Source organism: Acidovorax sp. 35-64-16 (assembly GCF_002281195.1).
In the GTDB taxonomy this organism is placed as follows: domain Bacteria; phylum Pseudomonadota; class Gammaproteobacteria; order Burkholderiales; family Burkholderiaceae_C; genus Acidovorax; species Acidovorax defluvii.
This window is the reverse complement of the sequence record NZ_NCFM01000010.1, coordinates 56,609-109,144: the sequence shown is the minus strand read 5'-3', so window position 1 is coordinate 109,144 and position 52,536 is coordinate 56,609. Positions and strand designations below refer to the sequence as shown.

47 protein-coding genes, 1 other RNA gene and 1 pseudogene (1 of these 49 running past the window's edge) are annotated in these 52,536 nt (G+C 65.0%); 32 read left to right on the top strand and 17 right to left on the bottom strand.

The window, feature by feature from the left end; all coding sequences use genetic code 11:
* The 9 genes from B7Y64_RS09390 to htpX form a co-directional block, all read left to right on the top strand.
* The coding region (locus B7Y64_RS09390) for an IS4 family transposase (protein ID WP_291328719.1) at positions 1–1,083 on the top strand (1,083 nt) is incomplete at its 5' end.
* A 376-nt stretch (positions 1,084–1,459) separates the two neighbouring features.
* Entirely contained in the window at positions 1,460–2,359 is a 900-nt protein-coding gene (locus B7Y64_RS09385) for an amino acid ABC transporter substrate-binding protein (protein ID WP_024812989.1), read from the top strand.
* A gap of 105 nt (positions 2,360–2,464) precedes the next feature.
* Complete coding sequence (locus tag B7Y64_RS09380) at positions 2,465–3,220, top strand: amino acid ABC transporter permease (RefSeq protein ID WP_291323975.1); 756 nt, start codon at positions 2,465–2,467, stop codon at positions 3,218–3,220.
* Position 3,221: 1 nt separating this feature from the next.
* On the top strand, positions 3,222–3,893 hold the full coding sequence (locus tag B7Y64_RS09375) for an amino acid ABC transporter permease (RefSeq protein ID WP_291328717.1): 672 nt from the start codon (positions 3,222–3,224) through the stop codon (positions 3,891–3,893).
* Positions 3,894–4,039: 146 nt separating this feature from the next.
* Positions 4,040–4,777 carry an amino acid ABC transporter ATP-binding protein gene (locus tag B7Y64_RS09370; RefSeq protein ID WP_024812986.1) on the top strand — a complete coding sequence of 246 codons (738 nt, stop codon included), beginning with the start codon at positions 4,040–4,042 and terminating at the stop codon, positions 4,775–4,777.
* Between the two features lie 159 nt (positions 4,778–4,936).
* The gene (locus tag B7Y64_RS09365; protein ID WP_024812985.1) at positions 4,937–5,128 is read left to right on the top strand and encodes a hypothetical protein; all 192 of its coding nucleotides are present in this window, start codon (positions 4,937–4,939) and stop codon (positions 5,126–5,128) included.
* A 73-nt stretch (positions 5,129–5,201) separates the two neighbouring features.
* Entirely contained in the window at positions 5,202–6,242 is a 1,041-nt protein-coding gene (gene pyrC, locus B7Y64_RS09360; protein ID WP_291326101.1) for a dihydroorotase, read from the top strand.
* The gene (locus B7Y64_RS09355) at positions 6,227–6,991 is read left to right on the top strand and encodes a DUF3025 domain-containing protein (RefSeq protein WP_291326099.1); all 765 of its coding nucleotides are present in this window, start codon (positions 6,227–6,229) and stop codon (positions 6,989–6,991) included. Before pyrC ends, B7Y64_RS09355 begins: the two co-directional genes overlap by 16 nt.
* Positions 6,992–7,203: 212 nt before the next feature.
* Complete coding sequence (gene htpX / locus B7Y64_RS09350) at positions 7,204–8,082, top strand: protease HtpX (RefSeq protein WP_291326097.1); 879 nt, start codon at positions 7,204–7,206, stop codon at positions 8,080–8,082.
* 231 nt (positions 8,083–8,313) lie between these two features.
* Here the strand turns inward: htpX and B7Y64_RS09345 are convergent, their stop codons facing one another.
* From B7Y64_RS09345 to B7Y64_RS09335, 3 genes are all read right to left on the bottom strand, one after another.
* Complete coding sequence (locus B7Y64_RS09345) at positions 8,314–8,916, bottom strand: HNH endonuclease (protein ID WP_291326095.1); 603 nt, start codon at positions 8,914–8,916, stop codon at positions 8,314–8,316.
* 3 nt (positions 8,917–8,919) lie between these two features.
* Complete coding sequence (locus B7Y64_RS09340) at positions 8,920–9,879, bottom strand: DNA cytosine methyltransferase (RefSeq protein WP_111868505.1); 960 nt, start codon at positions 9,877–9,879, stop codon at positions 8,920–8,922.
* Positions 9,880–9,951: 72 nt separating this feature from the next.
* Positions 9,952–11,688: an FAD-dependent protein gene (locus B7Y64_RS09335; protein WP_291326093.1), complete on the bottom strand. Its 1,737-nt coding sequence runs from the start codon at positions 11,686–11,688 to the stop codon at positions 9,952–9,954.
* 208 nt (positions 11,689–11,896) lie between these two features.
* Here B7Y64_RS09335 and B7Y64_RS09330 point away from each other — a divergent pair, with 208 nt between their 5' ends.
* Positions 11,897–12,013 carry a TetR/AcrR family transcriptional regulator C-terminal domain-containing protein gene (locus tag B7Y64_RS09330; protein ID WP_291326091.1) on the top strand — a complete coding sequence of 39 codons (117 nt, stop codon included), beginning with the start codon at positions 11,897–11,899 and terminating at the stop codon, positions 12,011–12,013.
* Between the two features lie 103 nt (positions 12,014–12,116).
* On the opposite strand, the gene cysK is transcribed toward B7Y64_RS09330, so the two are convergent.
* The gene (gene cysK, locus B7Y64_RS09325; protein WP_291326089.1) at positions 12,117–13,034 is read right to left on the bottom strand and encodes a cysteine synthase A; all 918 of its coding nucleotides are present in this window, start codon (positions 13,032–13,034) and stop codon (positions 12,117–12,119) included.
* Between the two features lie 209 nt (positions 13,035–13,243).
* On the bottom strand, positions 13,244–13,879 hold the full coding sequence (locus B7Y64_RS09320) for a class I SAM-dependent methyltransferase (RefSeq protein ID WP_291326087.1): 636 nt from the start codon (positions 13,877–13,879) through the stop codon (positions 13,244–13,246).
* A gap of 81 nt (positions 13,880–13,960) precedes the next feature.
* Between B7Y64_RS09320 and rnpB the strand changes: the two genes are divergently transcribed.
* An RNA gene (gene rnpB / locus B7Y64_RS09315) (RNase P RNA component class A) lies at positions 13,961–14,300 on the top strand.
* 87 nt (positions 14,301–14,387) lie between these two features.
* On the opposite strand, the gene B7Y64_RS09310 is transcribed toward rnpB, so the two are convergent.
* The 4 genes from B7Y64_RS09310 to B7Y64_RS09295 all read right to left on the bottom strand — a co-directional run bounded on the left by B7Y64_RS09310 (position 14,388) and on the right by B7Y64_RS09295 (position 19,581).
* Entirely contained in the window at positions 14,388–15,506 is a 1,119-nt protein-coding gene (locus B7Y64_RS09310; protein WP_291328726.1) for a M48 family metallopeptidase, read from the bottom strand.
* A gap of 137 nt (positions 15,507–15,643) precedes the next feature.
* On the bottom strand, positions 15,644–16,906 hold the full coding sequence (locus B7Y64_RS09305; protein ID WP_291328715.1) for a YjgN family protein: 1,263 nt from the start codon (positions 16,904–16,906) through the stop codon (positions 15,644–15,646).
* A 158-nt stretch (positions 16,907–17,064) separates the two neighbouring features.
* On the bottom strand, positions 17,065–17,850 hold the full coding sequence (locus B7Y64_RS09300; protein ID WP_291326448.1) for an rRNA pseudouridine synthase: 786 nt from the start codon (positions 17,848–17,850) through the stop codon (positions 17,065–17,067).
* A gap of 33 nt (positions 17,851–17,883) precedes the next feature.
* Positions 17,884–19,581: an MBL fold metallo-hydrolase gene (locus B7Y64_RS09295; protein ID WP_291328713.1), complete on the bottom strand. Its 1,698-nt coding sequence runs from the start codon at positions 19,579–19,581 to the stop codon at positions 17,884–17,886.
* A gap of 77 nt (positions 19,582–19,658) precedes the next feature.
* Here B7Y64_RS09295 and B7Y64_RS09290 point away from each other — a divergent pair, with 77 nt between their 5' ends.
* Complete coding sequence (locus tag B7Y64_RS09290; RefSeq protein WP_291328711.1) at positions 19,659–20,708, top strand: metallophosphoesterase; 1,050 nt, start codon at positions 19,659–19,661, stop codon at positions 20,706–20,708.
* Between the two features lie 211 nt (positions 20,709–20,919).
* Here B7Y64_RS09290 and B7Y64_RS09285 read toward each other — a convergent pair whose 3' ends face one another.
* The gene (locus B7Y64_RS09285; RefSeq protein ID WP_291328709.1) at positions 20,920–22,185 is read right to left on the bottom strand and encodes a flavin-dependent oxidoreductase; all 1,266 of its coding nucleotides are present in this window, start codon (positions 22,183–22,185) and stop codon (positions 20,920–20,922) included.
* Positions 22,186–22,244: 59 nt separating this feature from the next.
* Between B7Y64_RS09285 and B7Y64_RS09280 the strand changes: the two are divergent.
* Both B7Y64_RS09280 and B7Y64_RS09275 read left to right on the top strand, forming a co-directional pair.
* Positions 22,245–22,637, top strand: a pseudogene (locus tag B7Y64_RS09280) (MarR family transcriptional regulator); the annotation flags it as partial.
* A gap of 205 nt (positions 22,638–22,842) precedes the next feature.
* Complete coding sequence (locus B7Y64_RS09275; protein ID WP_291326458.1) at positions 22,843–23,835, top strand: Bug family tripartite tricarboxylate transporter substrate binding protein; 993 nt, start codon at positions 22,843–22,845, stop codon at positions 23,833–23,835.
* A gap of 24 nt (positions 23,836–23,859) precedes the next feature.
* Here the strand turns inward: B7Y64_RS09275 and B7Y64_RS09270 are convergent, their stop codons facing one another.
* Entirely contained in the window at positions 23,860–24,564 is a 705-nt protein-coding gene (locus B7Y64_RS09270) for a glutathione S-transferase N-terminal domain-containing protein (RefSeq protein WP_291328707.1), read from the bottom strand.
* Between the two features lie 115 nt (positions 24,565–24,679).
* Between B7Y64_RS09270 and dapF the strand changes: the two genes are divergently transcribed.
* The 3 genes from dapF (at position 24,680) to B7Y64_RS09255 (ending at position 27,363) form a co-directional block, all read left to right on the top strand.
* On the top strand, positions 24,680–25,558 hold the full coding sequence (gene dapF, locus B7Y64_RS09265) for a diaminopimelate epimerase (RefSeq protein ID WP_291326466.1): 879 nt from the start codon (positions 24,680–24,682) through the stop codon (positions 25,556–25,558).
* Positions 25,555–26,250, top strand: a complete 696-nt coding sequence (locus B7Y64_RS09260) for a DUF484 family protein (RefSeq protein ID WP_024812966.1) — start codon at positions 25,555–25,557, stop codon at positions 26,248–26,250. The genes dapF and B7Y64_RS09260 overlap by 4 nt, the downstream gene beginning before the upstream one ends.
* 129 nt (positions 26,251–26,379) lie before the next feature.
* The gene (locus B7Y64_RS09255; RefSeq protein WP_291328705.1) at positions 26,380–27,363 is read left to right on the top strand and encodes a tyrosine recombinase XerC; all 984 of its coding nucleotides are present in this window, start codon (positions 26,380–26,382) and stop codon (positions 27,361–27,363) included.
* Positions 27,364–27,412: 49 nt separating this feature from the next.
* Here the strand turns inward: B7Y64_RS09255 and B7Y64_RS09250 are convergent, their stop codons facing one another.
* From B7Y64_RS09250 to B7Y64_RS09230, 5 genes are read right to left on the bottom strand one after another with little or no spacing between them, the layout of a single operon-like run.
* Entirely contained in the window at positions 27,413–29,683 is a 2,271-nt protein-coding gene (locus tag B7Y64_RS09250; RefSeq protein ID WP_291328703.1) for an EAL domain-containing protein, read from the bottom strand.
* Positions 29,683–30,441 (bottom strand): GGDEF domain-containing protein, encoded by a 759-nt coding sequence (locus B7Y64_RS09245; protein ID WP_291324568.1) that lies wholly within the window; start codon positions 30,439–30,441, stop codon positions 29,683–29,685. Before B7Y64_RS09245 ends, B7Y64_RS09250 begins: the two co-directional genes overlap by 1 nt.
* Positions 30,442–30,831: a DUF1987 domain-containing protein gene (locus B7Y64_RS09240; protein WP_291324567.1), complete on the bottom strand. Its 390-nt coding sequence runs from the start codon at positions 30,829–30,831 to the stop codon at positions 30,442–30,444.
* A 32-nt stretch (positions 30,832–30,863) separates the two neighbouring features.
* A complete protein-coding gene (locus B7Y64_RS09235; RefSeq protein ID WP_291324566.1) occupies positions 30,864–31,436 on the bottom strand; it encodes a SiaB family protein kinase in 573 nt (190 codons plus the stop codon).
* Between the two features lie 11 nt (positions 31,437–31,447).
* Complete coding sequence (locus B7Y64_RS09230) at positions 31,448–32,680, bottom strand: SpoIIE family protein phosphatase (protein WP_291324565.1); 1,233 nt, start codon at positions 32,678–32,680, stop codon at positions 31,448–31,450.
* A gap of 252 nt (positions 32,681–32,932) precedes the next feature.
* Between B7Y64_RS09230 and B7Y64_RS09225 the strand changes: the two genes are divergently transcribed.
* Positions 32,933–34,168, top strand: coding sequence for a class I SAM-dependent methyltransferase (locus tag B7Y64_RS09225; RefSeq protein WP_291324564.1), 1,236 nt, complete (start codon positions 32,933–32,935; stop codon positions 34,166–34,168).
* 9 nt (positions 34,169–34,177) lie between these two features.
* On the opposite strand, the gene cadR is transcribed toward B7Y64_RS09225, so the two are convergent.
* Positions 34,178–34,681, bottom strand: coding sequence for a Cd(II)/Pb(II)-responsive transcriptional regulator (gene cadR, locus B7Y64_RS09220; RefSeq protein ID WP_291324563.1), 504 nt, complete (start codon positions 34,679–34,681; stop codon positions 34,178–34,180).
* Positions 34,682–34,785: 104 nt separating this feature from the next.
* Here cadR and B7Y64_RS09215 point away from each other — a divergent pair, with 104 nt between their 5' ends.
* The 14 genes from B7Y64_RS09215 to murD form a co-directional block, all read left to right on the top strand.
* Positions 34,786–37,089, top strand: a complete 2,304-nt coding sequence (locus B7Y64_RS09215; RefSeq protein WP_291324562.1) for a heavy metal translocating P-type ATPase — start codon at positions 34,786–34,788, stop codon at positions 37,087–37,089.
* Between the two features lie 159 nt (positions 37,090–37,248).
* Entirely contained in the window at positions 37,249–38,313 is a 1,065-nt protein-coding gene (locus tag B7Y64_RS09210; RefSeq protein ID WP_291324561.1) for a GTP-binding protein, read from the top strand.
* Positions 38,314–38,494: 181 nt separating this feature from the next.
* A complete protein-coding gene (dksA, locus tag B7Y64_RS09205; RefSeq protein WP_024812960.1) occupies positions 38,495–39,280 on the top strand; it encodes an RNA polymerase-binding protein DksA in 786 nt (261 codons plus the stop codon).
* Between the two features lie 46 nt (positions 39,281–39,326).
* Positions 39,327–41,042 carry an STAS domain-containing protein gene (locus B7Y64_RS09200; RefSeq protein WP_291324560.1) on the top strand — a complete coding sequence of 572 codons (1,716 nt, stop codon included), beginning with the start codon at positions 39,327–39,329 and terminating at the stop codon, positions 41,040–41,042.
* Between the two features lie 179 nt (positions 41,043–41,221).
* A complete protein-coding gene (gene hslV, locus B7Y64_RS09195) occupies positions 41,222–41,788 on the top strand; it encodes an ATP-dependent protease subunit HslV (protein WP_035240780.1) in 567 nt (188 codons plus the stop codon).
* Between the two features lie 86 nt (positions 41,789–41,874).
* The gene (gene hslU, locus B7Y64_RS09190) at positions 41,875–43,200 is read left to right on the top strand and encodes an ATP-dependent protease ATPase subunit HslU (protein WP_291324559.1); all 1,326 of its coding nucleotides are present in this window, start codon (positions 41,875–41,877) and stop codon (positions 43,198–43,200) included.
* Between the two features lie 363 nt (positions 43,201–43,563).
* Complete coding sequence (mraZ, locus tag B7Y64_RS09185; protein WP_024812956.1) at positions 43,564–43,992, top strand: division/cell wall cluster transcriptional repressor MraZ; 429 nt, start codon at positions 43,564–43,566, stop codon at positions 43,990–43,992.
* 8 nt (positions 43,993–44,000) lie between these two features.
* Positions 44,001–44,924, top strand: coding sequence for a 16S rRNA (cytosine(1402)-N(4))-methyltransferase RsmH (gene rsmH / locus B7Y64_RS09180; RefSeq protein ID WP_024812955.1), 924 nt, complete (start codon positions 44,001–44,003; stop codon positions 44,922–44,924).
* 43 nt (positions 44,925–44,967) lie between these two features.
* Positions 44,968–45,267 carry a cell division protein FtsL gene (ftsL, locus tag B7Y64_RS09175; protein WP_291324558.1) on the top strand — a complete coding sequence of 100 codons (300 nt, stop codon included), beginning with the start codon at positions 44,968–44,970 and terminating at the stop codon, positions 45,265–45,267.
* On the top strand, positions 45,264–47,009 hold the full coding sequence (locus B7Y64_RS09170; protein ID WP_291324557.1) for a penicillin-binding protein 2: 1,746 nt from the start codon (positions 45,264–45,266) through the stop codon (positions 47,007–47,009). The genes ftsL and B7Y64_RS09170 overlap by 4 nt, the downstream gene beginning before the upstream one ends.
* The gene (locus B7Y64_RS09165) at positions 47,009–48,511 is read left to right on the top strand and encodes a UDP-N-acetylmuramoyl-L-alanyl-D-glutamate--2,6-diaminopimelate ligase (protein WP_291324556.1); all 1,503 of its coding nucleotides are present in this window, start codon (positions 47,009–47,011) and stop codon (positions 48,509–48,511) included. The genes B7Y64_RS09170 and B7Y64_RS09165 overlap by 1 nt, the downstream gene beginning before the upstream one ends.
* Positions 48,502–49,923 carry a UDP-N-acetylmuramoyl-tripeptide--D-alanyl-D-alanine ligase gene (gene murF, locus B7Y64_RS09160; protein ID WP_291324555.1) on the top strand — a complete coding sequence of 474 codons (1,422 nt, stop codon included), beginning with the start codon at positions 48,502–48,504 and terminating at the stop codon, positions 49,921–49,923. The genes B7Y64_RS09165 and murF overlap by 10 nt, the downstream gene beginning before the upstream one ends.
* Positions 49,924–49,953: 30 nt before the next feature.
* On the top strand, positions 49,954–51,132 hold the full coding sequence (gene mraY, locus B7Y64_RS09155; RefSeq protein ID WP_111867135.1) for a phospho-N-acetylmuramoyl-pentapeptide-transferase: 1,179 nt from the start codon (positions 49,954–49,956) through the stop codon (positions 51,130–51,132).
* Between the two features lie 359 nt (positions 51,133–51,491).
* Positions 51,492–52,536, top strand: partial view of a UDP-N-acetylmuramoyl-L-alanine--D-glutamate ligase gene (gene murD, locus B7Y64_RS09150; RefSeq protein ID WP_291328724.1) — the 5' portion only. The gene runs 473 nt beyond the window's last position; 1,045 of the gene's 1,518 nt are visible here — the first part of the coding sequence; it begins with the start codon at positions 51,492–51,494; its stop codon lies beyond the right edge, outside the window.

Below are 52,536 nucleotides of genomic sequence, written 5' to 3'. Positions count from 1 at the left end.
GATGCAGGTGTTCGCACCCTGGGATGCGCAGACCTGTTTCGTGTCATGGCGTTCTCCCAGCTCACATGGCGCGAATCGCTGCGCGACATCGAAGCCTGCTTGGCGGCCAATCGCGGCAAGCTGTTTCACATGGGGTTGAAGGCGCCACCGGCGCGCTCGACGCTGGCCGATGCGCTGAACTCGCGGGATTGGCGCATCTACCATGCGCTGGCTCAGCGGCTGATCGTGCGGGCCAGAGGCATGTACGCGCAAGAGCCAACGGTGCTCGATCTCGATGCCGGTGTGTACGCCCTGGATGCCTCCACCATCGACCTGTGCCTGAGCTTGTTCGACTGGGCGCCGTTTCGTTCGACCAAGGCCGCTATCAAGCTGCACACGCTGCTGGACCTGCGTGGGGCTATCCCCGCGTTCATTCACATCAGCGACGGCAAGCTTCACGACGTGAACGTGCTCGACATCCTGCCTGTCGAGTCGGGCGCCTTTTACGTGATGGATCGGGGATACGTCGACTTTGCTCGCCTGTATGCCCTGCATCAGGCTGGCGCATTCTTCGTCACCCGAGCCAAAGCGGGCATGGACGCTCGGCGCGTGTACTCCGATCCCGTCAATCGCAGCACAGGCATCATCTGCGACCAGCGCGTAATGCTCAACGGCCATTACTCGGCCAAGAGGTACCCTGAGCACCTGCGGCGCATCCGATTCAAAGACCCCGAATCGGGCAAGACGCTGGTCTTTCTGAGCAACAACACGACGCTGCCAGCCTTGTCGATTGCCGCGCTCTACAAAAGTCGCTGGCAGGTCGAGCTGTTCTTCAAATGGATCAAGCAGCACCTGCGTATCAAGCGGTTCCTGGGTACTAGCGAGAACGCCGTCAAGACACAGATCTGGTGCGCCGTGTCCACCTACGTGCTCATTGCCATCGTCAAGAAGGAGCTTCATCTCGATGCTTCGCTCTACACATGTCTACAGATCTTGTCAGTGTCAGTTTTTGAGAAAACCCAGATTTCATGCGCCTTGCAGGCCGACCGATCCCAATCCATTGAGACACCCATCGCTAACCAGTTGAATTTGTTCAACTTTTAACCGGACACTACTGATATAAACTATTCATACAGTTGTTCGCGCATTCGGCGCCCAGGTTGGGCCGGACTGGGTTGAATGCGTTACGTTGGAAGTTTGGTGGCACAAAGATTGCAAGCGTCAAGCCCATGCATTCAATGGACTGGTCTTGTTGAAGGCATCCCACGGCAAGTGGTTTCATGCCCATTGCGTTCAGCCCAACCGTGCTGAATCTGCTGGTCGGTTGTCTGTTGCGCGACTTCTGGTTACCCACTGTGGCGGGGTTTTCTGCCAACCGGTACGGCAGGTAAACCCCCTGTTCTGGACTGTGTGGCCCGCTCACAATGCGGGTAGACGCAAGTCTTCAGAAACCTTTTTGAAATGACACAAGGAGATAGAAATGAAAAAGCACATTTTCGCAATGGCCGTGGTCACCCTCGCGGCAGGCAGCGCGTTTGCGCAGGCTGGCGATACGCTGGCCAAGATCAAGTCCTCGGGCAGCGTCACGCTGGGCGTGCGTGAATCCTCGGGCCTCTCCTACACGCTGGGCAACGGCAAGTATGTGGGCTTTCACACCGAGATGGCCGAGCACATCATCTCCGACATCCGCAAGCAGCTGGGCCTGGCCGCGCTGGAAACCAAGTACCAGCCCGTCACGTCGCAAAACCGCATTCCGCTGGTGACCAACGGCACGGTGGACCTGGAGTGCGGCTCCACCACCAACAACGCCACGCGCCAGAAAGATGTGGCCTTTGCGGTGACCACCTATGTGGAAGAAGTGCGCATGGTCGTCAAGGCCAATTCGGGCATCGCCTCCATCAAGGACCTCAACGGCAAGAGTGTGGCCACCACCACGGGCACCACCTCGGTGCAGACGCTGCGCAAGAACGAGCGCGCCGGTGGCATCGACTTCAAGGAAGTCTATGGCAAGGACCATGCCGACAGCTTCCTGCTGCTGGAAACCGGTCGTGCCGATGCTTTTGTGATGGACGGCTCCATCCTGGCCGCCAACATCTCCAAGTCCAAGAACCCGGCCGACTTCAAGATTGTGGGCGAGGTTCTGAGTGTCGAGCCCATCGCCTGCATGCTGCGCAAGGACGACCCCGCCTTCAAGAAGGCCGTGGACGACTCCATCAAGCGCCAGATCGCCGACGGCTCGCTGGCCAAGCTGTATGACAAGTGGTTCATGCAGCCTGTGCCCCCGACCAACACCAAGATCGGTCTGCCACTGTCTGACGCCACCAAGGCCGCATGGGCCAACCCCAACGACAAGCCCATGGAAGACTACGCCAAGAAGTAATCCCCAGGATTGAACCGCCCCTTCGAACCGCGGGTTTGAAGGGGCTTTTTTGTTGGGCGCCTCTGGCGGGGCCCAACACCCTCCGTTTGAAGAAGGAACGATCCTATGAGCTGGGATTGGCAGGTGTTCTGCGAAGACACACTGGAGCGGCAGGTGGTGCAGGGCTGCTTTGGCAAAGGCGGCGACATCACTTATCTGGATTGGATGCTGTCGGCCTGGGGCTGGACGGTGTCGGTATCGGTGCTGGCGCTGCTGCTGGCGCTGGTTTTGGGGTCGTTCATCGGCACCCTGCGAACGCTGCAGGATCGGCCGGTCGTGGTGCGGCTGGGCAATGCCTGGGTGGAGTTGTTTCGCAACATTCCGCTGCTGGTGCAGATTTTTCTGTGGTACCACGTCGTGCCCACCATGTTTCCGGCCATGCAGGCCGTGCCGGGCTTTGTGCTGGTGGTGCTGGCGCTGGGCCTTTTTACGTCGGCGCGGATTGCCGAGCAGGTGCGCTCGGGCATCCAGGCGCTGCCGCGCGGCCAGCGCTACGCAGGCCTGGCCGTGGGTTTCACCACGTTCCAGACCTACCGCTATGTGCTGCTGCCCATGGCGTTTCGCATCATCATTCCGCCGCTGACCAGCGAGACGATGAACATCTTCAAGAACTCGTCCGTGGCGTTTGCCGTGTCGGTGGCCGAGCTGACCATGTTCGCCATGCAGGCGCAGGAAGAAACCTCGCGTGGCATCGAGGTGTACCTGGCCGTCACGGCCTGCTACATCGTCTCTGCCTTCGCCATCAACCGCATCATGGCTTTCATCGAGAAGCGCGCGCGTGTCCCGGGCCTGATCGTGGCCGGTGGATCGGGAGGGCACTGACATGAACCTCAGCCTTGATTTTTCTTTCTACAACTGGGACCTGATCTCCAACTTCGTGCTCAAGGGGCTGTATTTCAGTCTCATGCTCACGCTGGTGGCCACGATTGGCGGCGTGCTGTTTGGCACCGTGCTGGCGCTCATGCGGCTGTCGGGCAAGAAGTGGCTGGATCTGCCCGCCACCATCTACGTCAACGGCATGCGCAGCATTCCGCTGGTGATGGTGATTCTGTGGTTTTTTCTGCTGGTGCCTGCCATCATCGGGCGGCCCATTGGGGCCGAGGTGTCGGCGGTGGTCACCTTCATCGCCTTTGAGGCCGCATATTTCAGCGAAATCATGCGCGCGGGCATCCAGTCGGTGCCGCGGGGGCAGGTGTATGCGGGCCAGGCGATGGGCATGACCTACAGCCAGAACATGAAGCTGGTGATCCTGCCGCAGGCGTTTCGCAACATGCTGCCGGTGCTGCTGACGCAGACCATCATCCTGTTCCAGGACACCTCGCTGGTCTATGCCATTGGCGCCTACGACATGCTCAAGGGCTTTGAAGTGGCAGGCAAGAACTTTGGCCGCCCCATCGAGGCCTATCTGGCCGCAGCGATGCTGTACTTTGTGATGTGCTACGCCTTGTCCTGGATGGTCAAGCGCCTGCACCAGAAGATCGCAATTATTCGATGACACCCCCTGAGTCGCTTCGCGCCTTCCCCCTTGAAGGGGGACGACTGCCTTTGCTGCGGGGCGGCCCTTGCTGGCCGTCCCGCAGTCTGGGTCGCGTCCATGGCCAGCGCAGTGCGATGGGCAACTGACACGAGTTGGAGTGAAAAATGATTGAACTCAAAAATGTTTCCAAGTGGTATGGCCCCGTGCAGGTGCTGACCGATTGCTCCACCACCATCCAGAAAGGCGAGGTGGTGGTGGTGTGCGGTCCTTCGGGCTCGGGCAAGTCCACGCTGATCAAAACCATCAATGCACTGGAGCCCTTTCAGAAGGGCGAGATCTATGTGGATGGCATTGCCGTGCACGACCCCAAGACCGACCTGCCCAAACTGCGCAGCCGCGTGGGCATGGTGTTCCAGCACTTCGAGCTGTTCCCCCACCTGTCGGTGACGGACAACCTCACCATTGCACAGATCAAGGTACTGGGCCGCAATGCCGACGACGCCAAGAAGCGTGGCCTCAAGATGCTGGAGCGCGTGGGCCTGATGGCGCACAAGGACAAGTTTCCGGGCCAGCTTTCGGGCGGCCAGCAGCAGCGCGTGGCCATTGCGCGCGCTCTGAGCATGGACCCTATCGTGATGCTGTTCGACGAGCCCACCTCGGCGCTCGACCCCGAAATGGTGGGCGAAGTGCTCGACGTAATGGTGGGCCTGGCCAACGAGGGCATGACCATGATGTGCGTCACCCACGAAATGGGTTTTGCCCGCAAGGTCAGCAACCGTGTGATTTTCATGGACGTGGGCGGCAAGATTCTGGAGGATTGCTCGAAGGAAGACTTCTTCAACAACCCCGATGCACGCCAGCCACGCACCAAGGATTTCCTCAACAAGATTCTCCAGCACTGAGCACATTGCACTGCACGGCGGCACCTGCGGGTGCCGTTGGTGTTTTTGGGCGGGGTGTCGGGCTGCGCCGAGGGAAGGGCGGGTCTTCTTTCAGTCGGTAAGATCCCTGGGGCCGGAATCTTCCGGTGCGGCCAGTATGGTCTGAACGAGATATCCAAAATGAAACAACCCGTGGTCATCACCGCCGAACTCACCCCCGAAAATGCCCAGGCGCTGGCGCGCTTCGTCAAGAACATCAGCCATGAGGGCATCCGGGCATGTTCCAGTGACGATGCAGAAACCTTCCTTGTGCGCGACGCCCTTGATTCGCTGCGCGAAGCGCTGGATCTGGCTGGCTTCGACCCCGTCTAACCCCACGGCGCTCGCCAGGCGGGCGCCGATGGCGAATGCCCTGCGGCCGGGGAGTGATGGGAGAATGGCGCCCATGACTGCCGCCCCAGACACCCTTACCCTCACCCGCCCCGACGACTGGCACCTGCATGTGCGCGACGGCGCGCCCCTGCACACTGTTGTTCCGCACACGGCCGCCCAGTTTGGCCGCGCGATCATCATGCCCAACCTGCGACCGCCCGTGACCACGGCGCAGCAGGCGCTCGACTACAAGGCCCGCATCCTGGCTGCCGTGCCGGCCGGTGTGCCGTTTGAGCCGCTGATGACGCTGTATCTCACCGACAACCTGCCGCCTGAAGAAATCGGGCGCGCCAAGGCTGCGGGCGTCGTCGCCGCCAAGCTCTACCCCGCCGGTGCCACCACCAACAGCGACGCTGGCGTGACCGCCCTGCGCAAGACCTACCCCACCCTCGAAGCCATGCAGAAAGCCGGCATGCTGCTTCTGGTGCATGGCGAGGTCACCAGCAGCGACATCGACCTGTTCGACCGCGAGGCCGCGTTCATCGAGCAACAGCTCATCCCGCTGCGCCGCGATTTCCCCGAACTCAAAATCGTCTTCGAGCACATCACCACCAAGGATGCGGCCGACTACGTGCGCGAGGCAGACCGCTTCACGGCCGCCACCATCACGGCGCACCACCTGCTTTACAACCGCAACGCCATCTTTACCGGTGGCATCCGCCCGCACTACTACTGCCTGCCCGTGCTCAAGCGCGAAACGCACCGCGTGGCGCTGGTGCAGGCCGCCACCAGCGGCAACGCCAGGTTCTTTCTGGGCACCGACAGCGCGCCCCACCCCGCGCACCTCAAGGAGCACGCCAGCGGCTGCGCGGGCTGCTACACGGCCCACGCCGCCATCGAGATGTATGCCGAGGCGTTTGACAACGCTGGCGCACTCGACAAGCTCGAAGGCTTTGCCAGTTTTCACGGCCCCGACTTCTACGCCCGGCCGCGCAACACCGGCACCATCACCCTGCGCCGCGAATCGTGGACGCCGCCTGACAGCTTTGCGTTTGGCGAAGCCGAACTCAAGCCCCTGCGCTCGGGTGAAGCGCTGCCGTGGCGGCTGGTGTAAGCCACGCCCTGGAGGCCATCGACTGGAGCGCGCCCTGGCTGGAGCCTTTCAGCCACGTTGGCCCGCAGATGGCACAGCAGGTGCAGGGCGGGGAACCCGTGCACCGGGCACTGCAAGCTGCCACGTTGCCGGGGCCTGTCGTGCGCTTTGTCCCCCAGTCCGAACTGCCCGGCGGCACCGCCTACGAGCAGTACATCTTCGACACCCGCCGTGTCCCCACCCGCGACAACCTGCACGATTTCTTCAACGGCCTGGTGTGGCTGCAGTTTCCGCACACCAAACGCCGCCTGAACCATCTACAGGCCCAGGCCATTGCCGCCGATGGTGTGCAGGCCGTGCGCGGGCCGCTGCGTGACGCGCTCACGGTGTTTGACGAAAACGGCGCGGTGCTCAGTGCTCCGCCTGCGCTGTGGGCGGCGCTGCGCGCGCGGGACTGGCAGGCGCTTTTTGTCGATTTGCGCCCGCTGTGGCGCGAGGCGTGGCTGGTGTTGTTTGGGCACGCGCTGCTTGAAAAACTGGTTTCACCACGAAAACCCACGGTAGCCCATGTCTATCAAGCGCCAGTAGCTATAAAATCAATAGCAAATCTGGATGCCTGGCTGGCGCAGGCCGTGCAGCCCGGGCCATGGGCCGGCAAACCCTTCGCGCCGCTTCCGGTGCTGGGGGTGCCCGGCTGGTGGCCAGCCAACGAGGTGCCGGGCTTTTATGGCGATGCGCAGGTCTTTCGGCCGCCCCGCGCGGCGCGCTGACACCTAATTCCCGTCAAGGCTTGTGTGATAAGGCCCTGGAGCTGGTTTGGACCTACCATTGCGCGATGAAATCGCGGCCATAGGGGCGCCCCGGGGGCGTGCAAGCTGCGCGGTACCGTGCCGCTGTCTGGTTGTGCGGGTGCTTGAAGCGCCGCCTCCGGCCCCCATCTGAGCCATCAAACACTCGTTGTTGTTTACCCCACGGAGAACTCATGAAGCGGATTCTTTTATTTGTGATGACCAACCTGGCCGTCGTTGCGGTGCTGGGGGTGGTGGCCAGCCTGCTGGGCGTCAACCGGTACCTCACTGCCAACGGCCTGAACCTGGGCGCCTTGCTGGGCTTTGCGCTGGTGATGGGCTTTGGCGGCGCCATCATCTCGTTGCTCATCAGCAAGCCCATGGCCAAGTGGAGCGCCAAGGTGCAGATCATCGACGGCTCCGGCTCGGTGGATGAAGCCTGGATCGTCGAGACCGTGCGCAAGTTCGCCGACAAGGCCGGCATCGGCATGCCCGAGGTCGGCATCTTTGAAGGCGACCCCAATGCTTTTGCTACGGGTGCGTTCAAGAATTCGGCGCTGGTGGCGGTGTCCACAGGCCTGCTGCAAGGCATGACGCGTGAGGAAGTCGAGGCCGTGATCGGCCACGAGGTGGCCCACATTGCCAACGGCGACATGGTCACCATGACGCTGATCCAGGGCGTGATGAACACCTTTGTGGTGTTCCTGTCGCGCGTGATTGGCTACGCGGTGGACAGTTTCCTCAACAAGAACAACGAGAACCGCTCGGGCCCCGGCATCGGCTACATGGTCACCACTGTGGTGCTCGATATCGTATTGGGCTTTGTGGCGGCCATCATCGTGGCCTGGTTTTCGCGCCAGCGCGAGTTCCGTGCCGACGCAGGTGCCGCCCAGCTCATGGGCCGTCGCCAGCCCATGATCAACGCCCTGGCCCGCCTGGGTGGCACGCACCCCGCCGAGCTGCCCAAGAGCATGGCCGCCATGGGCATTGCCGGTGGCATTGGCAAGCTGTTCAGCACCCACCCGCCAATTGAAGAGCGCATTGCCGCGCTGCAGAACGCTCAGCAGGGTTGATCCGGTTGGCGGGCCGGGCCTTCGGGCCCCGGGTCAAACAGACCGCCGCAGGGTTTGCGCCCTGCGGCGGTTTTGTTTTTGGGGTGCGAACTGTGCGGGGGCTATGGGATGTGCTTTGCTCCCAGACGAGGCATCTTCGCTATTGCATAGGATCATCTTCGACGACCGCATGACGGGCGCGAGTTTATGTTCCAAAAACAGGCGCTTGCACGTCAGGCTTCTTTCGCGTGTTCATGGTTTCGTCAGCAAATGTGATTTCGCCTGTTGCGGAAACTTGGTCATGAGCCACTTGAGCACTTCAAGCTGGTCTGCTGCGGTGGCGCGGCGAACCTGTACCAGAATCTTCTGCAGATCGGGGCGGGTCAAGGTGGCATTGGATGCGCCTTCGTTGCAGACCGAGCAAATGGCGCGCAAATTAGCTGCGTCATCGGTACCACCCATGCTTTTGTCGATGACATGCCCGAGGTGCAGGCGCGTTTTGCGGGTGGTGTCGTAGGGGTGGCGTTCCCCCGCTACGGCTCCGCACATTTGACAAGTGAAACCATTGCGGTCCAGCACAAAAGCGCGTGTTTCTTTTGAAATGGCGCGTGCGAACGCAGGTTGTGGCTTGGCGGATTCGAGCAGGTACTGTCCGGGTTTGAGCTCGCTGCGGTCGTTGTGCGTCAGGATCAGGTAGCCCTCTTCGGTGCGAAGCTCACGCACCCTGCGAGCCCATTCTGATTGGTTGTCAGCCACAGCGCGCAGTTCGTCCGAGTCCATCACACGCCCCAGATTCGCGAGGAAATGGGCGCGTAGTTTGCCTCGGGCACCGCCCCGGGCGGGTTTGTCTTGCATGGGTCAGGCTCTTTTGAGTTTGGGTTTGGCCGCTGCGTTGAGCGCGCTGCGAATTTTCTCGCCGACTGCGAAGGCGACTGGGGGCGGAAAGGCATTGCCGATTTGCCGGTAGGCCGCTGTTTTTTTCCCGCTGAATTGCCAGTGGTCCGGGAAGCCTTGGATACGTGCGGCCATTCGAACCGTCAAGCGAGGCATACCGATGAAGTCGGGATCCGGGGCCGCATTCGCAATCCCCATGCCGTCAACGCCAAGTGCAGCCCAGGCTTTTTTGGCACGTGTGGGGCCGAGGTCAGGGCCACCATGTTTTTTGCTGCCACCCACAAGGGTTGGAGCAATTTCGCATGCCTGCTTTTGCCATTGTTCTGCACCGCGCCATCCATCGGCTTGCATCAGATCCACCAGTGCGTCTCCCACTGTGGGGGGGCGTTGTGCATGAGCTTCGGGCCAGTTGAAGTAGGCTGCGGCATCTTTCTTTAGCGCTACAAACACAACCCGCGGACGCAATTGCGGTACGCCAAAGTCACTTGCGTGTAGCAAGCGCCATTCAGCGGTGTACCCCAGTTTTTGTAAGCTTTTAACGATGTTTTCACGGTAGTCGTCAAACACCGCATCCAACAAGCCCCGCACGTTTTCCAGCATCACCGCTTCAGGCATGCACTCCGACACCAAGCGGATGGCCTCTGGGAAGAGATCGCGTTCATCGTCGATTCCGAGCTGTTTCCCCGCTTTGGAGAATGGGGGGCACGGAACTCCCCCCGCCAACAACTCAATGCCGCGCCAACGATCTGCCTGGTAGTGGCGCACATCACCTTGGGTGACATGCCACTGCGGGCGATTGAACCGTAGGGTTTCGCAGGCAGGGGGCTCGATCTCGACCAGACTGACGTGTTCAAACCCGGCTTGTTCAAGGCCTAGCGCTTGACCGCCTGCACCCGCACAAATTTCGATTGAACTCAGCGACACTGCAATTCCTTGAGGTTAAAAAACTGTTTAAGCATACAGTATCTTTGGTCCACGGGGATAGGAAGGCGGCGCTCACGCAAGGGCTGACAACAAGCTGCGTGCCACGGCTTCGCCCACCTTGATACCGTCCACGCCTGCCGAAAGAATGCCACCGGCAAAGCCTGCCCCTTCGCCCGCCGGATACAGGCCGGGGGTGTTGGGGCTTTGGAGGTTGTCGCCGCGGTCGATGCGCAGCGGGGCCGATGTGCGCGTCTCCACGCCGGTGAGCACGGCATCAGGCATGTCGTAGCCCCTGATCTTGCGGCCAAACACCGGCAGGGCCTCGCGCATGGCTTCGATGGCGTAGGCGGGCAGTGCGCCATGCAGGTCGCCCAGCGCCACACCGGGCTGGTAAGAGGGCTGCACGCTGCCCAGCTCCCTGGAGGGCCGGCCCGCGATGAAATCGCCCACCAGCTGGCCGGGCGCGCTGTAGTTGCTGCCGCCAAGCACATAGGCGTTCGATTCGAGCTGGCGCTGCAGCACGATGCCCGCCAGCGGGTGGTGCTGGCCGGCGGCCAGCGCCTCGACCCCGTGCGTGGCGCCCAGCGCGGCTTCATAGGCTGCGGGTGCGCGCGGAAAATCGTCCGGGTCAATGCCCACCACCATGCCCGCATTGGCGTTGCGCTCGTTGCGCGAATACTGGCTCATGCCGTTGGTCACCACGCGGCCGGGTTCGCTGGTGGCGGCTACCACGGTGCCGCCGGGGCACATGCAAAAGCTGTAAACGGCGCGGCCATTGGCAGCGTGGTGCACCAGCTTGTAGTCGGCCGCGCCCAGCAGCGGGTGGCCGGCGTGGCGGCCCCAGCGCGCGCGGTCGATCACGCCCTGCGGGTGCTCGATGCGAAACCCGATGGAAAACGGCTTGGCCTGCATCTGCACGCCCCGCTCGTACAGCATGGCAAAGGTGTCGCGCGCGCTGTGGCCCAGGGCCACCACCACATGGTCGGCACGCAGCTCGGTGGTGGTGCCGCAGGCCTGGTCCAGCACCTGCACGCCACGCACATGCCGGCCTTGCGGGCCGGTTTCAACCACCAGATCGGTCACGCGCTGACCGAAACGGATCTCCCCGCCCAGCGCAATGATCTGCGCGCGCAGGCTCTCCACCACCTTCACCAGCTTGAAGGTGCCGATATGCGGATGCGCCACATACAGAATTTCTTCGGGCGCACCCGCCTTCACGAACTCGGCCATCACCTTGCGGCCCAGGTGGCGCGGGTCCTTGATCTGGCTGTAAAGCTTGCCATCGCTGAAGGTGCCCGCGCCACCTTCGCCAAACTGCACATTGCTTTCGGGGTTGAGCTCGCGCTTGCGCCACAGGCCCCAAGTGTCCTGGGTGCGTTCGCGCACGTTCTTGCCGCGCTCCAGCACGATGGGCTTGAAACCCATTTGCGCCAGCACCAGCGCCGCAAAAATGCCGCAGGGGCCAAAGCCCACCACCACCGGGCGCAGGGGCAGTTCGGCCGGGGCCTGGCCCACGGGGTGCCAGGCCATGTCGGGCGTGGGCTGGATGTGCGGGTTGCCGGCAAATTTTTCGAGCAGTGCGGCTTGCTGCGTGGGGTCGGCGAGCGTGATGTCGACGATGTACACCGCCAGCAAATCGACCTTGCGCGCGTCAAAGCTGCGCTTGAAAACCCGCAGCGTGGCAATGTCGGCGGCATCGGCCAGACCCAGTGCCTGGGCGGCGCGGGCGCGCAGGGCGGCTTCGGGCTGGGTGTCGGGGTCGGACGGCAGCGCGGACAGCGGCAGCCGGATTTCAGAAAGGCGGATCATGGTCTTGCGGCCCGTGGTTATCGGGCGAAGGGCAATGCAGGGGAGGGTGATTTTACCGACCGCCGCATGGTTTGGCCTGCGTGCGGTGGGCTGCGCTTTTCCGGTACACCAGCACCGGAATTCTGGAATGCGCCAGCACCTTCTGCGTCGCGCTGCCCAGCAGCAGGGGGGTCGCCGCCCCGCACCCGCGCGCGCTGCTGGAGGCCGAATGGCAGGACCGGTTTTGTTCCAGACCCTGCAGCCCCTCACAGACGACGAAATCCATGCCACGGTGCAGCGTGCCGTGGCGGCGTTCATGGCGGCGTACGGACCGGGGAAGGTGTGACGCTCTGCACCGGGCGAAAAAAAGGAGCTCGAAAGCTCCTTTTTTAATAGCTACTCGCGCTTGATAGATAAGCGCTAGAGCCCTATTTGGCTCAAATTTTGCCTTACGTCGGCAAAAAGCCTTCGACCGACAGGTAGCGCTCGCCCGTGTCGTAGTTGAAGCCCAGCACCTTGGCCCCGGCGGGCAGCTCGGGCAGCTTTTGCGCAATGGCGGCCAGTGTGGCGCCGCTGGAGATGCCCACCAGCATGCCCTCTTCGCGGGCGCTGCGGCGGGCGTATTCGCGCGCGGGCTCGGCCTCGACCTGGATCACGCCGTCGAGCACGCTGGTGTCCAGGTTTTTGGGGATGAAACCCGCGCCAATGCCCTGGATGGGGTGCGGTGCCGGCTGGCCGCCGCTGATCACGGGCGACTGCGTGGGCTCCACGGCAAACACCTTGAGTTGCGGGAATTGGGCTTTCAGCACGCGCGCCACGCCGGTCAGGTGGCCGCCCGTGCCCACGCCGGTGATGAGCGCGTCCAGCCCGTCGGGAAAGTCGGCCAGGATTTCCTGGGCCGTGGTGCGCACATGCACGTCAACGTTGGCGGGGTTTTCGAACTGCTGCGGAATCCACGCACCGGGCGTCTGGGCCTTGAGCTCTTCGGCGCGGGCAATGGCGCCCTTCATGCCCTTTTCGCGCGGCGTCAGGTCGAAGCTGGCGCCATAGGCCAGCATCAGGCGGCGGCGCTCAATGCTCATGCTGTCGGGCATCACCAGAACCAGCTTGTAGCCCTTGACGGCCGCCACCATGGCCAGGCCCACACCGGTGTTGCCGCTGGTGGGCTCGATGATGGTGCCGCCCGGTTGCAGGGCGCCCGATTTCTCGGCGTCTTCCACCATGGCCAGCGCAATGCGGTCTTTGATGGAGCCGCCAGGGTTGCTGCGCTCGGACTTGATCCACACGTTGGCGCCCGCGCCAAAAAGGCGGTTGATGCGCACATGCGGCGTGTTGCCAATGGTTTGCAGAACGTTGTCGACTTTCATGGCGTCTCCTGAAGGGGAAGTGAAAAGGGGTTGGCACGCATTCTGACCCACTTGTTCTGCGCAGCGGCTATATGGATATGCACGACGCAGGGGCATCGCAGCCTGCGGGCGGTGCGCAGTGCCCGCAGGCGGGCGGCCTCGGCCAAATTTATAGATGAAAACGGGCTGTAACCGCCGTCCATCAAGTGGGTGCAGCTATCAATGTTGCATCATGGTTTGTGCCCCGTCATCAAAAACAGCGGATAGCTTTGGCCATTGCGGTGCTGCATGTGCAGGATGCCGGTAAAGACGATGCCTTGCAGGCCCGCCTGCTCGGCCTGCGCCTGCAAGGCTTCGGGCGCAAAACCCAGGTGCTGCACGCCCTTGGCGGCGTTGTCGCCGTGAAAGCTGCCGTCTTCGGCATACAGATCCACCAGCGCAATGCGCCCGCCGGGGTGCAGCGCAGCGGCAAAGGCGCGCATCAACGCGGCGGTGTCGGCCACATGGTGCAGGGCCATGCAGCTCACGATGGCGTGGTAGCGCCCCGGCAGGCCGTCAAAAATGTCGCCATGGTGCGTGGTGATGTTGGCAACGCCTTTTTCGTCCAGCACCTGCAGCATGGCGGCAGACATGTCCAGCGCGGTGACATGCGCCACCTTGGGTGCAATCTGCGTGGCCAGCAGGCCGGTGCCCGCGCCAAAGTCGAGCACCCGGTCGGTGGGCGACAGCGGCAGATGCGCCAGCAACAGCGGCGGCACAGCGGCCAGTTGCTGCGACATGGGGCGCTGGTCCCAGTCGCGGGCGGCAGCGTCGAAATGCGATGACGGCGTGGTTGGCGTGGATTGCGGTGGATGCGTAGTGGTCATGGTGTCTAAAGCTTGCGTAAAACGTGCGCCACAGCGGGCGTGCCCGGCCTGCACGGCGAAATCTGGGACAATCGCCCCCGTGAAGCGCGCCAGACCGCCGCTGGTGCAATCTGGGAAACCAGGCACTGGAGGAACGTCCGGACTGCACAGGACAGCGTAGCAGCTAACGGCTGCCCACCGTGAGGTGAGGATCAGAGCAACAGAGACGAGTCCCGGGGGAGTGCCGCAAGGCAAACCACCGGGGGTGAAACGGGCAATCTCTACGCGCAGCAATACCAAGTAGGCCAACGTTGATGTGGTTCCGCAGAGTTGGCGGGTAGGTAGCATCGAGCCGTGGTGGCGACACCCGGCCCAGAGTAATGGCGGTCACGCTGCGGGCAACCGCAGTGCACAGAATCCGGCTTATCGGCGCGCTTCACACTTTTCATGAAAACAGGCGCCAGCGCTTATGAAATAAGCGCAGTGCGCTATTGTTTTTGATTATTCTGAAGTAAATCGCGGCGTTCGATCAAGGCGCAGCGCAACGCGGTGCATGGCCGCGTTCCAGCTCGGTGGCGCGCTCCACCGTATCCGGGTGGCTGCTGAGCCACGACCACACGCCTTGCTCCCCGGGTGGGGCTCGCTTGGTATCGGCGGGATTGCCGGCCTTCGTTTCGCCCTTCGCTTGTGCCTGCGCTTCGGCCTTCTCTTGCGCATTTTCTTCGCCGTGCGCAATGGCCAGCAGCAACTGGCCCATGGGCGCCGTGGGCAGCGCAACGTGGCCCATCAGTGCGATGGCAAAGCAGTCGGCCTCGCGCTCATGGTTGCGGCGGTAGGCCAGGCCGGTGAGCAGCGAACCGCCCGTGGACAGCACGGACGACACGTCCCCCAGCGCCAGGCCCAGGCCCACGTTGAGCACGCCTTGCTCTACCAGCATGCGCGTGGTGTGGCGGTGCGCCACATGGCCGATTTCGTGGGCCAGCACACCGATCAGCGCGTTGTCGTCCAGGCCCTTCTCGGCAGCAACCCGCACCAGGGCGTCCGTCATCACCACCGTGCCGCCGGGCAGTGCGAAGGCATTGGCGCCCATGCCCGAACGAAAGGCCAGCGTGAGCCGGGGTGCATAGCCGCGGTAGCGCTGCAGCGCCGGTGGCGTTTGCTGCGCCAGCTGGTCAAAGCGGGCGCGCAGCTGGGCCTGCCGTTCGGCGGGCAGCTTGCTGGGCTTGAGCGTGCCCTCGTCCATCTGCTGCAAGGCGTTTTCGGCCAGGCTGGTTTCCCACGACAGCGGCACATACCGCGTGAGCTGGGTGGCTGCCCAAGGGGTGCCAAAGCGGTAAAACAGCGCAACAGCCACGGCGGCGGCCACCGCCACGGCCAGCAGCACGGGCCAGTGGATCTGCATGCGCTGGGCCAGGCCAGGGCGCGCACCCGCCGCGGCCAGCGCGGCGTGCCACTGCGCCGTGGCGTCGATTTCAAGGCTGCCGTGGTCGCGCAAATCGACCACCACGCGCCGCGGCGACCGGTGTGCGCTCCAGGCCTGGGGCCAGGCCACCTGGTCATGGGTGAATACACGGGGTGCCGCGCCCGGCGCCGCCATCGGGTGCAGCAGCAGCGAGGGGCCCTTGGGCGTGGGCTGCAGACCCACCATCACCGGCTGCGCCTTGCTGCTCAGGCCATCAAACCAGCGTGCGGGCAGCAGGTGTACGTTTCCCTGAGTGGCTGCGTCCAATGGCTCGGGTTGCCCTGCGGCCACCGGCCCGGTCAACGAGGACGGCGGACGCGACATCATCCAATCAGGTCCAGCCCAGCGGCATCGGCCAGGGCATCGCCCAGGCCGCCTTGCTGCTGGCGCACCAGGATGCCGGCGATCTGGTCCACGCCGCCCTTGATGTGCAGCGTGACCGACTCGAACCTCATGCGGTATTCGCTGACCCGCGCAAAGGGCCGGTACAGGCCCAGGGTGAGCAGGGTCAGCAGCATGTTTTTCAGGCGCAGCAGCACATAGCGGCCCGTGCCCAGCTGGCATTTGAAGCGTGCCACCTGGCTCACGCCCACGTTGCTCCACATCAGCTGGAACATGCGCGCCTCACGGTAGGCGCGGGCCGGTGCCGAGGCCAGCAACAGCAAAAAGATACCGCCCACGATGGCCACAAAAATCACCACCACCAGCCACAGGCCCATGCGCTGCGTCTGGCCGGCGAACAGTGCGAAAGAGCCGCCCGCCAGCGCGGCCAGCAGGGCGCCCATCGCCAGGGCCGATACGATGAACACCGCCACCGTGGCCAGCCAGATCTTGACGAAATCCATGTACACGGGCTTCCAGCGGCCCGGCTCGGTGCCCAGGTGGGCGCGCAGCACCAGCAGGCTCTTGTAGTTGTATTCAAGGCGAATGATGCACAGCAACGACAGCACCAGACCCAGCGCCAGCAAGGCCCCCATGGGCGCGGTGAAGGCCGGCAGCGATTTGCGTACTTTCTCGCCCGCCACGGCCGGGGCCGCCTGCGCCACCTCGGGCGCCAGGGCCTGCAGCCCGAACACCACGGCCATCCACACCAGCGCCAGGGCAAACACCGGCCAGCTGGCGGTATAAACCTCGCGCCAGCTGGCGGTGAACTGCAGGCGCAGACCGCGCCAGCGCGTGGCGCTCAGGCGAAAACGCATGGCACTGGCCCAGATGAAGGGCGCCAGCACCGCGCCAGCCAACAGAAACAGCGCCACCGCCGTGTCCTGCCCCGACTCGGCGGCAATGTTGTAGGCCACGGTGAGCAGCACCAGCATCACAAAGCCCATCACCATCTTGCGCTGCTGCGCAGTGAACTCCAGCGGACTGCCGGCCACCATGCTGTGGTCATAGAAATACTGGGCCGTGCGCCGGCGTGCCCAGGGGGTGTAGAAACCCAGCGTGAGAATGCCCAGCAGCACATTCACGATCCACACGCGGAAATATTCGCCGCCACTGCCGGTGAATTCCAGGGGATGGGCCTCGATGCTCTGCAGGGCCAGGTTGGGGGGCAGTTGCGCTGCACTGCCTGAATCGTTGTGGTTCATGAACTCCCTCCAGAGTTGCAGCGCAGTGTATCAGCGGTGGTGGTAAAAATTCTTCATCAAAATGGGCGTTTGTGCTTGTGGAGTAAGCGATTGCAGCTATTGTTTTTGATGGTGCTGCGCAACCGCGTCGCGCTATGGCGCCATGTGCCAAAAACGTCTTAGAACCGCTCCCACGGCTGCAGATAGCGCCATTGCCCCTCGGGCACCTTGGCCAGTGGCACGCGGCCGATGCGGATGCGCTTGAGGGCCACCACTGTCAGGCCCACGGCATCGCACATGGCGGGGATCTGCCCGGGGCGGATGCCCTTGAGGGCAAAACGCAGCTTGGTCTCGCTTTGCCAGCTCACCTTGATGGGCGGCAGCGGGCGGCCGTTGAATGAGAGGCCGTGGCACAGGCGCTGCAGGCCGTGGGGTGCGATGTTGCCCTTCACCTCGACGATGCATTCCTGCTCCAGCGATTCGATGTCTTCGGCCAGCTTGCGCGCGATGCGCTTGTCCTGCGTGTAGACCACCAGGCCGCTGGCCTCGGTGGGCAGGGGGGTGAAGCATTCGAGCTGCTTGAAATGGCGCTGCAGCACGCGGATGCCCGACGCATCGTCGCCCAGGTGCGATGCCGCATTCAGCAGCGTGGTGGCCGGGGTGGCGCCCTGGCTGCGGCTGGCGTGGGCCGCTTGCCCGGCTGGCACGCCCAGGCCTGCTTCAAACCCCACCGGCTTGTGCAGCAGCAGCGTGACCGGGGTCAGCTCCAGCAGGCTGGCGTCTTGCGCCACGGTCACGGCCTGGTCGGGGCGCACGCGGGCGCCGGGGGCTTCCACCACCTGGCCGTCCACGCTCACAAAGCCGCCTTCGATGAATTGCTCGGCCGTGCTGCGCGAGCAGTTCAGTTGTTCGGCCACGCGCTTGGCCAGGCGGATGTGGGTGGGGTCGGGGTTCTTGTCGGTCATTGAATGAATGCGGTTGGGAGCTGTTCTTGTAGTTCAGTTGTTGCCGGGCTGCTGTGAGCGGATACGTTCTACGTGCGCCAGCAGCGAGCGCTGGGCCACCGGCCACATGCGCGGGGGTACGTCGTCGTACGCGTGCTGCACCCAGTCTTCCATGCTGCCATCGGGCAGCGCCTGCATGGCGGCCAGCACCTTGGCTTCGCGTGCCAGGCGGTGCGCCTTGAGCTTGGCAATGGCGCTGCGTGCACCGTTGATCGGGCCTCCCAGGACATGGCCATGGGCCGGCAGGATGAACTCCACGCTGTGCTCGGCGCACAAGGCATCGAGCCGGTCCAGCGAATCCAGGTAGTCGGCCATGTTGCCGTCGGGCGGGTCGATCACGGTGGTGCTGCCGTTCAGGATGTGGTCGCCGCTGAACAGCAGGCCGTCTTCCTGCAGCAGCAGGCACAGGTGGTTGGCCGCGTGGCCGGGTGTGTGGATGACCTGCAGGGTGTGGGTGATTTCGCCCTCTGGCGCTTTTCCCATAAGCGCCAGCAGCTCATTATTTTGTAGCGCCCGGTCGGGCGTGAAGGCGCTGGCCGCGCGCGCGGTGGGGGCCGAGGGCAGGCCCAGAATGGGCGGCGCAGCGCGGCCCGCCTGCACGCACAGCGCCTGCAGCGGCGCGGCGCCTGGCGAGTGGTCGGGGTGCGAGTGGGTGCACACGATCATGCGGATGTCGCCCCCGTCAGCGCGCCAGAGTTTGTCCAGGTGCTCGGCATCGGCCGGGCCGGGGTCGATGGCGATGAAGCCGGTGGCTGGGTCGCCCACCAGGTAGCTGTTGGTGCCGGGCCCGGTCATCACGCCGGGGTTGGGGGCGGTCAGGCGCTGCACGTTGCGCAGCAGCGGCACGGCCCGTTCGGTCTGCCAGTCGAGCGGGTGCACGATCTGCCCGTCGGGGCACACCAGCGCCAGTTCGCCAAACGGCATCTCGTCCTCCATGTAGCGCGCTTCCGTGCCGCCCAGCAAACCGGCGCGCGGGCAGCTTACCCACAGAGGTTGTTCGTGCGCCACGGCATCCAGCACGGCCTGGGTGGCGTCAAACTTGGCCAGCCGCTGCAGTGTGCGGATGGTGGGATAGATCATGAAGAACTGGCCCGCCTCATGCCGCGCCAGCGCATCGGCCGGGCGCACCCACACGGGCTCGAACTGCTCGGTTTCGTCGGCCACGGGCTCCTGGCCCTCGGGCATGCGGGCCACGAGAAACGGCACCTCAAAGCGCCGGGGCAGGTCGCGGTCACCCGTCCAGTGGGCCAGCAGGTACACGCTGTCGGCCGCTAGGCGCAGGCCGCGTGCGGTGCACTGTGCAGCAAAGGGCTGGTGGCGGTTGATGGCGGCAATGTCGTGTGCGTCGGCCATCAACCCTTTGCGGGGGCCACCGGTGTGGCGCGCCAGCAGCACGCCCAGCTCTTCAAAGCTCTCGCGGATGGCGGCAATGGCCTGCGTGAGATGCAGGTCGCCCTGCGCCGGTCGGCGGTCGGCGGCGGCGTGCGACTCGGGCGAAGCATCGAGCGCGTCGATGCCACCGCCCGGGAACACGTAGGCGCCGGGTGCAAAGCTGGCGGTGCCCGAGCGCCGGGTCATCAGCACTTCAAGACCGCCGTTGTCCGGCGTATCGCGCAGCAGCAGCACGGTGGCGGCGGGGCGGGTGGCAACGGGTTCGCGGTGGGGGTGCAGTAGCTGGCTGGGACGTGTCATGGACTGCATTATGGGCAGGGCGGCAGGAGGGGCGCGGGCACAATGCGTCGCCCTCATTGATGAAGCGACAACCCACGATGGATCGATCCCCGTTTTCTTCGGCCTTTACTTCCCGCACCGCGCAGGTGCGTCGCGCGCTGGCAGGCGTGGGCTGGGCATGGCTGCTGCTGTCGGTGGTGCTGGCCTGGCTGGATCCGGAAGGACGCTGGATCGATGCCGGGCGCGAAGGTGTCGTGCTGCTCAAGCTCTGGATCTTCTGGGCCGTGTGGGCGGTGATTCCCTGGTGTGGCGCCGCGCTGCTGTGCTTGCGCCAGCCGGCGGGGCGCAGCGTGCTGCGGCTGGCGTGGCTGGCTGCGCTGGCTTTGGTGGCCTACAGCGGCTTGGTGGAGCCGCGCCTGCTGACCGTGCGCGAACACCGGCTGCACCTGCAGACGCCCGCAAAGCTGCCGCCGCTGCGGCTGGCGTTGGTGGCCGATGTGCATGCGGGCCTGTTCGTGCGGGGCTGGCAGATTGAGCGGCTGGTCGACCGGCTCAATGCGCTGGACGTGGATGCCGTGGTGGTGGCTGGCGACTGGACGTACGACCCGCCGCGCGACCTGCATGCGCTGCTGCAGCCGTTTTCCCGGCTGCGCCACCCGGTGTGGGGCGTGCTGGGCAACCACGATACCGGGGCGCCCGGGCCACCGCTGGCACAGGCACTGCGCCAGGCATTGCAGGACCACGGCGTGCAGGTGCTGGATGGCCGGCGCCTGCAATTTCAGGGCTGGGATGTGATGGGCCTGAGCGACCTGTGGGGCGGGGAGCCGCGTGGCGAAATGGCCCGGCTGCTGCCACCGGGCACGCCCACGGCGCCCCGGCTGGTGCTGGCCCATCAGCCCGACACGGCAGCACTGCTGCCAGCGGGCAGCGCCAGCCTGGTGGTCAGCGGCCACACGCACGGCGGCCAGATCATGTTGCCCTGGGTCACGCGCCAACTGGTGCTGCCGGGCATGAGCGCGCAGGGCTGGTTTGAAGGTCTGTACACCACGCAGGCGGGTCCGTTGTTCGTCACCGGGGGCATCGGCACCATCGGCCTGCCTGCGCGGCTGGCCGTGGTGCCGCGGATCGATGTGCTGCTGCTCGAGTGAGTTTTCTCAGTCCCGCGCGGGTAGGACCAGCCCGCGCCGCACGGCAGGCCGGACCATAAAAGCGTCGAGCACTCACTGGCCGCCGGCAAGTGCAACAAGGTCGCCCTCATGCCCTGCATGCGCAAACTGCTGACGATGCTTGACGCGATAGCTACGCATCGCTCCACTTGCGATCCAGCGCACCATTGCGCCTGCCTTCCAAGGCGGTGGCTCAGTGGGCGGCTTGGGGGCGTCCCACCTGGTGGCCCGCGGCCTTCTTGTAGGCCTGCACCCATTCGGCCAGCACCGTCGGGTCGGTCACGTCCTCGATGCGTGCAAAGCCTTCGGGCGCCGCTTCTTCCACCATGTCCAGGATGGCATCCAGCCCCTCGCGGCGGTTCATGGCGACGATGTCGCGCGTCATGGGCAGGCGGGCGGCCTCATAGGCATTCAGCGCGGCGGTGATGCTGGCATGGGCGTCCAGCGCTTGGGCCAGTGCGGCCGCGTCCAGAATGGCCTGCGTCGCACCGTTCGAGCCGATCGGGTACATCGGGTGCGCGGCATCGCCCAGCAGCGTGGTGTGGCCATGGCGCCAGCGCGGCAGGGGGTCGCGGTCCACCATGGGCCATTCGAAAATCTGCTCGGCCGCGCGGATCAGTCCGGGCACGTCGAGCCAGGCAAAGCGCCAGCTGCCGAAGGTGGGCAGCAGGTCGTCCAGCGAGCCGGGCTTGCTCCAGTCCTCGCGGCTGGGGGCCGTGAGGCCGCCGCCAAACCCGTCTTCGCGCAGGCGGCGGTCGCAGATCCAGTTGATGCGCTGAAGGCCGTCAGGGCGCACCGGCTCGATCGGGTAGACCACGAACTTCGCCCGCCGGTGGCCGGCCTGCACCATGGTGCGGCCGTCCAGAAAGGGCCGCGCCAGCGTGGTGCCGCGCCACATCATCATGCCGTTCCAGCGCGGCGCGCCTTCATCGGGGTAGAACTGCTGGCGCAGCGCCGAGTGGATGCCGTCGGCCCCCACCAGGATGTCGCAGGCCCGCTCGCTGCGCGTGCCGTCGGCGTGCAGGATCTCGGCCACCGCGCCGTTGGCGGTTTCGCGCGCGGCCACCACGCGCTCGCCGGTGCGCACCTGGTCCGGCCCCAGGCGCTGCGCAGCCTCGTCCCACAGCCGCATCTGCAGGTGACCGCGGTGGATGCTGAGCTGCGGGTGGCTGCTGCCCGCAGCCAGGCCACGCAGGTCTTCGTAGATGGTTTGCCCGTGCCGGTTGGCGAACACCAGCGCGCGCGTGTGCACGGCCATGGCTTCCAGCGCGGGCAGCAAACCCAGGCCGGCGAACACGCGCACCGCATGCGGCAGCAGGTTGATGCCCACGCCCAGCGGGCGCGGCTGCGCGGCGGCCTCACAGACCGTGACGCGGTGGCCGCGCGCGGCCAGGGCCAGGGCCGCCGTCAGGCCGCCAATGCCGCCGCCGGCCACAACGATGGAGCGGGAGGGGTTCATAGGGTGTCTCCGGGTTTTTGGGGTTGACGTACATCAAATTTCACCGATATTGTTGCGCTATGCAACTAAAAAATGCAAGCCGTCGCAAACCCCAGTTCAGCGCACCTGCGGGCCGCACCGCTGCCGCCAGGCCCGCGCGCAGCGCCCAGCCAGCCGACCGGGCCCAGGCCGAGCTGCGGCCGTTGCCCGGCCTGGCTTATGGCGTGCTCGACGAGTTGCTGGGCTACGCGCTGCGCCGGGCGCAGAACGCCCTGTACCTGCACTTTCAACGCAGTGTGGACCGTGCGGATGTGAGCCCGCAGCGCTTTGCGGCCCTGGTGTTGGTGGCGCAGAACCCGGGCCTGCGCCAGGGCCTGCTGGCCGACGCCATGGGCCTGCACCGCAGTGGCGGCATGCGTCTGACCGACTGGCTATGCGAGCAAGGCTGGGTGCAGCGTGCCGACGATTCTCTGGACCGCCGCTCCTGGACTGTTCACCCCACCCCGGCCGGCCTGGCGCTGCTGGAGAGCGTGACCGCCCAGGTGCGGACCATCCTGTGGCTGGCGCTGGACAGCATCGGCAAGCGCCCGCATGCGCTCTATGACGGCTCCTGGGCCGAATGGGCCTCCGCCGGAAAGCCGGTGGCCCCCCTGAAAACCCCCTCAAGGAGACCCCTGCATGCATCCGATCAACCGCCGCCAGCTCGGCTGGAACCTGGGCCGCGCACTGGGCGTGGCCGCTCTTGCCTCTGCCGGGCTCGGCGCCCGTGCCCAGACGGGCACGCCCCGCATCCTGGTCGGCTTTCCGGCCGGGGGCTCGGTGGACGCCACGGCGCGCCGCCTGGCGGAAACCTGGCGCCCACGGCTGGGCACCGTGGTGGTGGAGCAAAAGGTGGGCGCGGGCGGCCGCATCGCCGTGACCACGCTCAAGGATGCAGCGCCCGACGGGCTGACCATGCTGCTCAGTCCCTCGTCGATGTTCACCATCTACCCGCATGTGTTCAAGCGCCTGCAGTACCAGCCGGCCACGGATGCGATCGCGGTGTCGCCCGTGGCGCTGTCCACCTGCGGCTTCATGGTCGGGCCCAAAGTGCCCGAATCGGTGCGCACGCTGCGCCAGTTTGCCGACTGGGCCAAGGCCCAGCCCGAGCCGCAGGGCTATGCGTCACCAGCCGCCGGGGCCATGCCGCACTTCCTGGGCAACCAGTTTGCGCGGGCAGCGGGCGTTGCGCTCACGCACCTGCCCTACCGCGGCGCAGCCCCGGGCCTGCAGGACCTGATGGGTGGGCAGGTGGCCTCGGGGTGCTTCAGCGTGGGCGACTGCCTGCCGCATTTGCCCTCTGGCCGGGTGCGGGTGCTGGGCGTGACAGATGCGCGCCGCTCGCGTTTTTTGCCCGAGGTGCCCACGTTCGAGGAGCAGGGCTTTGCCAGTATCCAGGGTGTGGAGAGCTACGGCCTGTTCCTGCCTGCGCGCACCCCGGCCGCGCAGGTCGAGCGGCTGGCCGAGCAGGCACGCGCCGCCGTGAAAGACCCTGCCGTGATCGAGACCCTGGCCAAGCTGGGTTTCGAGCCCATTGCCTCGGGCCCGGATGACTATGCGCGCCAGCTCGCGCAGGAGCGCGACCGCTGGGCGCCGGTGGTGGCCGCATCGGGTTTTTCGTCAGACGACTGAGCCTTGCCCGGGGCCCTGGAGAGCTCAGCCCTGGCTGGGCACGGCCAGGCCGCGCTGCACGGCAGGCCGCTCCACAAACGCCGCCAGCACGCGCTGCACCTGCGGGAAGCGCTCGATCTCCACCAGCTCGCCCGCACCATAAAAACCCACGAGGTTGCGCACCCACGGAAAGATGGCGATGTCGGCGATGGTGTAGTCCTCGCCCATCACCCAGCGTCGGCCCGTCAGGCGCTGCTCCAGCACACCCAGCAGGCGCTTCGATTCGGCCACGTAGCGGTCGCGTGGGCGCTTGTCTTCGTAGTCCTTGCCGGCAAACTTGTGAAAGAAGCCCAGCTGGCCAAACATGGGGCCCACGCCGCCCATTTGCCACATCAGCCACTGGATGGTCTGGTAGCGCACTGCGGCATCCTGCGGCATCAGTTGGCCCGTTTTCTCGGCCAGATACAGCAGGATGGCGCCTGACTCGAACAGCGCCAGCGGCTGGCCGCCGGGGCCGTTGGGGTCGAGGATGGCGGGGATCTTGTTGTTGGGGTTGAGCGACAGGAACTCGGGTGAGGTCTGGTCGTTGGTCTCAAAGCGCACCAGATGCGGCTCGTAGGGCAGGCCCAGTTCTTCCAGCGCAATCGACACCTTCACGCCGTTGGGTGTGGGCAGCGAATACAGCTGGATGCGCTCGGGGTGCCGGGCGGGCCATTTGTGGGTGATGGCAAAGGCGGAAAGATCGGGCATGAAGGAGTCCTGGCGGGTGGCGGCCACAGCGGTGCCGAAAGAGCCCAAGCCTAGCCCGGCAGCGAAACCGGCGCTGGCCGAGGTGATTGGCAGCCCACCGACGATAATCCGGCCCATGAAGATTCGCTTCACCAAAATGCAGGGCGCGGGCAACGATTTCGTGGTGCTCGATGAAACCCAGGGCCGCCTGGGCCTGACACCGGCGCACTACCGCCTGCTGGCAGACCGCCACTTTGGCGTGGGTGCCGACCAGATCCTCACCGTGCGGCCCTCGTCGGGCGACGGCATCGATTTTGAATATGTGATCCACAACGCCGACGGCGGCGAGGTGGAGCAGTGCGGCAACGGTGCGCGCTGCTTTGCGCGCTATGTGCATGACAAGGGCCTGACCGCCAAGGACACCATCCGCGTGCAGACGCTGGCCGGCGTGATTGCGCCCCGGCTCACGCCCGACGGCCGCGTGACGGTGGACATGGGCCGCCCGGTGTTCGATGCCGCGCTGGTGCCCTTTGATGCCACCGGCCTCACGCCCGTGGCGCAGGGTTTGGGGCAAAAATGGCCTCTAGCGCTTGCTGGACATGCGCAAAATGCTTCTATTTTGATAGCGGTTGTGTCCATGGGCAATCCACACGCCGTGCAACTGGTGCCCGATGTGGACACCGCGCCCGTGGCCCAGACCGGCCCGCTGATCGAATCGCACCCGCGCTTTCCAAGGCGTGTGAATGCCGGTTACCTGCAGATCGTGGACCGCAGCCATGTGCGCCTGCGTGTGTTCGAGCGCGGCGCGGGCGAAACCCTGGCTTGCGGCACCGGCGCCTGTGCCGCCGTGGCAGCGGGCATACGCCTGGGGCTGCTGGATGCGCAGGTGGACGTGCATACGCGCGGCGGCCTGCTCACCATCGCCTGGAGCGGCCAGGAGGCCGATTCCGTTTTCATGACTGGCCCGGCCACTTCGGTATTTGAAGGCCAGATCGAACTCCCTGACACGCCATGACCACCAGCTCCCACATCCCACCGATCACCGAAGACGACATCGCCCAGTTCCTCACCCAGACGCCCGGATTCTTCGAGCGCCACGCCGAGGTGCTGGCCAGCGTACAAATCACCAGCCCGCACGGAGCCCGCGCCGTGAGCCTGCAAGAACGCCAGGCCGAAATGCTGCGCGAGAAGATCAAGGGGCTGGAGCTGCGCATCATGGAAATGGTGCGCCACAGCCACGAGAATGCGGCCATCGCCGCCAAGGTGCACCAATGGACAGGTGCCCTGCTGCAGGTGCGTGACCCCATGGACCTGCCCCACGCCCTGGTGGACGGCCTGCAAACCCTGTTCGATGTGCCGCAGGCTGCCGTGCGGGTGTGGGGTGTGGCGGGGCCGTATATTGACGCCGATTTCACCCAGGGCGCCAGCGAGGATTCGAGGGCCTTTGCCACCTCGCTGACCATGCCGTTTTGCGGCCCCAACCTGGGTTTCGAGCCTGCGGCCTGGCTGGCGCACGGCGACGTTGAGGCCGCCCAGTCGCTGGCCCTGCTGCCGTTGCGCGAGGGCGCCGTGGACAGCGCCACGCCAGCCTTTGGCCTGCTGGTGCTGGGCTCGCCCGACCCGCAGCGTTTTGACGCCACCATGGGCACCGAATTTCTGACGCGCCTGGCCGAGCTGGCCAGCGCCGCACTGATGCGCTTGCGGTGAACTCCCCTCTGCGGCACTTCGCGCGGCCCCCCCGGGCCGGCGCCACCAGCGGCCCGGTACGCACCTTGCTGCAGTGCGGTGCCGTGGCGGATTTGGGGCGCCCAATGCCGCTTTACGGGCACTGAGCCCATGCCTGAAGCACCAGCCACGCCGCTCCCTGCCGATCCCGATGTGCAGCGGTACCTGGACCATGCGCGCTTCGAAAAGCGCCTGGCCGCGCGCACCCTCACGCTCTACACCCTTGATCTGGAGCGGCTTGCGCAGCTGGCGGCGGGCGTGAATGTGCCGTTGCTGCAATTGCAGACAGCGCACATCCGCCGCTTTGTGGCCCAGATGCACAGCGCCGGGCGCAGCGGGCGGGGCATTGCGCTCATCCTGTCGGGCTGGCGCGGCTTTTTCACCTGGGCCGGGCGGCAGGGGCTGGTTGACCACAACCCGGTGCAGGACGTGCGCGCGCCCAAGGCCCCCAAGCCCCTGCCCAAGGCGCTGGGCGTGGACGATGCCGTGCGCCTGGCCAAGTTTGAGCATACCGGCGCCGACCCCTGGCTGGAGGCGCGCGATGCCGCCATGGTCGAGTTGCTGTACGGTTGCGGCCTGCGCGTGGGTGAGCTGGTGGGGCTGGACGCCGTGCCTGGCGCCGATACCCAGCGCCAGGGCCGCGGCTGGGTCGATTTGCAGGCGGGCGAGGCCCATGTGTTCGGCAAGGGCAGCAAGCGCCGCAGCGTGCCCGTGGGCCGCGCCGCCGTGGCGGCGCTGCAGGCCTGGCTGGCGCTGCGCGCTGCGCCGTTTGCTGGCGCGGGTTCTGCGCGGCTTGACGGGGCCCTGTTCGTGGGCCAGCGCGGTGCGCGCCTCACGGCCCAGTCGATCTGGCTGCGCCTGCGCCAGCGCAGCCAGCAGGCGGGGCTGAGCACGCCGGTGCACCCGCACATGCTGCGCCACTCGTTTGCCAGCCACCTGCTGCAAAGCAGTGGCGACCTGCGCGCCGTGCAGGAGCTGCTGGGCCACGCCAACATCACCACCACGCAGGTTTATACGCGGCTCGATTTCCAGCATCTGGCCAAGGTGTATGACGCCGCGCACCCGCGCGCGCGCCGGAAACCTGGGGGCGCATGAGCCCCGGGAAATTGCAGCATCTCGCTGCCGGCGTCTGCCAGCGATTTTTTCAGGATTGCGCCAGCCAGCGCAAAAGGGCAGCTTTTTCCATGGGGTAGGCGATGTGGTAGCCCTGCCCGTGTTGGCAGCCCATGGCCCGCAGCGCTTGCCATGCCGCAGCATGCTCGATGCCCTCGGCCAGTACCTGAAGCCCCAGCTTGCGCCCCAGCTGCACCACCATTTCGGCCACGCGACCGCCTTGCGGGGCATCCAGTTGCTGCACGAAAGCGCGGTCGATCTTGATGCGGTCCAGCGGCAGCCGCTCCAGGTAACTCAGCGATGAGTAGCCCGTGCCGAAGTCGTCAATGGCGATCGTGACGCCGTGGGCGCGCAGGGCATTCAGCGTGGACTGCAGCAGCTGTGTGGGCAGGACCACCACGGATTCAGTGATCTCCAGTTCCAGGTGGTGTCCTGCCAGTCCGTTGGCCGACAGTGCTGCGCACACCATGTCAAAGAAGCCAGGATCGCGCAGCTGCACCACGGAGACGTTGACCGCCATGCGCTGAGGTGCCAGTCCGGCAATTTGCAGTTCACGCAGGGTCTGGCAGGCCATCTCGAGCGCTCTCTGTCCCAAGGGCAGGATCAGGCCCGAATGTTCGGCCACGGGGATGAATTGATCCGGCGGCACCAGGCGGCCGTCGGTGGTGCGCCAGCGCAGCAAGGCTTCCAGGCCGATGAGTTCGCCGGTGTCGAGATCGACCTGCGGCTGGTAAACCAGAAACAGCTCTGCGTTTTCAATGGCCGCGCGCAGTTCCGAGAGCAGCACTGCGCGGTCCTTCGCTTCCGTTCCCATGTGGGCCGCATACTGCAGTTGCTGACCACGGTGGTCGCGCTTGGCACGCTTGAGCGCGATGGTTGCGTCCTTGACCAGGTCATCGCCCGTCCTGGCGTCCTGGGGCAGCAGCACATACCCGCAGGTCATCGATACCTTGTGGGGCATGTCGTTGATGGTCAGCGGGTCGCGCACGCAGTCCAGCAGCTTTTGTGGTGGCACCATGTGCGCCGGCCCCAGGATGCCAAAGGTGTCGGGCCCCACACGGGCCAGCATCACCCCGGCGGGCAGGACTTCGGCCAGGCGCTGCGCAACGGCATCAAGCAGGCGATCGCCGAAGCGGTGCCCCATCATCTCGTTGGTGGCGCTGAAGTCGTCAATATCGACCAGGGCCAGCATCAGGCCATCCATGCCGCGTTGCACGCATTCACCCACCTTCTCAATGAAGTAGGCCCGGTTGGGCAGCGAGACCAGCGGGTCGGAATAGGCAGACCGGCGCAGGCGCTCCAGCAGCCCCCGGTTGCGCAGCAAGGTACTGAAACTGACGCAGAAGAAATCGAGCAGCTGCCGGTCGGGCGCTACTGATGGGTCCGCAAGTTCGATGAACACCACCATGTCCTGGTCGCCGGGGCAGCCGATGTACAGGGCCAGGCCGCGGTCATCGCCAAAGACGTTGTCGCCGCAACAGCGGGGCGGTGGCGGCACACCGGGCGCAGCGGACGGCAGGGGGGTGCCGTTCAGAACGTTGCCCCGTACGCTGAGGGCCCGGTGCAGCAGGCGCAGCATGTTCGAATCAGGCAGCGCGGCCATGGACAAGTCCAGCAAACCGGCGAAACGTCCCGTGGCGGCTTGCACGCGGTAGGTGCCGGATGGGACCGCCGTGGTGTCCTGAACACAGGCCAGTGCTTGCCCGGCCCCACCCAGCAAGGCTGCGAGCTGGGTGATGACGCCCGTGGCGAAGGCGCGCAGATCCGTGTGTTCCAGCAGCGCTGTGCTGGAACACACGATCGCCTCCATGCTGCGGCGACTGGCCTCGAAGGCGCACAGCCGCAGGTAGCCTTGCAAGGACCTGGCCGTGATGGCCCCCCAGCGATCCGGCGTCAAATCGGCCTTGGTGTGGTAGTCGCTGATGTCATACCGCAACAGCGTGTCCAGATCGGGTGCGCCATGCGGCGCTCCCGTGCGCAACACAAGGCGCGTATTGCGCAGGCCGGCAGTGTGGCGAATGAAATCGACCAACGCCAGGCCGCCGCCTTCGTGCTGCGATACCAGGTCCACCATCGCCACTGCCAGGTCGTGCTCGCCCAGCAGCCGCGTGCGTGCGTTATCGCCATGCGTGCAATGCAAGAGTTCCAGCGGACGGTCGAACAGCGTCAGACCTGCGAGTGCGCCACGAATGCAGTCATGCACCTCGGGGTCGTCGTCGATCACCAGTAACCGCCATGCTGGCGCTTGCTGGCTTGCGCCACGCAAAACGCTTGCGGTTGACGTCTCATCTTCGGCGTGCATCAATGGCTGCAAGCAATCGGGTGGAGCACAGAGCCGGCAGCACGCACCACCTGGTTGCGACCGCCGCGTTTTGCGACGTACAAGGCTTCGTCGGCCAGCCCGTAGGCGTCATCGAAGCAGCCGCCGCGCGACAAATGGCTCACGCCGAAGCTGGCCGTGATGCGGCTGCCATCGGGGAGCTTGAATTCGCGGCTCTCGATGGCCTCGCGCATGGCCTGTGCAACCTGCTCCGACGCTTGCGCTTCGCGCTGCGGCAGGAGCACGGTGAATTCTTCCCCGCCGACCCGGCCGATGTGGGCGTTGGCGGGCACCGTGGTCTGGAGGCAATCAACGACACCCAAAATGACGGTGTCCCCCACGGGGTGGCCAAAGCTGTCATTGACGCGTTTGAAATGGTCAATGTCCAGCACGATCAGGGCCAGGTCTTGTTGCTGGGCGTGCTGATTGACGCGCTCAATGATGGCGGCGCGGTTGAGTACGCCCGTCAGTGGGTCGTGCGTGGCGCGGTATTCGAGTTCTGTGGCAAGGTCTTGCAGGCGCTGGTTGAGCAGGGTCATTTCCAGCTCGGCGCGGTCGCTGCGGCGCACCAGGCGGCGCGTCTCGCGCAGCAGGCGCTCATAGGCTGCCAGCAGATCGCCCAGCGCCTGGTGGCACGCGCCACCCTGTGCAGGCGTTTGCGCCTCGTAGGCGGCACGGGCATCCAGCATCGACCGGTGCTCGGCCTCGAAAAGGTCTGGCGCTGGTTTGGCTGTGTCCATTCAGGCGGGTCTCACCGGATGGCTGACGAAGTCGATGGCCGGAAAGTCCTCGCAGAGTTCCTGCCCGAATTCGAAAATGGTGTCGTCTTCCTCATCGTGGTACCAGTTGAGGGCAATGTGGTTGCCGGCTTCCGCCGCCTCGTCGAGGGCCGCAATCAGATTGAACAGCATCTTGGTGCTGGAACTGTTGAAGTACGCCAGGGCGATATTCACTTCAATCTTGCTGTCCTGCAGCGTGCCAAGGTACTTCTTCAGGCGCTCGATGACCGGGCCGTAGAAGGCCGCAGCATTCTCGGGGTAAGACTCGCCGCGCAGGCCCAGTGTGTGGGTGTCAAATCGAAAGTCCACTTCCGGGGAACTGGGGGTGGGGGCAATGTAGAGGTTGTCCATTCGTGATCTCTGTTCGTTATCGGGCCGGCGCTTCAGATCGCCGCCTTCAGATAGAAAACCGCGGATCCGTTGGCGCTCTCGGCCGGGGAAAAATCAAATTCCAGGGGGCCCCGCGCATCCCGGGCCATGGTGAGCAGGCCCATGCCGGCACCTTTGCTGCCCTCGGGCGTTTCCTCGCGCAGCGTCATGCGGTAGGCCTGCTTGATTTCTTCGGGTGTCATGCTGCTCAGCGTTTCCAGCTTGGTGCGCAACTCGTCGCCAGTCTCGGTGTGGACGGGATTTGCGCACAGCAACAGAAAGCTGCCATCGTCCTCGTGCCGGATGCAGACCGAGCCGTGGCGAAGCTCGCCATTGTCCTGGCTGGGGGGGGTGAGTGCATCGGACGAGTAGTGGATGATGTTCTGTGCCATTTCGATAAAGGACGAGAACAGCTTGCGTCGCGTCGGGCCGGCCACGCCCGCATTCTCCAGCTGCAATTTCACCGCCTCAGCCATGGCGGCGACGATGTTTTGCGAGAAGTAGCCCACGTAGTAAAAAATGACCTGGTGCTCCCGCGCCAGGTTGAAGAAGGTGCCATATTCCTTGGCAACGGCAGAGCGGATCATTCGAGGTCTCTTCAGGTACGAAAACAGAAAAACGTCACGTCGTCGCGGCGATGGTGCTCGCCCTGCCACTCCTGCAACGCGGCGTGCACATCGCGATTGAGGTGCTCCGGGGTGCTTTTCGCCAGGCCCAGCAACAGCTCACACAGACGGCGCTTGCCAAAGGCGATGGCGCGCGGGCCTCCCACCTGGTCCACCAGCCCATCGGTGGTGACGAACACCAGGCTGCCTGCAGGCAGGTCCACCACCACGTTCCGCCAAGCGTAGTCGAGCTCGCTGTCCACATAGCCCACGCCTTTGCGCTGGCCTTCGACCACGTCCACTGTGTCGGCGCCGGGGCGCAGAACGAACAACGACAGGCGGGCACCGGCAAAAACCATCTGGCGGGTGCCGGGCTCATACCAGAAGCAAGCCGCATCCATGCCATCGTCAGAGCCCGGTGTGCCGTCCTGACCACCGACCTGGCCCAGCATCTGCTTGATGCTGCGATTGACGATGGCGAGCAACGAGGCGGGATCGCGCGGCCCCTTTTCCTTGATCGCCTGGCTCAGGCTGCTGGAGGCGATCAGGGTCATGAAGGCGCCCGGAACACCGTGTCCCGTGCAATCCGCCACGGTGGCAAACCAGCCGCCGTCATCCACGCTGAATTGGTAGAAGTCACCGCCCACCACATCGCGCGGCTCCCAGACCAGATCAGCATCCGGGCAGGCGAGTGACAGAATTTCGCGCGAACTGCGCAGGGCAGACTGCTGAATCACGCTGGCGTACTCGATGCTGTGCATGATCTGGCGATTGCGCGCGGCCTGAATTTCGGCCACTGCGCGCATGAGCTGCAGGCCGCTGCCCACACCGGCAAACTCGTTGTTGCGCGTGATGATGAAGCCGTCGGACAAGGCTTTTTCGCCGAACTCGACGGCCTTGAAAGTCAGCGTCTCGATGTCCATGGAGGCATCAACGATCAGTGGCTCCTTGTCCATGAAGGCGAGGCAGCTCTTGCGACCGTACAGTTCCAGGCGAAAGGGTTTGCTGATCTGAGAAAGAAAGATGTCGCGATTGATCAGACCGATGGGCTGGTGGCCCTCCACCACCGGCAGGCTGATCAGTTCGCGGTGCTGCGTGAAGACCTCCAGCACCTTTTCGTTGGTGGACTCGGTGGTCATGCAGGGGGCCGGGGTGCACAAGTCTGCAGCGCTGGGCTGGCGGAAGCGGGGCCGGAAGTCGCTCAGATACGCGGAAGTCTCAGACATGTGGGAGGTGCCGTGAAATGTGTAGACAAATATTACGACTTGTATATGACTGAATCGTGACGTCCATGTAAGGGTGGGGCATGCGTCTGCACTGGAAAAGCTCCAGCCCGTGGGCGCATCGTTGGCCGCTGACCTGGTGCCGACGATGGTGGTGTTCAGTGAAGAGGCTGTTTGCCTGTTGGCGTCTGGCCAGGGCCGTTGCTGCGGCGACAGGCCTGCGGCAGAGCAAGGCGGAGCGCGCACAATCCGCTGATGAAAACGATTCGACTCAAACCCGGCAAAGAGCGCTCGCTGCAGCGCCGCCACCCCTGGATTTTTGACAGCGCCATCGCCAAAGGCAGCGGCGACAGCGGCGAGACGGTGCGCGTGGAGTCGCACGAGGGGCAGTTTCTGGCCTGGGCGGCGTTCAGCCCCGCATCGCGCATCCGTGCGCGGGTGTGGAGCTTTGATGAGGCGCAGCGCATTGATGCGCCGTTTTTCATCGCTGCTTGCGCACGTTCCATCATTGCCAGAGCCCGTTTTGATGTGCAAAGCGATGGCGTGCGGCTGGTGCATGGCGAGTCCGACGGCCTGCCCGGCCTGATCGTGGACCGCTATGGCGACACGCTGGTGGCCCAGTTCACCAGCGCTGGCACCGAGCGCTGGAAGGCGGTGATTGCCGACGCGCTCTTGCGCGAAACCGGACTCACCCGGCTGTACGAGCGCTCGGACGCCAGCGTGCGCGCCCTGGAAGGCCTGGAGCCGGCCACCGGGTGGCTGCGCGGCGGGCCGGTGGCCGGGGGCGAGGCGCCGCCTGTGGAGCTGACCATTCATGAGCACCAGTGGCAGCTCACCCTCAACATTGCAGAGGGCCACAAAACAGGTTTCTATCTGGACCAGCGCGACAGCCGCAAGCGCTTTGCCGACTACGCCAGGCGCCTGGGTTTTCAGCGCGTGCTCAACTGCTTTTGCTACACCGGCGGCTTCAGCGTGGCCGCGCTGGCGGGCATGCGAGCGGCGGAGGCGGCAGGCGCCGCGCCGGGTGGTCAGGTGGTCTCGATCGATTCATCCGGCCCCGCGCTGGAGCGCGCGCGGGCGCATGTGGTGCTCAATGGTTTTGACGTGAACCGGGCGGGTTTCATGGACGCCGATGTGAATGCCTCGCTGCGCCAGTTTCTCAAGGAGGGGCAGCGTTTTGATGCCATCGTGCTCGACCCGCCCAAGTTTGCCCCCACCGCAGCCCATGCCGACCGCGCCGCGCGAGCCTACAAGGACATCAACCGGCTGGCGCTGCAACTGCTGACGCCGGGCGGTGTGCTGTTCACGTTTTCGTGCTCGGGCGGCATCAGCGCCGACCTGTTCCACAAAATCGTGGCGTCGGCAGGCGCCGATGCCGGGGTGGACGGCTACATCCTGGAGCGCCTGGGCGGCGCGCCCGACCATCCGATGACGCTGGAGTTTCCCGAGGGCGAATACCTCAAGGGCCTGGTGGTGATGCGCAAGGGCTGACGGAGCCGGCTAGCTGCCCGTTTTTTGCAGCGCCGGCGCCGGCGCCGGCGCGGCCTTGTGCGCCGCCGAGCGGGCATGCGTGCCGTGCACATGGCCCGCGTTGGGGCGGCCCGGCCGGCTGGCGATGTCGGTCAGCTCGTTGAGAATGCCGCAGTGGGCGGCGTCCTGCGCCTCGTGGCACTGCTCGCGCAGGCTCTTGAGCTGCTTTTCCAGCAGGCGCAGCTCACGGATGCGCGCAGCCACATGGCCGATGTGCGCGTCCAGCAGGGCGTTGACATCGCCGCAGTTGCGGGTGGGTGCATCCTTGAAGCGCAGCAGCGTGCGGATCTCGTCCAGCGTCATGTCCAAGCCCCGGCAATGCCGTATGAACGACAGGCGTGTGGCCTGGGCCTCGTTGTAGATGCGGTAGTTGCCCCCGGTGCGGGCGGCCTGGGGCAGCAAGCCCTCGCGTTCGTAATACCGGATGGTTTCGACCGGAGTGTGGGTCAGGGTGGCCAGCTCGCCGATTTTCATGGGGTGCGCCGCAGGGGTGGAGGTGCGGCGATGGTACGCCTCGGGCGTGCTTGACTCTGAAGTGGCATCAGGGTTTCCAATAGCGGCAAGCAAGGAAAGCAACCATGAGCCCATCTCCCCACACACCTCCCGCTCCGGCGGATGCCTGCGGCCATTGTTCGTGCACGCCGTCCGCTCCGCCCCCTGCACCGGCCGCCGGGCAGGGCGCTGAAAGCACCGCGCCGGGTGCCGGCCATGGGACTGTTTTTCGCATCGCATCCATGGACTGCGCGGCCGAGGAAAGCGAGATTCGCCACGCGTTGGCGGGTGTTTCGGGCCTGCGCGGTCTACATTTTCAGCTGGCTGCCCGCACGCTGGCCATCGATGCGCTGCCCTCGGCCATGCCGCAAATCCTGGCGGCCATCCGGCGGGCAGGGTTTGATCCGCAGCCCCTGGCACAAAGCGTTGCAGGCAAGGGCGCGCAGGCGCACAGCCACCAGCCGGGCACCGGGGGGCTGGGGCGCCTGGGCTTGGCGCTGGGGCTGGCCGTGGCCGCCGAGCTGCTGGCTTTTTGGGCGCCAGAGACGCGGGAGTTTCAGGTGGCGGGCATGGCGCTGGCCGCTGCCGCCATCTGGCTGGCCGGTTTTTCCACCTACCGCAAGGGCGTTGCTGCGCTCGGGCGGGGGCGGCTCAACATCAATGCGCTGATGACCGTGGCCGTGACCGGGGCGTTTGTCATCGGCCAGTGGCCCGAGGCCGCCATGGTGATGGCGTTGTATGCCCTGGCCGAGCTGATCGAGGCGCGTTCGGTGGACCGGGCGCGCAACGCCATCAAGGGCCTGCTCGACCTGGCCCCCGACACGGCCGAGGTGCGCCAGCCCCACGGCGCCTGGCAGCAGGCCGCGGCGGCCAGCGTGGCGCTGGACGCCGTGGTGCGCATCCGGCCGGGCGCGCGCGTGCCGCTCGATGGCGTGGTCATCGCGGGCGCGAGTGCGGTGAACCAGGCCTCGGTGACGGGCGAGAGCATGCCCGTGGACAAGACCGTGGGCGACACCCTGTTTGCCGGCACCATCAACGACACCGGCACCCTGGAAATGCGGGTCACGGCCACGGCCAGCAACACCACGCTGGCCCGCATCATCCATGCGGTCGAGCAGGCCCAGGGAAGCCGCGCGCCCACGCAGCAGTTTGTGGACAAGTTTGCCGCCATCTACACGCCCGTGGTGTTTGCGCTGGCCGTGGCAGTGGCAGTGCTCATGCCCTGGCTGGTGGATGTGGCATGGACGCAGGCGCTGTACAAGGCCCTGGTCCTGCTCGTGATTGCCTGCCCGTGTGCCCTGGTCATCGCCACGCCCGTCACGGTGGTGAGCGGCCTGGCGGCGGCCGCGCGGCGCGGCATTCTCATCAAGGGTGGGGTCTATCTGGAAACCGCCCACCAGATCAAGGCGATAGCGCTCGACAAGACCGGAACCATCACCGAAGGTAGGCCCCGGCTGGTGGCCACCGAGGTGCTGCCGTCGCCAGAGGGGAACGCCCCGGTGGCTTCGGCGCAGGTGCTGCGCTGGGCGGGCGATCTGGCGGGGCATTCCGACCACCCGGTATCACGCGCCATTGCGCAGGGGCTGGCCGCAGCGCAGGGTGCGGCCCCTGGCGCGGCACCTGGCGGTTCGCTGGAAGCCTTCACGGCGCTGCCGGGGCGTGGTGTGCAGGCCCGCATCGCAGGGCAGAGGCTGGTGCTGGGCAACCACCGCCTGATGGAGGAGCTGGGCCTGTGCAACCCCGGCATCGAGGCGCGGCTGGCCGCCCACGAGGCACAGGGGCGCACGGTGACACTGCTGGCGACCGATGCCGCTGTGCTGGCCTTGTTTGCCGTGGCCGACACCATCAAGGACAGCTCGCGCGAAGCACTGGCCGCGCTGCATGCGCTGGGCGTGGTGCCGGTCATGCTGACGGGTGACAACACCGTGACCGCCCGCACCGTCGCCGCCCAGGCAGGCCTCAATGAGGTGCAGGGCAACCTGCTGCCACAAGACAAGCTGGCGGCCATTGAGGCCCTTCAGGCGCGCCATGGCCTCACGGCGATGGTGGGGGACGGCATCAACGATGCCCCTGCACTGGCCCGGGCAGACATCGGCATCGCGATGGGGGCCGCCGGTACCGACACGGCCATGGAGGCCGCCGACGTGGTCATCATGAACGACGATTTGCGGCGCATTCCCCAGCTCATCCGGCTGTCGCGCCAGACCCGCACCGTGCTCTGGCAGAACATTGCCCTGGCGCTGGGCATCAAGGTGGTCTTTTTGTTCCTGGCGCTGTTCAACGGCGCATCGATGTGGATGGCCGTGTTTGCCGACATGGGGGCCAGCCTGATCGTGGTGTTCAACGGCCTGCGCATGCTGCGCGCGGTGGACGAGGCGCCAGCGAAATAGGGGAAATGTTGCTTGTACCGGCAGCAAGTGGCACGGTTTGGCAGTGTCCGGCACGGGCTTTGGTCCCCCGCTAAACTCTTCCCTTTTGCGGTCTGGCTCCCCAGCGCCACACCATTTGGCAGCGGGTTGCACGGCCCGTTGCATCTCCCAAGGTTTCCAATGTCCCTCATTCCTGTCACCATCCTCACCGGCTTTCTGGGTTCCGGAAAGACCACGCTGCTCAAGCGCCTGCTGAGCGAAGCCCATGGCCAGAAAATCGCCGTCATCGAAAACGAGTTTGGCGAAGAGAACATCGACAACGACATCCTGGTGACCGACTCGAAGGAGCAGATCGTGCAGATGAGCAACGGCTGCATCTGCTGCACCATCCGCGAAGACCTGCGCGAAACCCTGCAGTTGCTGGCAGCCAAAAAGCGCAAGGGCCTGCTTGCATTCGACCGCATCGTGATCGAAACCACCGGCTTGGCCGACCCCGGCCCGGTGACGCAGACCTTCTTCATGGACGAAGAAATCGCCGAAACCTACCTGATCGATTCGATCATCACGCTGGTGGACGCCAAACATGCCGCCCAGCAGCTCAATGACCGCCAGGAGGCGCGCCGCCAGGTGGGCTTTGCCGACCAGATCTTCCTGTCCAAGACCGATCTGGTGAGCGCCGGGGAAACCGATGCGCTGATCCATCGCTTGAAGCACATGAACCCGCGTGCGCCCATCAAGGCCGTGCACTTTGGCGAGGTGCCTCTCAAGGAGGTGCTGGACCTGCGGGGCTTCAACCTCAATGCCAAGCTCGATATCGACCCCGATTTCCTCAAGGAGGAAGAAGAGGCGCACGATCATCACGACCATGACCACGTGCATGGCGAGCAGTGCAACCACCCATCGCACCAGCACGGCCACGAAGGCCACGGGCACCACCACCATCACGACGATGACGTCAAAAGCTTCGTTTACCGCTCAGACCGCCCGTTCGATCCGGCCAAGCTGGAGGATTTTCTGGGTGCCATCGTCAACATCTATGGTCCGCGCATGTTGCGCTACAAGGGCGTGCTGAACATGCAGGGCACCGATCGCAAGGTGATTTTCCAGGGCGTGCACCAGCTCATGGGCAGTGACCTGGGCCCCCAGTGGGCCGAGGGTGAGGCGCGCACCAGCAAGATGGTGTTCATTGGCATAGACCTGCCCAAGGACATCTTTCTGCAGGGGCTGGAGCAGAGTCTGGTTTGACCGGATTGCACCTGGTGGGGCGGGTATGGCCCTACATCCTTTTGTGTTGTATCTGCAACGTTCCCGTTTGCCTTGGCGCAGGTCGATACAATCGCGCCCCGGTAAAACCCCGGAAGGCTTGCCACCCGCCCTTGGCTGCCTGTGCAGCCCGGGCCAGCCCGTTACGCGAGGAGTCCCGTCAGTGAAAGCCGAAACCAGCAAACCCAAGGCAGCCGCAAAAGCGGCCCCAACCGCGGCAAAAACTGCCGCCGCCCCAGCGGCAACCAAGGTTGCTGCAAAGGCTACTGCCAAGGCCACCCCCAAAGTTGCCCCACCGGCAGTGGCAGATGTGCCAGCCCAGCCTTTGCAGGCCGGCAGTCAAGTACCTGTGCGCAGCACCCGGCCTTCTTCCCGGCTGGCCCAATTGACCGTACCATCCATGGCACAGGCGGTGGCTTCAACCGCTGCCAAAGCCAGTTATCTACACACCATGCCCACGACTGCGCAAGTGCATCCCACCTATACGGCAGCCAAAAAAGACCCCAAATTGGCGAACAACTGGAAAACCAAGCCGGCCGAAGAGCTGACCGACGCCGAAGTGATGGCAATGCCCGACAGCGAGTACATGAACGACAAGCAGATGGCGTTCTTCCGTCTCAAGCTTGTCCATCTCAAGCAGGAAATCCACAACAGTGCCGGTGAAACCACCGAGCATCTGCGCGAAGACACCGTGGTGGTGCCCGATCCCGCCGACCGCGCCACCATCGAAGAAGAGCACGCACTGGAATTGCGCACCCGCGACCGCGAACGCAAGCTTCTCAAGAAAATCGAGCAATCCATTGGCCGCATCGATTCGGGCGACTATGGTTATTGCGACGAAACCGGCGAACCCATCGGCGTGGGACGCCTGATCGCCCGACCCACCGCCACGCTGTCGCTGGAGGCCCAGCAACGCCGTGAACTCAAACAAAAAATGTTTGGAGACTGAAGGCGAACCGGCCTGAACTCTTCATGCGCACACCGTCTGACTGCTTATGAGCAAGGAAGAAACCACACCCGGCGGCCTGCTGTCCAAGGTGGTGCGGTTTGTGCGCAACCCCACGGTCAACTGGACGGAGCTCGATTCGATCCAGGGCGACAGGGAGAGCCAGTACAGCAAGCAGATGCTCAAGGAGATGATCGAGCGCAAGCGTCGCAACGACTTCGTGCGCCGGCGTGAGTTCGATCAGTTGCGCAAACTGCGCCAGCGTGAAGTGTTGCAAGGCCAGCGCGCGGAAGACCCCACGGGCAGGCCATCGTTCTTTCAGAGCAGCATGGCTTCGCCCGACGAGCGCGCGGTCACGCTCAAGAAGATCGATGAGATCGAAGCGCAGATGTCCCAGCAGTGGTGGAAGAGCAAGCAGTCTGCAGATGCGCCCACCCAGCCTGCCAGCATGCAGCCCGCGGGCGATGAGGGCGCTGCTGCGCGCGCTTATGCCCCCACCACGCCCGGCACTTTGCAGGTTCCGCTGGAGGCCCGGCCCTCGGTGGCCCCTTTGTTTGCAGATGACAGCATGGCCATTGCGGGGTTTGGCGGCAAGGACGCCCCCATGCTGGCTGACGCACCTGCGGCGTCTTTCAGTACCGAAGCCCCTGGTGCCGAGTCTGAACCCGCAGTCGAACCGGAGGAATTCGTGCACGAACCCGATCTAGAAGAAGCCGCCATCCGGTTTGCCAATGGCGACCATGCGGGCGCTGAGTCTGGCCTGCTGGATGTTCTCGCCCAGCACGCGCAGGACGACCCGCAGCAGCAACTGGAAATCTGGATGACGCTGTTTGACCTGTACCGTGCGACAGGCCAGCAAGACCGTTTTGACACCCTGGCCATCGATTTTGCCGCGCGCTTCAGCCGGTCGGCTCCGCTGTGGTTTTCGATGCCCGATCAACTGGGGCTGGCTCCTGCAGCGGCCCCGGCTGCGGCACCGGTGGCGGCACGGCGTGATTTCAGCTGGGCTGCACCTTCGACGGTGGCGGTGTCGTCGGTGGCTGCGTTGCAGGCCGCGCTGGGGCGTGCCACATCGCCCTGGACCCTGGCCTGGGGCAGGCTGACCACCATCGACGAAGCGGCCGTGCCGCTGCTGGCCGACCAGTTCACCCAATGGGCGGATCGCAGCGGGCAGTTTGTGTTTTCAGGCGTGTCTGCGCTCAAGACCCTGCTGGAGAGCAAGACCCAGTCGGGCGACCGCTCCAACAGCCCTGAGTGGTGGCGCCTGCGCATGGCGGCCATGCGGCTCATGGCCAGCCCGGACGAGTTCGAGCTGGTGGCGCTGGATTACTGCGTAACCTTTGAAGTCTCGCCGCCCTCGTGGACCGCGCCGCGTTGCGGCTATTCCGACAGCGAAAACGCACCGGTGCCCGGTGCGCAGGCCGACGGGCAGGATCTGCTGGCCCCCGAGGCGGCCGACTCTGCGGTGCAGACCGCGCCCGAGGCGGCCCGGACGGCGGCGCTGAGCGGTCACATTGATGGCGATGCCACGCCCCTGCTGGAACCATTTGAGGCGCTGCTGCGCCCCGGTGAGCCCCTGACCATTGCCTGCGACCGGCTTATCCGCATTGATTTTGGCGCCGCCGGCTCGGTGCTCAACTGGGCGGCCGAACAGCAGTCCCACGGCCATGTGGTGCAATTCCACAACCTGCACCGTCTGGTGGCGGTTTTCTTCAACGTGATCGGTGTCAATGAGCACGCGTGGGTGGTTCCACGCAAAAATTAGTGACACCCCGCTGAAGGGGCTCAAGCCTTCCGCTGCCTCGCGCGCCCTGCGCGGGACCGGGGGCTACGCCGGCAACCGTGCAGGCACAGGCACTCGCTTGCACAGCGGCCGCTGGCCTCGCCAGTGCAGGTTGTGAGGCGTGCTTGCAAAATGGGCGGCAAGCCCCATCTGCCGCAGCTATGGACTCATCAAACGACAACCACCCGGTGTTTCACGGCACCACCATCCTGAGCGTGCGCCGCCAGACGCCCCAGGGCCTGCAGGTCGCCATTGGGGGCGACGGCCAGGTCACCCTGGGCAATATCATCGTCAAGGGCACGGCGCGCAAGGTGCGCAAGCTCTACCACGGCAAGGTGCTGGCGGGCTTTGCAGGCGCTACGGCCGACGCCTTCACGCTGTTCGAGCGTTTCGAAGCCAAGCTCGAAAAGCACCAGGGACACCTCACCCGCGCTGCCATCGAACTCACCAAGGACTGGCGCACCGACCGCGTGCTGCGTCGCCTGGAGGCCATGCTGGCCGTGGCCGACGCGAGTGCCTCGCTGATCATCACTGGCAATGGCGATGTGCTCGAACCCGAGCAGGGCATCGTGTCCATCGGCTCGGGCGGTGCCTATGCGCACTCCGCAGCCAAGGCGTTGCTGGTGAACACTGATTTGTCTGCACAGGAGATCGTCAAGAAGTCGCTTGAAATCGCCGGTGAACTTTGCATTTACACCAACATGAACCACACCATCGAAACGCTTTGATGGCGGGTGTTGGGTTGCTATATAATTAATAGCTTTTAGCGCTTATTGCATAAGCGCTAGAGCCATATTTGACTGGAATTTCTCCCATGTCGTCCATGACCCCCCAGGAAATCGTTTCCGAGCTTGACCGCCACATCGTTGGCCAGGCCAGTGCCAAGCGCGCCGTGGCCATTGCGCTGCGCAACCGCTGGCGCCGCCAGCAGGTTGAGGGCAGCCTGCGCCACGAAATCACGCCCAAGAACATCCTCATGATCGGGCCCACCGGCGTGGGCAAGACCGAGATTGCGCGCCGTCTGGCCCGGCTGGCCGATGCGCCTTTCATCAAGGTCGAAGCCACCAAGTTCACCGAGGTGGGCTATGTGGGCAAGGATGTGGACGCCATCATCCGCGACCTGGCGGAAATGGCTGTCAAGCAGACGCGCGAGTCTGAAATGAAGAAGGTGCGCACGCGCGCCGAAGATGCGGCCGAAGAACGCATCCTGGATGTGCTGATTCCGCCAGCCCGCGCCGCCGCGGGCACCGAGCCGGCCACGGACAGCACGGCTCGCCAGGTGTTTCGCAAGAAGCTGCGCGAAGGCAGCCTGGACGACAAGGACATCGAGATTGACCTGACCGAAAGCCGCCCGCAGGTGGAGCTCATGGGCCCAGCGGGCATGGAGGAAATGACCGAGCAGTTGCGTGGCATGTTCAGCCAGATGGGGCAGGACAAGCGCAAGACCCGCAAGCTCAAGATCGCCGAGGCCCTGAAGCTGCTCACCGAGGAGGAGGCCGGCAAGCTGGTGAACGAGGAAGAGATCCGCACCCGCGCCATCGCCAATGCCGAGCAGAACGGCATCGTTTTCATTGACGAGATCGACAAGGTGGCGGCGCGCCAGGAGACCAGCGGCGCCGATGTGTCCCGCCAGGGCGTGCAGCGCGACCTGCTGCCTCTGGTGGAGGGCACCACGGTGTCCACCAAATACGGCATGGTCAAGACGGACCACATCCTGTTCATCGCTTCCGGCGCGTTCCACCTGTCCAAGCCCAGCGACCTGATTCCCGAACTGCAGGGGCGCTTTCCGATCCGGGTGGAGCTCGAATCCTTGTCGGTGCAGGATTTTGAAGCCATCCTCACGCAGACACACGCCTCGCTCGTCAAGCAATACCAGGCGCTGCTGGCCACTGAAGGGGTTGCGCTCGACTTCCTGCCTGAAGGCATCACCCGCCTGGCGCACATTGCCTTTGATGTGAACGAGCGCACGGAAAACATCGGTGCACGCCGCTTGTCCACCGTGATGGAGCGGCTGCTGGACGATGTCAGCTTCGATGCGGCGCGCCTTTCTGGCCAGACGATCACCGTGGACGCGGCCTATGTCGACACGCGGCTGCAAACCCTGAGTCAGGACGAAGACCTGTCGCGCTACATCCTCTGACGCAGATTCGCAGCCTGGGCGGTTCCGGCCTCTGCGCTGCGCTGCCTTGGCGCCCCGCAGCGCTGTCTGCGGCTTCGCGCCCCGTGCTGCATCGGATTGCCCATTCCCGCAGAGGCATGTTCTGCCTTCAGGTATCACTTGAGTAGGCACTTGTAAGTGCTTATTGGATAACAGGTTTTACTGTTTTCCTTCTTCTAAAAACGCTCCTAAGTCCTTGATTTCATTGCAAAAGTTTGTTGCAAGCCCTCTTGTCATGAGTGCTTTTCCTGCTACAGTGCAAAAAAGTGCAATTAAGTGGTGAAAAGTGCCCTTGGACTCCGTTTTTCGGATTCCGGGGTATCAACCGAGTAGGGGAATCGTTAAGTGTTTCAAGGTGCCTCGTCGCTGAGTCTCGATGCGAAGGGTCGGCTGTCTGTGCCGACCCGGCACCGTGACGTCCTGAGCGCGACTGCGGCTGGCCAACTCACGATCACCAAGCACCCCCATGGCTGCCTGATGGTGTTTCCCCGCCCCGAATGGGAGAAGTTTCGCGAACGCATTGGCCAGCTGCCCATGGCGGCCCAGTGGTGGAAGCGGATCTTTCTGGGCAACGCCATGGATGTCGAGATGGATGCCACCGGCCGCGTGCTGGTGTCGCCCGAGTTGCGCCAGGCGGCCGGTATCGCCAAGGATGCGATCTTGCTGGGCATGGGCAACCACTTCGAGCTGTGGGACAAGGCCACTTACGACGCGCAGGAAGCGCAGGCCATGCAGGGCGAAATGCCCGATGTGTTCAAGGATTTTTCTTTTTAAGGCCCGTGGTGACCCCTGATCTGCAACACACCACCGTCCTGCTGGATGAAGCCGTGGACGCGCTGCTGGGCGGCGCGGGCCCCGAGCCTGCCGGCACCTGGGTGGACGCCACCTTTGGGCGTGGCGGCCACTCCCGGCGAATTTTGCTGCGGCTGGGGCCGCAGGGGCGCCTTGTGGCGTTCGACAAGGACCCGGAAGCCATCCACGAGGCAACGCGCATCACCGATGCGCGTTTTTCCATTCGGCACGAAGGTTTTCGCCATCTGGCGGATTTGCCGCCGGGCAGCGCGGCCGGGGTGCTGATGGACCTGGGGGTGAGCTCACCCCAGATCGACAGCCCCGAGCGCGGTTTCAGTTTTCGTTTTGATGGCCCGCTGGATATGCGCATGGACACCACGCGGGGCGAAAGCGTGGCCCAGTGGCTGGCCACTGCCGAGGTTCAACAGATTGCGGAGGTGATACGTGACTACGGTGAAGAACGGTTTGCTGGCCCCATTGCAAAGGCGATTGTTGCTCGGCGCGAGGAACGGGGGCCTCTTGCAACCACCGCCGAACTGGCCGATCTCGTGGCTGGCGCGGTCAAGACCCGCGAGTCGGGCCAGAACCCTGCAACGCGCACATTTCAGGCTTTGCGGATTTTCATCAACGCTGAGCTTGAAGAGCTGCAGCAAGCCCTAGAAGCCAGCCTGTCGGTGCTGCAGCCTGGCGGGCGATTGGTGGTGATCAGCTTTCATTCGCTGGAAGACCGCATCGTCAAGCAGTTTATTGCGCAGCATTCCAAGGAGGTTTACGACCGCCGGATGCCTTTTGCTCCGCCCAAGGTCATGAAGTTGGTCGCGCTGGACCGGATCAAGCCGAGCGCGGCCGAAGTGTCAGCCAACCCCCGTTCGCGCAGCGCCATCATGCGCGTTGCAGAGCGCACGGAGGCCTGACAATGCACGCCGCTGGCGCCAATGCAAGCCGGGGAGTCGCCGCATGACCCGGCTCAATCTCGTCCTGCTAGTGGCGGTGATGGCCAGTGCCCTGTATCTGGTGCACACGCAGTACGAATCGCGCCGCCTGTTTACCCAGCTGGACCGCGCGGTGTCTGAGTCGCGCCGCCTGGAGACCGAGCACCAGCGGCTGCAGGTGGAAAAGCGCGCGCAGGCCACGCCGCTGCGGGTGGAAAAGCTGGCACGGGCCCAGTTGCACATGCGCACCGCTACCCCCGCCATCACCCAGTATGTCGCTGATCCTGCGGGCGCCGTCACATCCGCGTCGGAGTCGAAGCCATGAGCCGCAGCGTGCTCTACACCTCCAGCCCCCTGCTGGCCAGCAAGACGCCTGTGTGGCGCAGCAAGTTCATTGTTGCCATGATTGCGCTGGGCTTTGCCGGGTTGGCAGCGCGTGCGGCCTATGTGCAGGTGTTTGGCAACGCATTTTTTCAGCGGCAGGGTGAGGTGCGCTTTGCGCGCACGCTCGAACTGCCCGCCAATCGGGGCAAGATTCTCGATCGCAATGGGCTCATTCTGGCCTCCAGTGTGCCGGCGGCCAGCATCTGGGCCATCCCCGAAGACGTGGAGCAGGACAAGCCCGAGGTGCGTGCCAAGCTCAAGCAGTTGGCCCGTCTGCTTGGCATGTCCCAGGCCGAGCTGAACGCCAGGCTGGCGGACGAGGACAAGACCTTTGTCTGGGTCAAGCGCCAGCTCGATTGGGACGTAGGCCAGCAGATTGCGGCGCTGAACATCAAGGGCATCTACCAGCGCAAGGAATACAAGCGCCAGTACCCCGAGGGTGAATCGGCCGCGCATGTGGTGGGCTTCACCAATGTGGAAGACAAGGGCCAGGAGGGCATGGAACTGGCCTTCAACAGCGAGCTGGCCGGGCGCGCCGGCTCGCGCCGCGTGATCAAGGACCGCCTGGGCCGCGTGGTCGAAGGCGTGGGCGAGACCGTGCCGCCGGTGGATGGCCGCGACATGCAGCTGTCCATCGACAGCAAGGTGCAGTTTTTTGCCTATCAAAAGCTGCGCGATCAGGTGGCGGCGCACAAGGCCAAGGCCGGTAGCGTGGTGGTGCTTGATGCGCACACCGGCGAGTTGCTGGCGCTGGCCAACTATCCCAGCTATGTGCCCGACAAGCGCCAGAACCTCACCGGCGAGCAATTGCGCAACCGTGCGCTGACCGATGTGTTCGAGCCCGGCTCCACCATGAAGCCGTTCACCATCGGTCTGGCGCTGGAATCGGGCCGCATGCGGCCAGACACCGTCATCGACACCACGCCGGGCCGGCTCACCATCACCGGCTCCACCATTTCGGATACGCACAACTACGGTGCGCTCACCGTCGAGGGCGTCATCCAGAAGTCCAGCAACGTGGGCACCACCAAGATCGCCATGCAGATACCCGCACGCGAGATGTGGGAGACCTTCTCTGCCGCCGGATTCGGCCAGAAGCCGCAACTCGCTTTTCCTGGCGTGGTGAGTGGCCGTCTGCGGCCCTACAAGACCTGGCGCCCGATCGAACAGGCCACCATGTCCTATGGCTACGGCCTGTCGGCCAGCCTGTTCCAGATGGCGCGGTCGTACACCGTATTCGCCAACGGTGGGCGCGTCATTCCTGCCACCATGCTCAAAAGTACCGAGCCCGCCATCGGCGTGCCCGTGTTTTCCGAGCGCACGGCCGACCAGGTGCGCAAGATGCTGCAGATGGCCGCTGGGCCCGGCGGCACGGGGCAAAAGGCACAGACCGTGGGCTACTCGGTGGGCGGAAAGTCTGGCACCGCCCGCAAGCAGGTGGGCAAAAGCTACGCCGCCGGCAAATACCGCGCCTGGTTTACCGGCATGGCACCCATCGACAAGCCGCGCATCATCGTGGCCGTGATGATCGACGAACCCAGCAACGGCCAGGTGTATGGCGGCCTCGTGGCGGCGCCGGTGTTCAGCGAGGTGGTGCAGCAGACCTTGCGCATGATGGGCGTGCAGCCGGACGTGGCCGTCAAGCCGCAGATCATGACCGACGGGGTGGAGGAGTCGCTGTGATGCATACATTGACCACTGCCCATGACGCCGTGCAATGGCTGCGTGAGCGCGTCACCGGCACCTTGCAGACCGACAGCCGTCTGATTCGCCCGGGTGACGGATTCATTGCCTGGCCGGGCGCCGCCACCGATGGGCGTGCCCATGTGGCCGATGCCATGGTGCGGGGCGCCACAGCCTGTCTGGTGGAGCAGTCGGGTGTGGAGGCGTTCGGGTTCACGGGCGACCACATGGCCGCATTGCATGGCCTCAAGGGCGCCACCGGGCCCATTGCCGCACAGTGGTTTGATCACCCCACCAGTCAACTCGCCGTGCTGGCAGTGACAGGAACCAACGGCAAGACCAGCACCGCGTGGTGGCTGGCGGGCGCCCTGAATGCACTATCAAATAGAGAGCTACCTGCGCTTGCTGGCTGTGCGTTGGTGGGTACTTTGGGTATGGGTTTTGCGCCAGCCCTTGAATCCACGGGTATGACTACCCCCGACCCGGTGCGCCTGCAGCGCGCGTTTCGCCAGTATGTTGATCAGGGGTTGGGCGCGTGCGCCATCGAGGCGTCTTCCATCGGGCTGGCCGAAGCGCGCCTGGATGGCACGCTAATTCGCACGGCCATCTTCACCAATTTCACCCAGGACCATCTCGACTACCACGGCAGCATGGCCGACTACTGGCTGGCCAAGCGGGCCTTGTTTGACTGGCCGGGTCTGCAGGCGGCCGTCATCAACGTGGACGATCCGGCCGGAGTGCAGCTGCATTCCGAACTGTCGGGGCGCGCGCTGGATCTGTGGAGCATCTCGGCCCACGGACCGGCGCGGTTGGCGGCGCGGGACATTGCCCTGGGCGACCAGGGGCTGCGCTTCACGGTGGTGGAAGGCGCAGAGCAGCGGACATTGCAAACCTGCGTGATTGGCCACTACAACGTGCTGAACCTGCTGGGCGTGCTGGCCACGCTGCGCAGCCAGGGCGTGCCGCTGCTTGATGCCGTGCGCGCCTGCGCGGGCCTGCAACCCGTGCCCGGCCGCATGCAGCGGCTGGTGGCGCCGGGGCAGCCGTTGGTGGCGGTGGACTACGCCCACACCCCCGATGCCCTGGACAAGGCCTTGCAGGCGCTGCGCCCGCTGGCGGTTGAACGCGGTGGCCAGCTGTGGTGCGTGTTTGGTTGCGGCGGCGACCGCGATGCCGGCAAGCGCCCGCTGATGGGTGCCGTGGCGCAGCAGCATGCCGACTGGGTGGTGGTGACCAGCGACAACCCGCGCAGCGAAGAGCCGGTGGCCATCCTGCACCAGATTCTGCAAGGCACGATCGCGGGCGAGACCGTGCGGGCCGAGCCCGATCGCGCTGCCGCCATTGCATTGGCGATTGGCGAAGCCGATGCAGCCGACGTGGTGCTGATTGCCGGTAAGGGCCATGAGGATTACCAGGAAACGGCCGGTGTGCGCCGGCCATTTGACGACATGGCGCAGGCGCAGGCAGCCCTGACCGCCCGGGGGGCCAGCACATGGGCATGATGAATCTGCGGCAAGCGCTGGACTTTATTCGCCAAAGCATTCCCCAGGCACGCCTGGTGGGCGATGGGGCAACCCCGTTGGCACGCGTGCACACGGACACCCGCACGCTGCAGCCGGGTGACCTGTTTGTAGCGCTCAAGGGCGAACGCTTTGATGCCAATGCCTTCCTGGCCGACGCCCGCGATGCGGGTGCCGTGGCAGCCGTGGCCCATGGCGGGCTTGAAGTTGCCGGGCTGCCCGGCATCGAGGTGCCCGACAGCCTGGCTGCGCTGGGCGCGTTGGCCACCGCGTGGCGTGCCCAGTTCAGCCTGCCGCTGATTGGCATCACGGGCAGCAACGGCAAGACGACGGTGACGCAGATGGTGGCGTCCATCCTGCGCGCCTGGAAGGGTGACGCGGCCTTTGCCACACAGGGCAACTTCAACAATGACATCGGCGTGCCCCTGACGCTGCTGCGCCTGCGGGCAGAGCACGCCGCCGCGGTGATCGAGATGGGCATGAACCATCCCGGCGAAATTGCCACCCTGGCCGCCATCGCGCAGCCCACGGTGGCGCTGGTCAACAACGCACAACGCGAACACCTCGAATTCATGCACACGGTGCAGGCCGTGGCAGAAGAAAACGGCTCGGTGCTGGCGGCGCTGCCCGCCGATGGCGTGGCTGTGTTCCCTGCAGGTGATGCCTACACCGGCCTGTGGGCGCGCCTTGCTGCGCCGCGCCGGTGCATCACCTTTGGCGCGGGGGGCGATGTGCAGTGTGGGCGCGCCAGCTGGGAGCAAGGCAAATGGCAGGTCGAGATGACCACACCCGTCGGGGCGTTGTCGTGCACCCTGCAGATTGCGGGACTGCACAACGTCACCAATGCGCTGGCCGCTGCCGCCTGCGCCGTGGCGGCTGGCGTTTCGCTGGATGCCATTGCGCGCGGCCTAACTGCATTCAGCCCCGTCAAGGGGCGCTCGCGCGCGCTCAGCGTGCGGCATGCGGGGCGCGACATCACCGTGGTGGATGACACCTACAACGCCAACCCCGACTCCATGCGCGCCGCCATCGATGTGCTGGCCGCACTTCCCGCACCGCAGCTGCTGGTGATGGGCGACATGGGCGAGGTGGGTGACCAGGGCCCGCAGTTTCACGCTGAGGCTGGCGCCCATGCGCGCGCGGCGGGCATTGCGCACCTGTATGCGCTGGGCGTGCAGTCGGCCAACGCCGCCCAGGCGTTCGGCGCCGCAAGGCATTTTGACAACATGGCATCGCTGCAGGCGGCGGTGCTCGAGGCATTGCCCCAGGTGGGCAGCGTGCTGGTGAAGGGATCGCGGTTCATGAAGATGGAACAGGTGGTGGAGGCGATGGTCGCCAACGCAGAACAACAAGAAATCGTCCATTCGGAGGCGCCGCATGATGCAAGCCATTGATGCCCGCCGTACCGTGCAAGGAGGTGTCCCATGCTGCTGATGCTGTCGCAATGGCTGCAGGGTCTGTCGCCCGAGTTCGGCTTTTTTCGGGTGTTCCAGTACCTCACCTTCCGCGCCGTGATGGCCGCCATGACGGCGCTGCTCATTGGCTTGGTGGCGGGCCCCAAGGTGATCCGCGTGCTCACCTCGCTCAAGATCGGCCAGCCGATTCGCGGCTATGCGATGCAGTCGCACCTGTCCAAGAGCGGCACGCCCACCATGGGCGGCGTGCTCATCTTGCTGTCGATTGCTATATCCACGCTGCTGTGGTTTGACCTGTCCAACCGCTTTGTCTGGATCGTGCTGCTGGTCACGCTGGGTTTTGGTGCCATTGGCTGGGTGGACGACTGGCGCAAGGTGGTCAACAAGGACCCCGAGGGCATGCGCTCGCGCGAGAAGTATTTCTGGCAGTCGGTCATCGGCCTGATTGCAGCGCTGTACCTGGTGTTCAGCATTTCCGAGAGCTCCAACGCCAAGGTGTGGGAGCTTTTCGTGGGCTGGGTGCAGTCGGGTTTCTCGCTCGACCTGCCGCCCAAGGCGGGGTTGCAGTTGCCGTTCTTCAAAGAGATCAGCTACCCGCTGGGTGTGCTGGGTTTTGTCATCCTCACCTACCTCGTCATCGTGGGCTCCAGCAACGCCGTCAACCTGACCGACGGTCTGGACGGCCTGGCCATCATGCCGGTGGTGATGGTGGGCTCGGCCCTGGGTGTGTTTGCCTATGTCACCGGCAGCTCGGTGTATTCGAAATACCTGATTTTTCCGCACATCCCCGGCTCCGGCGAGCTCTTGATCTTTTGCGCTGCCATGGCGGGCGCAGGCCTGGCATTTCTCTGGTTCAACGCCCATCCGGCGCAGGTGTTCATGGGCGATGTCGGCGCGTTGGCACTGGGCGCTGCGCTGGGCACCATCGCCGTCATCGTGCGCCAGGAGATCGTGCTGGCCATCATGGGCGGCATTTTTGTGGTCGAGGCGCTGTCGGTGATGCTGCAGGTGGCCTGGTTCAAGTACACCAAAAAGCGTTATGGCGAAGGCCGCCGCCTGCTGAAGATGGCACCCCTGCACCACCACTTTGAAAAGAGCGGATGGAAGGAAACGCAGGTGGTCGTGCGCTTCTGGATCATCACCATGCTGCTGTGCCTGGTAGGCCTGTCTACCCTGAAACTGCGATGAGCGACAACGACCCCATTCTTCCTGCCCACCCCGTGGCCACGCCTTTGGAGGCAGGGGCGGGTGCGCCCAGCGCCCCGCTTGCGCCAGCCGCAGGCGCTGGTGAGTTGCGTGCGGTCACAGACGAGGCCCCGGGCGTCGCAGCAAGTGCTGGTCGCAGTGGCAGCACCTGGAGCCTGGACAAGGCCCCGGCCATTTCTGCCGCCAAGGCTGCGGCCGATTTTGTGGCGCAGATCTTTGCCGAAGTGGCCGCGCCAGAGCCCACGCCCGCCGTGTTGCCAATGGCTGCGCAAGACGGTGGCGAATCGGCGGCCGACCCCGCTCAGGCCCCTGCCGAGCCGGCCGGTCGCCCAGGCGAAGGCATGGCGCCGCTGCAAGACCAGAACATCCTCATCCTCGGGCTGGGTGCTTCGGGCCTGGCCATGGCGCGCTGGTGCGTGCGCTGCGGCGCGCATGTCACCGTGGCCGATACGCGGCAGTTGCCTCCCCAGCTGGCTGCCTTGCAGCAAGAGCTGCCACAGGTGCGTTTCGTGGCGGGCGCCTTTGGTGTGCATCTGGTGCAAGGGCAGGGCCTGCACGCGGTGTACCGCTCGCCAGGGTTGAGTCCTGACTCAATTGCTCCTGTTTTCGTAGCTGCTAGCGCAATGGGTATAAGCACTGGAGGCGAATTAAGCTTGTATTCCATGGCCCTTGCCGCACTGCGCGCTGCGCACGGGTATGCGCCAGCGGTGCTGGCAATCACCGGCACCAATGGCAAGACCACGGTCACCTCGCTCACGGGCCAGCTGGTCGAGCGCGCGGGCAAAACCGTGGCCGTGGCCGGCAATATCGGCCCCACGTTGCTCGATACGCTGGCGTCCCATATCGACGCGGGCACGCTTCCCCAGGTGTGGGTGCTGGAGCTGTCGAGTTTTCAGCTCGACGGCGTGGTGGACTTTGAGCCCACGGCCGCCACGGTGCTCAACATCACGCAGGACCACCTGGACTGGCATGGCGACATGCAGGCCTATGCCGCTGCAAAGGCACGCATCTTCGGGCAGAGCGCAGTCATGGTGCTCAACCGCGACGAACCAGCGGTGATGGCCATGCTGCCGGAGCCCGTGCGCGTGAAATTGCAAAAACCTCAGCAGCGCGCGCACACCACATTTGGCGGCGACATGCCCCGGCGCCCGGGCGACTTCGGCATCGAAATGGTGAGCGGCATGGCCTGGCTGGTGCGTGCCCTGGAGTCGGACGAAACCCGCAAGCGCGGCCGCAGCGAAGAGCCCGAGCTGCACATCCAGCGCCTGCTGCCGGCCGATGCGTTGCGCATTCGCGGGCGCCACAACGCCATCAACGCCCTGGCAGCCCTGGCGCTGGCCTGTGAGGCGGGTTGCGCTTTGTCCCCCATGCTGTATGGCTTGCGCG

What these genes read in the sequence shown, in the direction of transcription:
- B7Y64_RS09385 (WP_024812989.1), top strand. Translation starts at nt 1,460, where the DNA reads ATGAAAAAGCACATTTTCGCAATGGCCGTGGTCACCCTCGCGGCAGGC.
- B7Y64_RS09380 (WP_291323975.1), top strand. Translation starts at nt 2,465, where the DNA reads ATGAGCTGGGATTGGCAGGTGTTCTGCGAAGACACACTGGAGCGGCAG.
- B7Y64_RS09375 (WP_291328717.1), top strand. Translation starts at nt 3,222, where the DNA reads ATGAACCTCAGCCTTGATTTTTCTTTCTACAACTGGGACCTGATCTCC.
- B7Y64_RS09370 (WP_024812986.1), top strand. Translation starts at nt 4,040, where the DNA reads ATGATTGAACTCAAAAATGTTTCCAAGTGGTATGGCCCCGTGCAGGTG.
- B7Y64_RS09365 (WP_024812985.1), top strand. Translation starts at nt 4,937, where the DNA reads ATGAAACAACCCGTGGTCATCACCGCCGAACTCACCCCCGAAAATGCC.
- pyrC (WP_291326101.1), top strand. Translation starts at nt 5,202, where the DNA reads ATGACTGCCGCCCCAGACACCCTTACCCTCACCCGCCCCGACGACTGG.
- htpX (WP_291326097.1), top strand. Translation starts at nt 7,204, where the DNA reads ATGAAGCGGATTCTTTTATTTGTGATGACCAACCTGGCCGTCGTTGCG.
- B7Y64_RS09345 (WP_291326095.1), bottom strand. Translation starts at nt 8,916, where the DNA reads ATGCAAGACAAACCCGCCCGGGGCGGTGCCCGAGGCAAACTACGCGCC.
- B7Y64_RS09335 (WP_291326093.1), bottom strand. Translation starts at nt 11,688, where the DNA reads ATGATCCGCCTTTCTGAAATCCGGCTGCCGCTGTCCGCGCTGCCGTCC.
- B7Y64_RS09330 (WP_291326091.1), top strand. Translation starts at nt 11,897, where the DNA reads ATGGCAGGACCGGTTTTGTTCCAGACCCTGCAGCCCCTCACAGACGAC.
- cysK (WP_291326089.1), bottom strand. Translation starts at nt 13,034, where the DNA reads ATGAAAGTCGACAACGTTCTGCAAACCATTGGCAACACGCCGCATGTG.
- B7Y64_RS09320 (WP_291326087.1), bottom strand. Translation starts at nt 13,879, where the DNA reads ATGACCACTACGCATCCACCGCAATCCACGCCAACCACGCCGTCATCG.
- B7Y64_RS09310 (WP_291328726.1), bottom strand. Translation starts at nt 15,506, where the DNA reads ATGGTGGGTCTGCAGCCCACGCCCAAGGGCCCCTCGCTGCTGCTGCAC.
- B7Y64_RS09305 (WP_291328715.1), bottom strand. Translation starts at nt 16,906, where the DNA reads ATGAACCACAACGATTCAGGCAGTGCAGCGCAACTGCCCCCCAACCTG.
- B7Y64_RS09300 (WP_291326448.1), bottom strand. Translation starts at nt 17,850, where the DNA reads ATGACCGACAAGAACCCCGACCCCACCCACATCCGCCTGGCCAAGCGC.
- B7Y64_RS09295 (WP_291328713.1), bottom strand. Translation starts at nt 19,581, where the DNA reads ATGACACGTCCCAGCCAGCTACTGCACCCCCACCGCGAACCCGTTGCC.
- B7Y64_RS09290 (WP_291328711.1), top strand. Translation starts at nt 19,659, where the DNA reads ATGGATCGATCCCCGTTTTCTTCGGCCTTTACTTCCCGCACCGCGCAG.
- B7Y64_RS09285 (WP_291328709.1), bottom strand. Translation starts at nt 22,185, where the DNA reads ATGAACCCCTCCCGCTCCATCGTTGTGGCCGGCGGCGGCATTGGCGGC.
- B7Y64_RS09275 (WP_291326458.1), top strand. Translation starts at nt 22,843, where the DNA reads ATGCATCCGATCAACCGCCGCCAGCTCGGCTGGAACCTGGGCCGCGCA.
- B7Y64_RS09270 (WP_291328707.1), bottom strand. Translation starts at nt 24,564, where the DNA reads ATGCCCGATCTTTCCGCCTTTGCCATCACCCACAAATGGCCCGCCCGG.
- dapF (WP_291326466.1), top strand. Translation starts at nt 24,680, where the DNA reads ATGAAGATTCGCTTCACCAAAATGCAGGGCGCGGGCAACGATTTCGTG.
- B7Y64_RS09260 (WP_024812966.1), top strand. Translation starts at nt 25,555, where the DNA reads ATGACCACCAGCTCCCACATCCCACCGATCACCGAAGACGACATCGCC.
- B7Y64_RS09255 (WP_291328705.1), top strand. Translation starts at nt 26,380, where the DNA reads ATGCCTGAAGCACCAGCCACGCCGCTCCCTGCCGATCCCGATGTGCAG.
- B7Y64_RS09250 (WP_291328703.1), bottom strand. Translation starts at nt 29,683, where the DNA reads ATGCACGCCGAAGATGAGACGTCAACCGCAAGCGTTTTGCGTGGCGCA.
- B7Y64_RS09245 (WP_291324568.1), bottom strand. Translation starts at nt 30,441, where the DNA reads ATGGACACAGCCAAACCAGCGCCAGACCTTTTCGAGGCCGAGCACCGG.
- B7Y64_RS09240 (WP_291324567.1), bottom strand. Translation starts at nt 30,831, where the DNA reads ATGGACAACCTCTACATTGCCCCCACCCCCAGTTCCCCGGAAGTGGAC.
- B7Y64_RS09235 (WP_291324566.1), bottom strand. Translation starts at nt 31,436, where the DNA reads ATGATCCGCTCTGCCGTTGCCAAGGAATATGGCACCTTCTTCAACCTG.
- B7Y64_RS09230 (WP_291324565.1), bottom strand. Translation starts at nt 32,680, where the DNA reads ATGTCTGAGACTTCCGCGTATCTGAGCGACTTCCGGCCCCGCTTCCGC.
- B7Y64_RS09225 (WP_291324564.1), top strand. Translation starts at nt 32,933, where the DNA reads ATGAAAACGATTCGACTCAAACCCGGCAAAGAGCGCTCGCTGCAGCGC.
- cadR (WP_291324563.1), bottom strand. Translation starts at nt 34,681, where the DNA reads ATGAAAATCGGCGAGCTGGCCACCCTGACCCACACTCCGGTCGAAACC.
- B7Y64_RS09215 (WP_291324562.1), top strand. Translation starts at nt 34,786, where the DNA reads ATGAGCCCATCTCCCCACACACCTCCCGCTCCGGCGGATGCCTGCGGC.
- B7Y64_RS09210 (WP_291324561.1), top strand. Translation starts at nt 37,249, where the DNA reads ATGTCCCTCATTCCTGTCACCATCCTCACCGGCTTTCTGGGTTCCGGA.
- B7Y64_RS09200 (WP_291324560.1), top strand. Translation starts at nt 39,327, where the DNA reads ATGAGCAAGGAAGAAACCACACCCGGCGGCCTGCTGTCCAAGGTGGTG.
- hslV (WP_035240780.1), top strand. Translation starts at nt 41,222, where the DNA reads ATGGACTCATCAAACGACAACCACCCGGTGTTTCACGGCACCACCATC.
- hslU (WP_291324559.1), top strand. Translation starts at nt 41,875, where the DNA reads ATGTCGTCCATGACCCCCCAGGAAATCGTTTCCGAGCTTGACCGCCAC.
- ftsL (WP_291324558.1), top strand. Translation starts at nt 44,968, where the DNA reads ATGACCCGGCTCAATCTCGTCCTGCTAGTGGCGGTGATGGCCAGTGCC.
- B7Y64_RS09170 (WP_291324557.1), top strand. Translation starts at nt 45,264, where the DNA reads ATGAGCCGCAGCGTGCTCTACACCTCCAGCCCCCTGCTGGCCAGCAAG.
- B7Y64_RS09165 (WP_291324556.1), top strand. Translation starts at nt 47,009, where the DNA reads ATGCATACATTGACCACTGCCCATGACGCCGTGCAATGGCTGCGTGAG.
- murF (WP_291324555.1), top strand. Translation starts at nt 48,502, where the DNA reads ATGGGCATGATGAATCTGCGGCAAGCGCTGGACTTTATTCGCCAAAGC.
- mraY (WP_111867135.1), top strand. Translation starts at nt 49,954, where the DNA reads ATGCTGCTGATGCTGTCGCAATGGCTGCAGGGTCTGTCGCCCGAGTTC.